At 37.5% G+C, this 57,671-nt stretch carries 49 protein-coding genes and 1 pseudogene (1 of these 50 cut by a window edge); 16 read left to right on the forward strand and 34 right to left on the reverse strand.

What is annotated here, in order from left to right; all coding sequences use genetic code 11:
* Both AC0L3W_RS06190 and AC0L3W_RS06195 read right to left on the reverse strand, forming a co-directional pair.
* Positions 1 to 34 (reverse strand): annotated as a pseudogene (locus AC0L3W_RS06190) (low molecular weight protein-tyrosine-phosphatase) (it extends 425 nt beyond the left edge of the window).
* A 22-nt stretch (positions 35 to 56) separates the two neighbouring features.
* Positions 57 to 623, reverse strand: coding sequence for an elongation factor P hydroxylase (locus AC0L3W_RS06195; protein WP_290037931.1), 567 nt, complete (start codon positions 621 to 623; stop codon positions 57 to 59).
* A 93-nt stretch (positions 624 to 716) separates the two neighbouring features.
* Here AC0L3W_RS06195 and pdxH point away from each other — a divergent pair, with 93 nt between their 5' ends.
* Complete coding sequence (gene pdxH, locus AC0L3W_RS06200; protein ID WP_290037929.1) at positions 717 to 1,370, forward strand: pyridoxamine 5'-phosphate oxidase; 654 nt, start codon at positions 717 to 719, stop codon at positions 1,368 to 1,370.
* Between the two features lie 16 nt (positions 1,371 to 1,386).
* Here the strand turns inward: pdxH and AC0L3W_RS06205 are convergent, their stop codons facing one another.
* The 5 genes from AC0L3W_RS06205 to AC0L3W_RS06225 all read right to left on the reverse strand — a co-directional run bounded on the left by AC0L3W_RS06205 (position 1,387) and on the right by AC0L3W_RS06225 (position 7,339).
* Positions 1,387 to 2,355: a Solitary outer membrane autotransporter beta-barrel domain gene (locus AC0L3W_RS06205; protein WP_290037927.1), complete on the reverse strand. Its 969-nt coding sequence runs from the start codon at positions 2,353 to 2,355 to the stop codon at positions 1,387 to 1,389.
* Positions 2,356 to 2,388: 33 nt separating this feature from the next.
* Positions 2,389 to 3,789 carry a cobyric acid synthase gene (locus AC0L3W_RS06210; protein WP_409439393.1) on the reverse strand — a complete coding sequence of 467 codons (1,401 nt, stop codon included), beginning with the start codon at positions 3,787 to 3,789 and terminating at the stop codon, positions 2,389 to 2,391.
* A gap of 93 nt (positions 3,790 to 3,882) precedes the next feature.
* Positions 3,883 to 4,935 (reverse strand): 3-deoxy-7-phosphoheptulonate synthase AroG, encoded by a 1,053-nt coding sequence (gene aroG, locus AC0L3W_RS06215; RefSeq protein ID WP_290038326.1) that lies wholly within the window; start codon positions 4,933 to 4,935, stop codon positions 3,883 to 3,885.
* Positions 4,936 to 5,026: 91 nt separating this feature from the next.
* Complete coding sequence (gene moeA, locus AC0L3W_RS06220; RefSeq protein ID WP_290037923.1) at positions 5,027 to 6,274, reverse strand: molybdopterin molybdotransferase MoeA; 1,248 nt, start codon at positions 6,272 to 6,274, stop codon at positions 5,027 to 5,029.
* A 114-nt stretch (positions 6,275 to 6,388) separates the two neighbouring features.
* On the reverse strand, positions 6,389 to 7,339 hold the full coding sequence (locus AC0L3W_RS06225) for a LysR family transcriptional regulator (protein ID WP_409439392.1): 951 nt from the start codon (positions 7,337 to 7,339) through the stop codon (positions 6,389 to 6,391).
* Between the two features lie 195 nt (positions 7,340 to 7,534).
* On the opposite strand from AC0L3W_RS06225, the gene AC0L3W_RS06230 reads away from it, so the two are divergent.
* Together AC0L3W_RS06230 and AC0L3W_RS06235 are read left to right on the forward strand one after the other, a co-directional pair.
* The gene (locus tag AC0L3W_RS06230; protein WP_409439391.1) at positions 7,535 to 8,749 is read left to right on the forward strand and encodes a pyridoxal phosphate-dependent aminotransferase; all 1,215 of its coding nucleotides are present in this window, start codon (positions 7,535 to 7,537) and stop codon (positions 8,747 to 8,749) included.
* Between the two features lie 317 nt (positions 8,750 to 9,066).
* Entirely contained in the window at positions 9,067 to 9,981 is a 915-nt protein-coding gene (locus AC0L3W_RS06235; RefSeq protein WP_290037917.1) for a VanZ family protein, read from the forward strand.
* 71 nt (positions 9,982 to 10,052) lie between these two features.
* Here the strand turns inward: AC0L3W_RS06235 and rlmM are convergent, their stop codons facing one another.
* The 8 genes from rlmM to hemA form a co-directional block, all read right to left on the reverse strand.
* Complete coding sequence (rlmM, locus tag AC0L3W_RS06240; RefSeq protein WP_290037916.1) at positions 10,053 to 11,138, reverse strand: 23S rRNA (cytidine(2498)-2'-O)-methyltransferase RlmM; 1,086 nt, start codon at positions 11,136 to 11,138, stop codon at positions 10,053 to 10,055.
* A 30-nt stretch (positions 11,139 to 11,168) separates the two neighbouring features.
* Positions 11,169 to 11,561: a DUF423 domain-containing protein gene (locus AC0L3W_RS06245; protein ID WP_290037915.1), complete on the reverse strand. Its 393-nt coding sequence runs from the start codon at positions 11,559 to 11,561 to the stop codon at positions 11,169 to 11,171.
* Positions 11,562 to 11,570: 9 nt separating this feature from the next.
* Positions 11,571 to 12,416: a 3-deoxy-8-phosphooctulonate synthase gene (gene kdsA, locus AC0L3W_RS06250; protein WP_290037913.1), complete on the reverse strand. Its 846-nt coding sequence runs from the start codon at positions 12,414 to 12,416 to the stop codon at positions 11,571 to 11,573.
* Positions 12,417 to 12,501: 85 nt separating this feature from the next.
* Complete coding sequence (locus AC0L3W_RS06255) at positions 12,502 to 13,362, reverse strand: SirB1 family protein (protein ID WP_290037911.1); 861 nt, start codon at positions 13,360 to 13,362, stop codon at positions 12,502 to 12,504.
* Between the two features lie 3 nt (positions 13,363 to 13,365).
* The gene (locus AC0L3W_RS06260; RefSeq protein WP_290037909.1) at positions 13,366 to 13,752 is read right to left on the reverse strand and encodes a SirB2 family protein; all 387 of its coding nucleotides are present in this window, start codon (positions 13,750 to 13,752) and stop codon (positions 13,366 to 13,368) included.
* Positions 13,753 to 13,834: 82 nt separating this feature from the next.
* Positions 13,835 to 14,662: a peptide chain release factor N(5)-glutamine methyltransferase gene (gene prmC, locus AC0L3W_RS06265; RefSeq protein WP_409439390.1), complete on the reverse strand. Its 828-nt coding sequence runs from the start codon at positions 14,660 to 14,662 to the stop codon at positions 13,835 to 13,837.
* Positions 14,663 to 15,754 (reverse strand): peptide chain release factor 1, encoded by a 1,092-nt coding sequence (gene prfA, locus AC0L3W_RS06270; RefSeq protein ID WP_290037907.1) that lies wholly within the window; start codon positions 15,752 to 15,754, stop codon positions 14,663 to 14,665.
* Between the two features lie 51 nt (positions 15,755 to 15,805).
* The gene (hemA, locus tag AC0L3W_RS06275; RefSeq protein WP_409439389.1) at positions 15,806 to 17,071 is read right to left on the reverse strand and encodes a glutamyl-tRNA reductase; all 1,266 of its coding nucleotides are present in this window, start codon (positions 17,069 to 17,071) and stop codon (positions 15,806 to 15,808) included.
* Positions 17,072 to 17,314: 243 nt separating this feature from the next.
* Between hemA and AC0L3W_RS06280 the strand changes: the two genes are divergently transcribed.
* The 3 genes from AC0L3W_RS06280 to xthA all read left to right on the forward strand — a co-directional run bounded on the left by AC0L3W_RS06280 (position 17,315) and on the right by xthA (position 19,311).
* Positions 17,315 to 17,737, forward strand: a complete 423-nt coding sequence (locus tag AC0L3W_RS06280) for an outer membrane protein assembly factor BamE (protein WP_409439388.1) — start codon at positions 17,315 to 17,317, stop codon at positions 17,735 to 17,737.
* A 370-nt stretch (positions 17,738 to 18,107) separates the two neighbouring features.
* Entirely contained in the window at positions 18,108 to 18,341 is a 234-nt protein-coding gene (locus AC0L3W_RS06285; protein WP_409439387.1) for a TIGR02647 family protein, read from the forward strand.
* A 163-nt stretch (positions 18,342 to 18,504) separates the two neighbouring features.
* A complete protein-coding gene (xthA, locus tag AC0L3W_RS06290; RefSeq protein WP_409439386.1) occupies positions 18,505 to 19,311 on the forward strand; it encodes an exodeoxyribonuclease III in 807 nt (268 codons plus the stop codon).
* A 128-nt stretch (positions 19,312 to 19,439) separates the two neighbouring features.
* Here the strand turns inward: xthA and AC0L3W_RS06295 are convergent, their stop codons facing one another.
* From AC0L3W_RS06295 to AC0L3W_RS06355, 13 genes are all read right to left on the reverse strand, one after another.
* A complete protein-coding gene (locus AC0L3W_RS06295) occupies positions 19,440 to 20,153 on the reverse strand; it encodes a TIGR01621 family pseudouridine synthase (RefSeq protein WP_409439385.1) in 714 nt (237 codons plus the stop codon).
* 10 nt (positions 20,154 to 20,163) lie between these two features.
* A complete protein-coding gene (locus AC0L3W_RS06300; RefSeq protein ID WP_409439384.1) occupies positions 20,164 to 20,763 on the reverse strand; it encodes a UPF0149 family protein in 600 nt (199 codons plus the stop codon).
* Positions 20,764 to 20,876: 113 nt separating this feature from the next.
* Positions 20,877 to 21,839, reverse strand: a complete 963-nt coding sequence (pfkA, locus tag AC0L3W_RS06305) for a 6-phosphofructokinase (RefSeq protein WP_409439383.1) — start codon at positions 21,837 to 21,839, stop codon at positions 20,877 to 20,879.
* A 649-nt stretch (positions 21,840 to 22,488) separates the two neighbouring features.
* Complete coding sequence (locus AC0L3W_RS06310) at positions 22,489 to 24,051, reverse strand: SulP family inorganic anion transporter (protein WP_409439382.1); 1,563 nt, start codon at positions 24,049 to 24,051, stop codon at positions 22,489 to 22,491.
* A 96-nt stretch (positions 24,052 to 24,147) separates the two neighbouring features.
* Positions 24,148 to 25,905: a bifunctional ornithine lipid synthase OlsF gene (olsF, locus tag AC0L3W_RS06315; protein ID WP_409439381.1), complete on the reverse strand. Its 1,758-nt coding sequence runs from the start codon at positions 25,903 to 25,905 to the stop codon at positions 24,148 to 24,150.
* Positions 25,906 to 26,059: 154 nt separating this feature from the next.
* Complete coding sequence (locus AC0L3W_RS06320; protein WP_409439380.1) at positions 26,060 to 27,769, reverse strand: polyamine aminopropyltransferase; 1,710 nt, start codon at positions 27,767 to 27,769, stop codon at positions 26,060 to 26,062.
* 63 nt (positions 27,770 to 27,832) lie between these two features.
* Complete coding sequence (locus AC0L3W_RS06325) at positions 27,833 to 28,732, reverse strand: DUF350 domain-containing protein (protein ID WP_290037893.1); 900 nt, start codon at positions 28,730 to 28,732, stop codon at positions 27,833 to 27,835.
* Between the two features lie 9 nt (positions 28,733 to 28,741).
* Positions 28,742 to 29,677 carry a hypothetical protein gene (locus AC0L3W_RS06330; protein WP_409439379.1) on the reverse strand — a complete coding sequence of 312 codons (936 nt, stop codon included), beginning with the start codon at positions 29,675 to 29,677 and terminating at the stop codon, positions 28,742 to 28,744.
* 26 nt (positions 29,678 to 29,703) lie between these two features.
* Positions 29,704 to 30,474: a 3-deoxy-manno-octulosonate cytidylyltransferase gene (gene kdsB, locus AC0L3W_RS06335; protein ID WP_290037888.1), complete on the reverse strand. Its 771-nt coding sequence runs from the start codon at positions 30,472 to 30,474 to the stop codon at positions 29,704 to 29,706.
* Positions 30,475 to 30,476: 2 nt separating this feature from the next.
* Positions 30,477 to 30,656, reverse strand: coding sequence for a Trm112 family protein (locus AC0L3W_RS06340; RefSeq protein ID WP_290037886.1), 180 nt, complete (start codon positions 30,654 to 30,656; stop codon positions 30,477 to 30,479).
* Positions 30,650 to 31,621, reverse strand: coding sequence for a tetraacyldisaccharide 4'-kinase (lpxK, locus tag AC0L3W_RS06345; RefSeq protein WP_409439378.1), 972 nt, complete (start codon positions 31,619 to 31,621; stop codon positions 30,650 to 30,652). The genes AC0L3W_RS06340 and lpxK overlap by 7 nt, the downstream gene beginning before the upstream one ends.
* Complete coding sequence (gene msbA / locus AC0L3W_RS06350) at positions 31,621 to 33,372, reverse strand: lipid A ABC transporter ATP-binding protein/permease MsbA (protein ID WP_290037883.1); 1,752 nt, start codon at positions 33,370 to 33,372, stop codon at positions 31,621 to 31,623. The genes lpxK and msbA overlap by 1 nt, the downstream gene beginning before the upstream one ends.
* Before the next feature lie 20 nt (positions 33,373 to 33,392).
* Entirely contained in the window at positions 33,393 to 35,846 is a 2,454-nt protein-coding gene (locus AC0L3W_RS06355; RefSeq protein WP_409439377.1) for a DNA internalization-related competence protein ComEC/Rec2, read from the reverse strand.
* 33 nt (positions 35,847 to 35,879) lie between these two features.
* On the opposite strand from AC0L3W_RS06355, the gene AC0L3W_RS06360 reads away from it, so the two are divergent.
* Both AC0L3W_RS06360 and AC0L3W_RS06365 read left to right on the forward strand, forming a co-directional pair.
* Positions 35,880 to 36,398, forward strand: coding sequence for a DUF2062 domain-containing protein (locus tag AC0L3W_RS06360; protein WP_290037879.1), 519 nt, complete (start codon positions 35,880 to 35,882; stop codon positions 36,396 to 36,398).
* Positions 36,399 to 36,502: 104 nt separating this feature from the next.
* Positions 36,503 to 37,117: a porin family protein gene (locus AC0L3W_RS06365; RefSeq protein ID WP_409439376.1), complete on the forward strand. Its 615-nt coding sequence runs from the start codon at positions 36,503 to 36,505 to the stop codon at positions 37,115 to 37,117.
* A gap of 86 nt (positions 37,118 to 37,203) precedes the next feature.
* Here AC0L3W_RS06365 and pepN read toward each other — a convergent pair whose 3' ends face one another.
* Positions 37,204 to 39,849: an aminopeptidase N gene (gene pepN / locus AC0L3W_RS06370; RefSeq protein WP_409439375.1), complete on the reverse strand. Its 2,646-nt coding sequence runs from the start codon at positions 39,847 to 39,849 to the stop codon at positions 37,204 to 37,206.
* Between the two features lie 389 nt (positions 39,850 to 40,238).
* Complete coding sequence (locus tag AC0L3W_RS06375; RefSeq protein WP_409439374.1) at positions 40,239 to 42,941, reverse strand: bifunctional acetate--CoA ligase family protein/GNAT family N-acetyltransferase; 2,703 nt, start codon at positions 42,939 to 42,941, stop codon at positions 40,239 to 40,241.
* A gap of 220 nt (positions 42,942 to 43,161) precedes the next feature.
* On the opposite strand from AC0L3W_RS06375, the gene AC0L3W_RS06380 reads away from it, so the two are divergent.
* Positions 43,162 to 44,598: an MATE family efflux transporter gene (locus AC0L3W_RS06380; RefSeq protein ID WP_409439373.1), complete on the forward strand. Its 1,437-nt coding sequence runs from the start codon at positions 43,162 to 43,164 to the stop codon at positions 44,596 to 44,598.
* Between the two features lie 36 nt (positions 44,599 to 44,634).
* On the opposite strand, the gene AC0L3W_RS06385 is transcribed toward AC0L3W_RS06380, so the two are convergent.
* Together AC0L3W_RS06385 and AC0L3W_RS06390 are read right to left on the reverse strand one after the other, a co-directional pair.
* Positions 44,635 to 45,483 (reverse strand): M50 family metallopeptidase, encoded by an 849-nt coding sequence (locus AC0L3W_RS06385; RefSeq protein WP_290037872.1) that lies wholly within the window; start codon positions 45,481 to 45,483, stop codon positions 44,635 to 44,637.
* Positions 45,484 to 45,594: 111 nt separating this feature from the next.
* Positions 45,595 to 46,503: a LysR family transcriptional regulator gene (locus AC0L3W_RS06390; RefSeq protein WP_409439372.1), complete on the reverse strand. Its 909-nt coding sequence runs from the start codon at positions 46,501 to 46,503 to the stop codon at positions 45,595 to 45,597.
* Between the two features lie 150 nt (positions 46,504 to 46,653).
* Here AC0L3W_RS06390 and AC0L3W_RS06395 point away from each other — a divergent pair, with 150 nt between their 5' ends.
* From AC0L3W_RS06395 to AC0L3W_RS06410, 4 genes are all read left to right on the forward strand, one after another.
* A complete protein-coding gene (locus tag AC0L3W_RS06395; RefSeq protein WP_290037868.1) occupies positions 46,654 to 47,652 on the forward strand; it encodes an NADP-dependent oxidoreductase in 999 nt (332 codons plus the stop codon).
* Positions 47,653 to 47,817: 165 nt separating this feature from the next.
* Positions 47,818 to 48,396 carry a TetR/AcrR family transcriptional regulator gene (locus AC0L3W_RS06400; protein WP_290037867.1) on the forward strand — a complete coding sequence of 193 codons (579 nt, stop codon included), beginning with the start codon at positions 47,818 to 47,820 and terminating at the stop codon, positions 48,394 to 48,396.
* Positions 48,397 to 48,461: 65 nt separating this feature from the next.
* Positions 48,462 to 49,628 (forward strand): MFS transporter, encoded by a 1,167-nt coding sequence (locus AC0L3W_RS06405; RefSeq protein ID WP_409439371.1) that lies wholly within the window; start codon positions 48,462 to 48,464, stop codon positions 49,626 to 49,628.
* A 53-nt stretch (positions 49,629 to 49,681) separates the two neighbouring features.
* Positions 49,682 to 50,359, forward strand: a complete 678-nt coding sequence (locus AC0L3W_RS06410) for a haloacid dehalogenase type II (RefSeq protein ID WP_290037865.1) — start codon at positions 49,682 to 49,684, stop codon at positions 50,357 to 50,359.
* Positions 50,360 to 50,464: 105 nt separating this feature from the next.
* On the opposite strand, the gene AC0L3W_RS06415 is transcribed toward AC0L3W_RS06410, so the two are convergent.
* Positions 50,465 to 53,266 carry a bifunctional aconitate hydratase 2/2-methylisocitrate dehydratase gene (locus tag AC0L3W_RS06415; protein WP_409439370.1) on the reverse strand — a complete coding sequence of 934 codons (2,802 nt, stop codon included), beginning with the start codon at positions 53,264 to 53,266 and terminating at the stop codon, positions 50,465 to 50,467.
* A gap of 460 nt (positions 53,267 to 53,726) precedes the next feature.
* On the opposite strand from AC0L3W_RS06415, the gene AC0L3W_RS06420 reads away from it, so the two are divergent.
* On the forward strand, positions 53,727 to 54,197 hold the full coding sequence (locus AC0L3W_RS06420) for a peptide-methionine (S)-S-oxide reductase (protein ID WP_290037863.1): 471 nt from the start codon (positions 53,727 to 53,729) through the stop codon (positions 54,195 to 54,197).
* A 57-nt stretch (positions 54,198 to 54,254) separates the two neighbouring features.
* Here the strand turns inward: AC0L3W_RS06420 and AC0L3W_RS06425 are convergent, their stop codons facing one another.
* Positions 54,255 to 54,863: a LysE family translocator gene (locus tag AC0L3W_RS06425; protein ID WP_290037861.1), complete on the reverse strand. Its 609-nt coding sequence runs from the start codon at positions 54,861 to 54,863 to the stop codon at positions 54,255 to 54,257.
* A gap of 436 nt (positions 54,864 to 55,299) precedes the next feature.
* On the opposite strand from AC0L3W_RS06425, the gene AC0L3W_RS06430 reads away from it, so the two are divergent.
* Both AC0L3W_RS06430 and AC0L3W_RS06435 read left to right on the forward strand, forming a co-directional pair.
* A complete protein-coding gene (locus AC0L3W_RS06430) occupies positions 55,300 to 56,727 on the forward strand; it encodes an aminotransferase-like domain-containing protein (RefSeq protein ID WP_290037859.1) in 1,428 nt (475 codons plus the stop codon).
* Between the two features lie 75 nt (positions 56,728 to 56,802).
* Positions 56,803 to 57,603, forward strand: coding sequence for a phytanoyl-CoA dioxygenase family protein (locus AC0L3W_RS06435; RefSeq protein ID WP_409439369.1), 801 nt, complete (start codon positions 56,803 to 56,805; stop codon positions 57,601 to 57,603).
* Positions 57,604 to 57,671: the final 68 nt, after the last annotated feature.

A 57,671-nucleotide genomic window follows, 5' to 3' on the forward strand; every position in this document is an offset into this window, starting at 1 on the left:
TATTACCTAAGCATACAATCAAAATTTTTTTCATGTGTTGTTCTCTACTGTTAAAGTTAATCAACTAATTGATACATACCTTGGTATGCAAAGTCGTCAATTTTCAGCGTAGGCGTTTGATAGGCATTCTGCAAAGCTTGCATCAATTTCTGCGTACGCTCAGATACGCCATTATCTAATAATGTTAAGACTTTCTGATACACTTTTTGCTTAAAACCCAAACGATTAATTACAATACCACTCAGGTTATCACTACTGACATCAAAATGTGCACCACAACTTGCTGTCAGTAACCATTCAATAGCTTGTGGTAATACTTCTACTTTTTCAAACTCAACTTGTCGCTGCTCATCTCGTCCATCAGGCTCATACCAATAACCATAATCAAGTTGTTGTCGTCTTTGCTCGCCAGCCACTAGCCAATGTGAAATTTCGTGTAATGCACTTGAAAAGTAACCATGTGCAAAAACAATTTGATGGTGTGAGCAACGACTGTTAGCGGGTAAATAGACAGGCTCATCTCCACCTAATACTAACTTGGTGTTGTATTGTTGGTAGAACTGGTCATTAAAGATTTGGATAAGATCTTCACTAGAAAATTCAGTTTTTGATACGTGTAACATGTAATAAAAATCTCATAAAACAATATGATCGACAAGGCTAAATACAAATTATACACTTCCCTTTATGTTCAATCTAACTAATAAAGATAAACCATGTCATTACTGAGCAAACTTCGTTGTGCATTCACCTTAGGTCAAGGTGTATTAATCGAAAATAAAGCACTAATCACCACCAAAGATCCAATTCAATTCTTTAACACTTGGTTAAAGGAAGCTGAAGATACTGGTGTAGTGTTACCTGAATCTATGTCTGTATCAACTTGTACAGTAGAAGGACGCCCCTCATCACGTATGGTGCTATTAAAAGAAGTCGACCAGGAGGGATTTGTATTTTTTACGAACTACGGTAGCCGTAAAGCTGGCGAATTGGAAGAGAATCCATTTGCTGCACTATTATTTCACTGGAATATTCTACAACGACAAGTACGTATCGAAGGTAAAATCGAACGTGTTAGTCATGCTGAATCTGAAGCGTATTTTCATTCTCGTGGACGAGGGAGTCAAATTGGCGCTTGGGCATCAAAACAAAGCCAAGTCTTAGATGAAAGACAAACTTTAGTTGATAGTGTGAAGTATTACGAAGAGAAATTTGCAGGTCAAACAGTGCCTTTACCAGATTTTTGGGGAGGATATCGAGTCATTCCTGAAAAAATTGAGTTTTGGCAAGGTAAAGCAGATCGTTTACACGACCGCTTCACTTACACTAAATCAGGACAAGATTGGATAATTAATAGATTAAACCCCTAGTACCTAGTGTCGTACTTTATTCATTCCAATAAAGTACGACAGTTGCGCCACTGATTGAACTGCCATAATTTACTGATACACCAATCCCGATATTATCTAAAAATGGAATTTGATTATTAGTATCAATCACCCAGCCGACACTCGTTTCATAATAATACCCATCATCAGCCATCGCCTCTAAGTCGCCAAACAGATCAATTCTTCTAAAGTCGATGGTTAAAAAATCGTTTACGCCCCATAATTCAGGTACTCCAACAGTAAACTCGACACCATTAGTGATACGCCAACCTTCAGGGTTGACACTATATTTATCATTAATGGTACCTGCAAAACTTTGACCGTATATGTAATTGGTTTTATTATGTGCTCTCCAGGTTCCCCACTCTTCATCTCGCTCATACCCGATCCCTACTTCAGGCTCAGTAATTACTGCCCACGCGCTAATATTTAGGGTATTGCCATCTAATTCATCAATAGCATCTTCAGGAAAACCATCGCCATAATCATAGTCGTTGTTGTAATAAGTAAGATGGAACCCTAACGCGGACGTTACGTACCAGTTATCAGTCACATGATAAAACTGCGAATAATTACCATAGATCCCCATAGTCTCTTGTTTAGCAGTATCGTCAACACCTGCATAAATTTCACTATCACTTTCGGTATTAATGTAAAAGGCACGAACAGTAATGGCATGGTCCCAAGCTTCGCTCTTAGGCTCTAAATCCCAGGTGTAAGGAATAACGAATACATTTAGGCTATTTTTATAATTTGACGAGTCTTCATCACCAAAACCAGGATCATCTGATTCGATATCAAAGTTAGTAAAACCAAATGTTAGCGCTTCACTGTCAGACATGAGTGTTGAAATAGCAAAAGACTCTTCAATAGAGTCCAAGGCACTTTCTGCCGCACACATAGGAATACTGACAAATGAACTCAATAAAAATAAATAAATTGAGTAATTTTTATGATTACGAAACAAGCATCCCTCCTTTATTTAAAATCTTTTAACACGTTATAACCAACCATGTTGTTCAAACATATCTGCCAATCTATCTAATTCTTTATCAATATGTGTTTTCCAATTGATGCCATTTTGCGCAACGCCAAGTTGCTCCATAAACCAGTTATAAAAAACAGCATTATCAAATAAACCATGCAGATAAGAAGTATAGATATTTGCTTGTTGCCAACCTATATCCGCATCAATAAAAGGCGTAACACTATCATTTAATAGCACACTTTCACCATGATGAATTTCATAAGCGTCTATTGTTTGACCTAACCAAGCTAATTTACGTTGTTTTGTGGCTTTATTGTGTGCCAAAGTAGTACTTAAATTGATTACACCTAATCCCTTCTTATCACCATCTTCTAGCGATAATGGATCATTGATCTGACAACCAAGTATTTGCAAGCCACCGCATATACCTAAGGTTAATTTACCTGATTGACTAAATTTAATGATTTCACTGTCTAAACCTACTTCCCGTAAAAAACCTAAACTTTTACCACTATTTTTACTACCTGGTAAAATAATTGCATCAAACACTGATAAGTCTTGATGTTTCTGGACCGGAACTAAATTAATATCATCTTGATAGGTAAGTGCATCAAACTCATCCATATTAGAGGCGTAGGGATAATAAATAAGTGCAACATTAATAGCACCATATTGCCATGTTGTGCCTAATCTAAAACTATCTTCTTCTGGCAAGTGATGACGATGATAAGGTAAGTTAGCAACCGTTGGTATACCGGTTTTTTCTTCTAACCAATCCATCGCATTACCTAATAAACTAGGATCACCACGGAATTTATTTAATACAAAACCTTTAATGAGTTTTTGCTCTTCTTCTGCTAAACAAGCCCAAGTTCCTAATAAATGGGCAAAGGAGCCGCCTCTATCGATATCAGACACGAGGTAAACATCAGCTTGGCATGCTAAAGCGACACTCATATTAACAATGTCCCCTTCACGAAGGTTTATTTCCGCAGGGCTGCCAGCACCTTCAATCACCACTTGCTCATATTGTGCTTGGAGCTCGGTTAACGCCGTTAACACTTTAGGCCAAATTAATTTTTTTCTCGCCATCCAAGGCATATTCGATATAGCAGTATCGACTTTGCCATTAATGATTACCTGGCTATAGGTTTCTGCGCTAGGCTTTAATAAAACAGGATTCATCAGTACTGAAGGTGTAGTTTTAGCAGCAATCGCTTGAAGGTATTGCGCACGACCAATTTCAGCCCCATCTTCAGTGATCGCTGCGTTATTACTCATATTTTGCGCTTTAAAAGGAGCAACATTGATACCACGATTTGCTAATAAACGACAAATGGCTGTCACAATCAGCGACTTTCCTGCATCACTGGTGCAACCTAATACCATTATCGGCTTTTTATTTACTGTCATTATTTTAGTTAATCCACATCTTACAGCATGTTAATAAGACAAAAAAAAGCACCGTTTACACAGTGCTTTTTCTAAACTGAAGTTCAGTTAAGCTTAACCGCGACGCGTTGCCACTGCTTCAGATAATTGTGCAAGTAACGTTTCAGTTGCATCCCAACCAATACACGCATCAGTAATGCTTTGACCGTATGTTGGAGCAACACCTTCACATAGATCTTGGCGACCTTCCACTAAGTGACTTTCAACCATCACACCTGAAATAGCTTTATCACCACCAGCAATTTGACCGCATACGTCATCAAGTACTTTCATTTGGTTTTCAAATTTCTTTTCAGAGTTGGCGTGGCTGAAATCGATCATTAATGTTTCAGCAAGACCTGATTTTTTAAGATCAGTTTTAATCGCAGCCACATGCTTAGCACTGTAATTAGGCTCTTTACCGCCACGTAAAATGATATGACAATCAGGGTTACCTGCCGTTTCAACAATCGCACTGTGGCCAAATTTATTAACAGATAAGAAATGATGAGAAGCGTTAGCCGCACCAATCGCATCTACCGCTACTTTAATAGTACCGTCAGTACCGTTTTTGAAGCCAACTGGACAAGATAGACCAGAAGCTAATTCACGGTGAACTTGTGATTCCGTGGTACGCGCGCCAATTGCGCCCCAAGACATTAAGTCAGCAATATACTGTGGCGTGATCATATCTAGGAACTCAGTCGCCGCTGGTAGGCCTTTTGAATTAATATCTAATAAAAGTTTACGAGCTGTACGCAGACCTTTATTAATGTTGAATGTACCGTTTAACTCAGGGTCATTAATTAACCCTTTCCAACCAACGGTTGTACGCGGTTTTTCAAAGTACACACGCATAACTACTTCTAATGTATCTTTATATTTTTCACGTAATGCGACTAATTTGTCAGCATAGACAAGTGCAGCTTCTGTATCGTGAATTGAACAAGGACCGATAATCACTAATACGCGGTCATCTTTGTTGCTTAATATGTTACTGATTGCAGTGCGAGAATCAGCGACTGTTTGGCTGACTGAGTCTGTTGCTGGAAATTTTTCTAGTAAAGCAATAGGGGGTAATAGTTCTTTAATCGCTGTAATTTTCAAATCATCTGTTTTAATCATAATATATCCTGAGCACACCGTTGTGCCTAATAGTTAATTTCTAGTTTTCTTGTTTATTATATAAATATTCTGTTTAAGCGACTTTGCTTACCCATTAATCCATTAAATGGCTATACGGTTCAATCTCTACCGTTTCACCTTTTGCAATATTGCCTCTGTCTTGTTCCAGAACAATAAAGCAATTTGACTGACTCATTGAGCTAAATACACCAGAACCTTGATTTCCAGTTGTTGTAACAACTAGCTGCCCCTGTTCATTAACAGAGTAGTTACCACGTTGAAAATCTGTTCTTCCAGGTGCCTTGCGCAATGCATCGTTACATACTGCATTCAACCGTAATGCTGGTTTTACTAGCTCACCACTCATTTTCGCCATTGCTGGCACTGCTAATTGGTATAGTGTCACGATAGCGGAAACGGGATTTCCTGGCAACCCAAAAAAGACACTGTTTTGAAGCTTACCAAATGCAAAAGGTTTTCCCGGCTTAATAGCAAGTTTCCAAAAACCAATTTCACCTATTTCATTTAGTACTTCTTTAATGAAATCAGCCTCTCCAACGGAAACCCCACCACTAGTGATCACAACATCAGCTTGTTGATCTGCTTTAATAAGCGTTTCTTTTATCTCTCTATAGTCGTCTTTAATAATGCCAAAATCAATCACTTCGACATTTAAACGCGATAGAAGCCCTATAATACTATATCTATTGCTATCGTAAATCTCACCTTGTTCTAACTTAGAACCTAAAGGTCTTAGTTCGTCACCCGATGATAAAACAGCTACTTTAAGTTGACGATAAACAGGTAACGTATCGATACCTAAAGAAGCTAACAAAGGAATATCTCGAGGGGTCAATTTATGTCCTTGTTTAAGTACAGTTTGACCTACGCTTAAATCTTCACCTGCAAAACGTACATTACTATGTAGCTTAGGGGTTTCAACAAATATGATGTTATCCCCCTCAGCTTGAGTTTGCTCTTGCATTACAATACAGTTTAATGATTCAGGCAGGACAGCCCCAGTCATAATCCTAATGCACTGCCCTGGTTGTATATCACCGGTAAAAGGAACACCTGCAAAGGATTTGCCTACTTGTTTTAATGTAATTGGATTCTCCGATGAACAAGCCGCTAAGTCATGGCGATCTAGTGCATATCCATCCATCGCTGAGTTATTAAATGGAGGTACATTCTGTTGTGAAATAATATCCTGACTCAAGGTATAACCTAATGCGTCAGATAACGGTAATGTCATTGACCCACACACATTACTTAGCGTTATTTGCATTCTATCTATGGCCTCGGCTAAAGGCATTAAACCGGGTACATCACAACAACTCATATCGATTACTCTTTCATTATTGGTTAAATTTTTATTGTGCCTGTTTATTTCAATTCTGCAATGGTGTTTATTACTTATCATGGTGGATTAATGACACCTAAATAGCGGACACAATTAACTGTCTTTAAGTGATATTTTTGAAGAAAGAGGGACTGCGGTTTTGATCCCATTTAAATTGCTAAAGCAACTTTCTACAGCAGTGCCGATAAAATCTTCAATGAAGGCGAGTGACTTTTGATCTTCTCGTACTGCTGCATATAAGGTTTTCCAAACGCCCTCTTTACCTAGTCGACGAGCAACTACATAATCCTTTTGCAAATACTCAAATAACGCCCAATTTGGTAAAGCAGCAACACCTCGTCCACTCGCCACCAACTGCAACATCATTAATGTCATCTCAACTTGGCGTATTTTTGCGGGCATCACACCTTCAGGCATTAAAAATCCGTTAAAGACATCTAAACGCTCTTTTTCAACCGGATAAGTGATCAATGTTTCTTCTTGTAGATCTTCAGCATCAATAAAGGTTTTACTCGCTAACGGATGATGTCGGCTCAAGGCTAACATTGATTGATAACTAAATAGTGGAATATAACTAATTCCCTCAATAGATTGGGGATCCGATGTGACCACCAAATCTAGATTGCCACGTTTTAAAGCAGGTAAAGGTAAAAAGCTAAAACCACTTGAGAAATCCAGTTCAACTTCAGGCCAGCTGTCTCGAAATTTATCAATCGCAGGCATTAACCATTGAAAGCATGAATGGCATTCAATGGCCATATGTAAACGGCCAGCATCACCCGATGAGAAACGAGATAGGTCGCGCTCAGCTTGTCGCACTTGAGGTAAAACTTGCTCAGCTAACTCTAATATTCTAAGCCCTGCAATGGTAAAGCGTATTGGTCGAGATTTACGAATAAACAAAGAGCAATCTAAACGTTGTTCCAACTCCTTTAGTTGGTGAGATAAGGCAGACTGAGTTAAATGCAATTGCTTAGCTGCTTCTACTAAACTTCCTGCTTTATTTAGTGTTGATAATGTTTTTAAGTGTTTAAATTCAATCATAATTACCTTACCAGCCGAAATAGATGATTATTCCATACAAGTTAATTTTATTCATATTAATGTTAATTTAATTGAATTTAATTAATTATTAAAGAATAACATCATGATTTTGAGTAAATCATCTTCACTATGTTAAACATATAAGGTACTTTAGCACGCTGTATCAAGCATAAAATTAGGGGTTAAGGGGTTTAAATGTATTCTATTGTTCGTTCAAATAAATTAGATAATGTCTGCTATGACATTCGTGGTCCAGTATTAAAACAAGCAAATAAGCTGGAAGAAGAAGGCCAACGTATTCTTAAATTGAACATAGGTAATCCCGCCTCATTCGGCTTTGAAGCCCCAGAAGAAGTATTAATGGACGTGATCAAGAACTTGCCTAAAAGCCAAGGGTATTGTGATAGCAAAGGGTTATTTTCTGCACGTAAAGCAGTCATGCAACATTATCAAGGTAAAGGTTTATTATCTTTAGATACCGATGATATCTACATAGGTAATGGTGTGAGTGAGTTGATTGTAATGGCGATGCAAAGCCTGTTAAATAATGGTGATGAAATTTTAGTACCTGCACCAGATTACCCATTATGGACAGCAGCAGCAAATCTATCAGGCGGCAAAGCAGTGCATTACATCTGTGATGAAGAGTCTAATTGGTTCCCTGATATCGATGATATTAAATCTAAAATCACTTCACGTACTAAAGGCATTGTTTTAATCAATCCAAACAACCCTACTGGTGCCGTTTACAGTAAAGAATTATTAGAGCAAATCGTCGAGTTAGCACGACAACATAACTTAATTGTTTTCTCCGATGAAATATACTCGAAGATCGTCTACGACGATGCAGTACATATACCATTAGCAACGCTAGCTGATGATATTTTAATTGTTACTTTTGATGGGCTTTCAAAAGCCTACCGAGTATGTGGCTTCCGAGTAGGTTGGATGATGATCAGCGGTGCCAAAAAGCAAGCCCGTGATTATATTTCAGGCATTGAAATCTTAGCTAGTATGCGGCTATGTGCCAATGTGCCTATGCAACATGCTATTCAAACATCACTGGGTGGATATCAAAGCATCAACGAACTAACAGTGCCAGGTGGACGTTTATATGATCAAACACAAACTGCTTGGAAACTATTAAATGATATTCCAGGTATCAGTTGTAACAAGCCACAAGGAGCGTTATACCTGTTCCCTAAATTAGATCAAAAACGCTTTAACATTAAAGATGATCAACGTTTTGCAATGGACTTACTGATTGAAGAAAAGATCCTCATTGTACAAGGTACTGGCTTTAACTGGCATAAGCCTGATCATTTCCGTATTGTGTGTTTACCTCGTGTTGATGAAATGACTACAGCGATCAACAAAATTGCACATTTCTTAGATGGTTACAGCCAATAAGTTTAACAACTTTAATTCGCAGTGTTTGAGCAAGTATCAACCGTTAAGCACTGCGAATATTTCTATATTATACTTTTGAATTAGGTATTTACCTCCTTATTTTTCCCCACAAATAATTCCTCTTAAATTTTTGATCACTTATTAATCTAATTATTATAAACTGATGTTACTAATTAAATAATCTATCTCCGTTTGGTATAGGAGAAATCACCCTTCTAGAATAACTTCGTTAATCATCTGTCGAAAATTAACGAAAACTATTAATTAGTTTTATTGGTATAAAATCTACCGAATTATCATGTTAAATGAGAAACGTAATGCTCAAGAAAACGATACTATTAATTATTTCACTGTGTTTTATATCCTTGCTATTTGTTGATGTAGGCGACTTGATTTCTGAAAGAGTCATTTATGTTATCTGGCCTCTTGGTCATGTCACTGTTTTTGCTTTCTGGACAGCATTATTAATCCTTTACCAACCCAATATTAGAAATGCATCTCTTATCAAACAATGGTGTTTATTAACATTGTGCTGTTTTGGTTTAGGAGCAACAATTGAACTGATACAACCTTTCTTTGGACGCTCTAGAGAGCTCAATGATCTGTTCATGAATTACATTGGTGTCTTACTGAGCTTAATTATATTCACTCGTCACTCAGTGCGTTGGTTTTTTAAGGCAGGCTATTTCATTTTGTTGGGATATTTCTTATTACCTTCAATCACCACTGCTTATGATGAAATTAAGATGCAAGTCGAATATCCCAAACTAGCAGCTTTTGATAACGAGATTGCCTTAACACGCTGGAAAGCAGATCAAACCCTATCATTAGTAACTCCTGAACAGTTGCCTGAAGCAACAAATAACATGATGAAGATTACTTTTGTGGAACGTAAATACAGCGGAGTCGCTCTACGTTATTTTAAAGGTAATTGGCATCACTTCAATCAACTCAGCTTTGATTTCTATAACCCTTATGACCAAGCCTTACCAGTTACCCTGATCATAACGGATAAACAGTACAATAAAGGTAAACCCAATCCCCAAGACAGGTTTGATAAAGTATTACAGATCAAACCAGGATATAACCAAATTGATCTCCCATTAGAGGAGATAAAACAAGGTGTGGCATTAAGGGAAATGGATTTAGAAAGTATCGCTGGAGTAGATTTTTATATGTATAAACTTAAAGCTCCTACATATTTATATTTAGCATCGTTATATTTACAGTAGACAAATGATGGATGGAGTGTTTAGACTAATAAAGGTAAATGCCTTTATTAGTCTTAATAAATCATTACAACTTAAATTGGACCATATACTTTATCAATTAAACGAACATGAACAGTAATCTCTTCTCGGTCATGATATAAATGTTTTGCTTGAAGTTCATAATTGAAGCCAGCTTCTACAATCATATCCGTTAAGATTTTAAGATCCTCTGTTGCCTCTTGATAACGTTGCTTCATCGGTAATTTAAGGTTAAAAATAGCCTCTTTACACCAACCTTCGATTAACCATTTAGCCATTAGCTTGGCAACACGTTTTGGTTTCTCAATCATGTCACAAACTAACCAATGAATATTCTTACGTTCAGGTTCAAATTTAAAGCCATCTTCCATGTAATGGGTTACTTGCCCTGTTTCCATAAGACTATCTGCCATCGCACCATTATCGACACAACTAACAAACATACCCCGTCTTACTAATTGGTAAGTCCAACCACCTGGACAAGCTCCAAGGTCAACCGCTTTTAGGCCTGAATGAGCACGCGCTTCTTGCTCTTCCTTAGTTAAAAAGGTTTGAAAAGCTTCATCGAGTTTTAATGTCGAACGACTTGGTGCTTCATTAGGGAAACGTAGACGTGTGATCCCCATATGCAATTCGCTGCGATTATTTGGTAAAGAATACCCAACATAGGCTGTTTCATAATCCATAAAACAAACATGCGTACGACGACGTTTAGGGTTTTCTTTATTGGTTAAGTTATTATTCTTTTTCAATGCTTGTCTAAAAGGCACGGTGAACTTACGACAAAAAGTCAATAAAGGTTTAGTTTCATCTCCTTCCGGACACTCTACATAGACATCCCCTGCCATTGGTAAATTACGTGTTATTTCTAAAATTGGAGAAATTCTATCTTCTGCAGGTAAATCTTCGAGCATTGCTACAGCAACAATCATTTGACGAGCAAAAATGAGTTGCGCAAAGTTAATCTGTTCAGCTAAAGACTCAACCTGTGCCGGATCATAACAATGGTATAATACGAAACCACTATTTTTTAGGGTTTTAATATACCCAAATACTTCTAACTCACTGGCTTTTGCTTGGATCTCATTAGCACAATCATTTTCAAAACCGGGGCGACAATATAACAGAATACCTAACATACAAACCTCAATTTACTGTTCAGTAAATCTTTATTTTCTTAAAGAGAAGACCATTGCCAAAGCAATAGATAACCAAGCCACTATCAGTAATAAGCCGCCTAACGGAGTGATTAATACTAGCAATTTAGAAGTAAAAAACACCCAATAGTATAAGCTTCCACTAAAACAGAGTGTGCCGATACTAAAGCAATATAGACTTAAGGTTAATAAACGACTGACTAAGAGTGAACTTAGTATGGTAGTCATTAGTAACGCTAAGGCATGAAACAATTGATACTGTGCAGCTAATTTTACTTGTGATATTTGTTCAGGGTTAGCCCATGTAGATAAACCATGGCTAGCATAGGCTCCAAACATAACCGCCGTTGCCCCAAGCAAAGCGGCAACGGCGATAAAACAACGTGACTGTGTTGAGATTTTCAAAACAATAACTTATTCAGTCACAATAGGATCTAAGCTTTTCGCTAGTTCATCCATTTGCTTCATTTGTGTTAGGAAAGGCACCAATTTATCTAATGGTAATGCACAAGGACCATCACATTTAGCATTAGTAGGATCTGGGTGAGACTCTAGGAATAATCCTGCGATACCCTGAGACATACCCGCTAAGCCTAATTGCACAACTTGACTACGACGACCATCAGCACTGTCGCTACGCGCACCAGGCTTCTGTAATGAATGCGTCACATCAAAAATAACTGGGTAAGAGGTTTCTTTCATGGTGCTGAAACCCAACATGTCTACTACTAAGTTATTGTAACCAAAGCAACTACCACGCTCACACAAGATGATTTTATCGTTACCAGCTTCATTAAACTTAGTAATAATATGTTGCATCTCATGCGGAGCTAAAAACTGCGCTTTTTTCACGTTGATAACTGCATTTGTTTCCGCCATTGCTTGCACTAAATCTGTTTGACGACTTAAAAATGCAGGTAACTGGATCACATCAACGACTTCGGCGACTGGTTTAGCCTGATAAGGTTCATGAACATCCGTAATAATTGGCACATTAAAGGTCGATTTAATCTCTTCAAAAATACGTAAACCTTCTTCTAAACCAGGACCTCGAAAGCTATTAATAGATGAACGGTTTGCTTTATCAAATGATGCTTTAAATACATAAGGAATATTTAATTTACTGGTCGCTTCAACATAGGTTTCAACCATTTTCATCGCTAGGTCGCGTGACTCTAAAACATTCATACCACCAAATAGAACAAATGGAAGATCGTTTGCAACATCAATATTGCCGACTTTGATAATTTTCTGGCTCATTTTTACTCTCTTATTTTTATCGAACAGTTCGATCAAAAATTGATAGTAATCACCCCACCAGAGTGATTACTATGACTTAACATAATTAATGAATGACCTGAGCCGCTAGCTCATCACTCATCTGTTTAATTTGTCTTTTTAATAAATTAACAATGGGATCATCGGGGCATTGCTCAATAAAGTAAGTGAAATCATTACAAGCAAGTTGATAACACTCTAATTGTTGAAACAAAAAGCCACGATCCCTCACTTCAAAGGCATCTTCTGGATCAAGTCGTAATAGAATATCACTACATAATAATGCCAATTCAATGCTCTCGGCTTGAATATAAGCTGCTTTTAGGACATTAACGTAACGCTTAATAATCGTTTCATTACTATCAGCTTGACACATCTCAGCTGTTAATCGTGCATGATTACCAAGTTGACCACGCACCTTTAATTCCAGTTGCATCAAATCAACAATTTCACCATTAAACGGATCAATATAAACAGGCCCATCTGATAATTCTACTTTGACGATAAAGCCACTTGGAAAACAAATCCCAGCGGCAGTAAAGCCCGTCTCTTTTAAAGTTTCGATTAATAATATACCCAAACTAATCGGCACCCCTTTACGACGCGATAATACTGAAGACAGCAATGCATTTTTTACTTTGAAAAATGCTTTCCAATCACCACTAAAGTTTTGCACATGATATAAATTATTCAATATTGCACTGAGTTTATCGATATTCGTATCAGGGTATGCCGCTAATTGAGATTTAATCACAATTAGTTGTAAGCGCATATTATGCTGTAACTCTAAGGCTGAATGTCCAGTTATCTCAGCTTCAGCCATACTCGCCAACTGTAAAAGCGAATAAGCTTGATAATCAATTCCTTCATGAATCAGACTAGTATTGATAACTGACTCTTCTAGTGTCCCTTTTTCATCTAGTTCCACTGTTTACCCCACTAATAAAATAGCTTGTTTGGTGAATGCTAATTTAGCTATGTAAGCAAGCCAGCCAAAAGCACCAACAAAAGATAACCATTGAATATGCGTTTTGGTATTTGGGTTTAAAGACACTTGCACCATAGTAAAGTATGCAACAAATGCGATTATTTTTTCTAACAACCAGTATCCGCCTAAAGAGAACGGATTCCAATGTACTAATGCCATTAACGCAATCCCTAATACAACAATCGTTAAATGCGTATGAGTATGGATTTTTTTAAACAACGCTTTTTGCGCATTCTCATGGCCAGACTTTAACCAGTAAAATCGTAAAATATAAAGAATAATCGCTAATAAGATAAAGCTCATGTGAGTATGTTTTAAGATAGAATACATTGTAATCCTTGCCCTAAGCCCAGAGACTTATTAAGTTGTTAAGATAAAATAAATTAAACCATGGCATATTAGTAGCCCTACTTTATAAAGGGAGGTGGCCTAATGTTACACGGTCATTTTGACTGTAATCTTGTTCTGTTTTTACTTGTACAAAATCATTGTCTAACATAATTCTTTGTACTGCCTGACCTTGATCGTAGCCATGCTCAATCAACAAACACCCACCTGCATTTAAATAATTCTTTGCTTGTTCACAAATCAAACGAATATCTGCGAGTCCATGTTCTTCTGCTGTTAATGCAGAAAGCGGTTCAAATCGAACATCACCCTGGCTCAGGTGAATATCCGATGGATCAATGTAAGGCGGATTACTAACAATCACATCAAACCTTTCCTGCACATTTTCAAACCAATCACTTTGTATAATCTTCACTTGTGAAAAACCTAAGCTATTGCGGTTTTCACAGGCCAAAGCGACTGCATCACGGCTAAAGTCTACCGCCATAAGAGTCGCTTTAGGCAGTTCACTGGCAAGCGCTAATACAATTGCACCAGTGCCTGTACCTAAGTCTAAAATATGGGCTTGTGCACTGCTTTTTGCTAAGGCTAACTCAACTAATATTTCAGTATCTGGCCTGGGAATTAAGGTACTTGCATTGACCTTGAACGGTAATGACCAAAACTCTCGCTCACCTGTTAGATGAGCGACAGGTTGACCATTAACTCGCTGCTCAATTAATTGTTCAAAGTCAGATTTTTGCTGCATAGTTAAATCACGCTCAGGCCAAGTCATTAAATAAATGGTTGGTTTATTTAACACAAAAGCTAACAGCACCTGTGCATCTAATAGAGCGGAATCACTATTAACTAATGTATATTCAGCCCAGGCTAACGCATCTTCAATACGCAACTAAAGAGCACCTTGCGCAAGTGCCGCTAATTTGTCAGCTTGATCTTCCTGTAGAATAGGGTCAAGTAACGCATCCAACTCACCTTCTAATACTTCATTTAAGCGATAAATGGTTAAATTAATACGGTGATCACTTACACGACCTTGGGGGTAGTTATAAGTACGAATACGTTCACTACGATCACCACTTGCGACAAGACTACGACGAATGTCTTGCTCTTCAGCATTATTTTTTTCATCTTCGACCTGTTGTAAGCGAGCTTGTAGAACAGACATCGCCTGTGCACGGTTTTTATGTTGCGAGCGTTGATCCTGACATTCTACCACTGTCCCAGTAGGCACGTGCGTAATACGAATAGCAGAATCGGTTTTATTAACGTGCTGACCACCAGCACCAGAGGCACGGAAAGTATCCACTTTTAAATCAGCAGGATTAATTGAAATTGCTTCTGACTCTGGAATCTCTGGCATGACAACCACTGTACAAGCAGAAGTATGAATACGGCCTTGTGACTCAGTTTCAGGTACACGTTGTACTCGATGGCCACCCGATTCAAATTTCATTAAGCCGTAGGCACCATCACCTTCAATTTGCATGATCACTTCTTTGTAACCACCCTGTTCGCTTTCATTACTGTTCATAATGGTCACTCGCCATTTTTTACTGTCACAGTATTTACTGTACATACGGAATAAGTTACCAGCAAAAATAGCCGCTTCATCTCCGCCTGCACCAGCTCTAATTTCAACAAAACAGTTACGGTCGTCATTAGGATCTTTTGGTAGTAATAAAATTTGCAATTCAGCAGCCAATCTTTCAACTGACTCTTTGGCTTCAGTGATCTCGTCTTGCGCCATTTCTCGCATATCTTCGTCATCATCTTCAAGCATTAACTCAGCAGCGGCTAAATCTTCCTGTGCCGATTGAAATGATTTGAAACACAGTACAACTTCTTCAAGCTGTGAATATTCTTTGGTTAGTTCACGGTATTTCTCTTGATTACTAATTGTATCTGGATCACCTAATAACGCTTGTACTTCTTCGTAACGCTCAACTAATATTTCTAACTTTGCAACAATAGATGCTTTCATTTTTATCTCTTCTTTTGAATAGTTCGATAGTTAACCAATCGAGTTATCTCTTTATAATTCGTCTTGTTGGCTTAGTCCAAGTGTTAGTCTCAATAATGCTAAGTCTTGTTCATTACCTGTTTGACTAACCGTTGTTAATGCTTGGCTTGGATAATGGATAAGCTTATTGGTTAACTTAAACGCCAACTCTTTTAATACTTTTTCGCTATCATTACCTTTCGCTAATGAAGCAATAGCACGTTGTAATAATTCATCTCTTAATTGCTCACTGTTTTGACGATACAAGCGAATGCTTTCTACCGCTTTTAATGATTCTTGCCAAGCCATAAAGTCACCAACACTGGCAACAATAATTTTTTCAGCTTCAATGGCGGCTTCTACTCGTGCTTGTTTATTTTCTTCTATGATGCCTTGTAAATCATCAACACTGTAAAGGTAGGCATCATTTAATTCTGCGACTTGTTGTTCGATATCGCGAGGAACTGCAATATCGATAAATAACATAGGTTGGTGACGGCGATCTTTTAACGCACATTCCACCATACCTTTACCAATAATCGGTAAGGGACTGGCTGTCGAAGAGATAATAATATCTGACTTAGACAAGTGATTAGGGATTTCTTCTAAAGTAATGGCATTGGCATTAAACTGTTCGACTAAGCCCATGGCACGCTCTAAAGTACGATTTGCAATGGTGATATTAGGCACTTCATGCTCGAGTAAATACTTGCCCACCAGCTCGATGGTTTCACCTGCGCCTATTAATAGCACACGGCTTTTCTTTAAATCACTGAATATTTGTCGGGCTAGGGAAACGGCTGCGAATGCCACTGAAATGGCATTTGCGCCGATTTGAGTATCAGTACGAACACGTTTTGCCACACTAAATGCGTATTGAAACCATTTATTTAAAGTCTTGCCAACCGTTTTAGCTTGTCCTGCTGAGGCGAAAGCTTGTTTAATTTGACCAAGGATTTGCGGCTCACCTAAGACTAGCGAATCTAACCCGCAGGAAACTCGAAATAGGTGATTAACCGCTTCTTGATCTTTATAACTGTAAAAGTTTTGGTCCAAGGCTCCCAGTTCAATATCGTGAAAGTCTGTTAACCAGCGCAGGATAGGTGAAATGTCCTGACCTTCATAATGGCAGTAAATCTCACAACGATTACAGGTTGAAATAATAACCGCTTCTTTTACAAGAGGTTGAGTTAGTAAATCTGCATAAGCCATCATCAAAGAGTCTGGTGCAAAGGCAACCTTTTCTCTCAGTTCAACTGGTGCAGTTTGATGGTTAATTCCTAACGCAAATAATGGCATTTATATAATTCACAGAAACAAGAAATGGAGCAAAACAAAGAGCTGAATTCTACGTAAATTTACCACAAATTTAAAGCGAACTCTGTTTCTATGGTGCATTTAGTCTTAAAAACAAACAATTTTGCTATAAGTTTTACTTTATAAATCATAATCACAAAATTTCTGCCCTAATATTTTTACTTGTTAGCTTTGCTTGGGTATCATCAAGTCCAGATTATTTATCACTTAATTATTGATGAGCACATGACTATTAAAAAAATATTTGCCAGCCTTGCGATTACTTTCTCACTTTCAGGGTGTTCTTATTTATACAATACCTTTGTATATCAAATCGATGTAGTACAAGGAAATTATGTAGACAATGAAAAGTTAGCACAGGTTGAGTTAGGGATGACGCAACAACAAATTGTATTTGTATTAGGTTCGCCAATGCTGATTGATCAATTCGACACGTCTAAATGGTATTACATTCGTTATATCAAACCTGGTGGTGAGCCCGTTCAACAATCACAAATATTACTTACCTTTGATGGAAATAAGTTAGCAAGCATTACTAGCGACAATATTGATCAAGAAAATCCACTTGTAAAAAACCCAAAAGTGAAAAAAGAGCCTAATGAGGCAGCACAAAGTGGTGATACTAAAATTGCCCCGACTACTGAATAGTCATTTCATTAGTTAAGGGAGTATTTCGGTACTCCCTATACCAGTTATACTAAAATATCAGTACTTAGTTTAAAGCGTAAATCGCGCCTTTTTAATCGTCTTTCGCGACATTAACGACAAGATATTAATGCTTTAATAGTTGTTCCTTTTAAGGAATTTACAACGAGTAAGTAAGTTATATTAACGAGTGAATTACGATAAGTGCTGTTATTCTTATTCCTTATTAAATTAAGTGCGCTACATCACTATTAATTAAGGAATTTTTCCAACAATTGATCTACGCCAAACTCCCCTGTATTAACTTTTGCATTTTATATTTACCTCACTATGATGAAACTTCTTATCAGCAATAGAAGTGAGCTTAATAACCATGAAAAATTACTCTGATACACTGTTAGATGAAATAAAATTACTCGCGAAATTTCCTGAAACATCACAACTTGAAGGTTTAAAGCTCCACAAAGAAGCTGACCCTAGCATGATCAAAGCTGCGCAATCTCTATTTGATAAAGGATTAATATCTCAACAAGATGGAGGCTATTTAACCGACAGTGGGTTAGAAACAGCAGATCATCTTCATCATTTATTAATCGCATTACATTAATAATGTCAGTATTGGTGGGCTATTCGTGCACCAATACCCTCTACTTGGATTTGCAGATGATAAATGCGCCTTTGATGGAGCACTATATTAACGCTCCTAGTTGAGTAAATGTTAACAACAAGGTACATTTATCGTTTTTGATTCTGTAAAGGCTATTCTCACTATGAAAGTTATCTCATTTAATATTAACGGGCTTCGCGCACGCCTACATCAATTACAAGCAGTTATCGATAAACATCAACCCGATGTCATTGGACTCCAAGAGATTAAAGTACACAATGATGCATTTCCTGTCGAAGCAGTTGAAGCTATGGGATACCACGTTTATTACCATGGACAAAAAGCACATTACGGCGTTGCTATGCTATGTAAACAAAAGCCTACTGACGTGCAATATGGTTTTCCTACAGATAATGAAGAACATCAAAAACGCATGATCATGGTGACCGTACCAGATGAAGATGGACAACCAGTTCGCATTCTAAATGGTTATTTCCCACAGGGAGAGAACCAAACACATGAAACAAAATACCCATACAAACGTCAATTTTATCAAGACTTAAATACTTACTTAAATGAACACCACACTGCTGAAGACAACGTGATAGTAATGGGTGATATTAATATCTCTCCATTGGATTTAGATATTGGTATTGGTGAAGCAAATGCCAAACGTTGGCTACAAACTAAAAAATGTAGCTTTTTACCTGAAGAGCGTGAGTGGCTTGCAACATTAATGAACTTCGGCTTTACTGATACCTTCCGTTTGTTGCACCCAGAGGAAGATCAAAAGTTCAGTTGGTTTGATTATCGTTCTCGTGGATTTGATGATAATCGAGGGTTACGTATTGATGTGGTACTTGCAACGCCTTCATTAGCGGAAAAAACCGTTGAAGCAGATATCGATTATGAGCTAAGAGGCATTGATAAGCCTTCAGATCACGCGCCGATCTGGACTGAGTTTGCTTAACATTGATTCAGCTTAGCTTGAAATCGTTAACCTGATATTTAAAAGGGTCGACTATGACTTAATTATTTGAACATTAAGTCATAGTCGACCCTTTATTTATACTTTTAAGTCATAAGATTAAAAAATAACTAACCTATTTTTGGCCATTTTAACTCATTACAATCTTGTAATTCTGTTAATTTTTTTTGACAAGCCTCTACATTAAACAATTCACCTAAGTTTGGCACTGCGCTAAAGTTAAATACATGCTCTTGATAGATAAATTGAATTTGAAAAGCATGTAAATAACCACGGTCATAACGATGTGCTTCTTCCGTTGCATAAATAGAATCGCCACAAATAGCGCTACCAATACTTTTTAACGCCACCCGAATTTGATGTGTTTTACCCGTTTTAGGCTTAACCACAAACAAACGTTTACCCTCTCCAAGCGAAAAACTGAAAAACTGTGTGATCGCTAAATTATCATTACTTCTAGTCAATTTCCACATTGAGCGACGTGACTTTTCCATGCCACCTTTAATCAATCCCTGTGTTTTTTTAGGCTTTTTATCTGAAATTGCCAAATAAAACTTTTGAATATCCTGATTTTTAAATAATTCAGATAAACGATTTGCCGCGGCTGATGACTTGGCGAGTAATAAAATTCCGGAAGTCATTTTATCCAAACGATGAACACTAAAGAGTTTCTGTTTAAAGTAACGCTCCGCCGCAACGACTACCCCAAACTCGCCATCTTCACTATGAAAGTTAATACCAGGACGTTTGTTGATGACTACAAAATCATCTTCCTCTGATACGACTGAAAAATATTCATTCTCTACTGTGATTGCCTCTAGCATCGGTACCCTATTATTCATCAAAGACTAAATTCTGGGCCGCACTATAAGCTAAATTACTCAATAATTGTGGTAAAATAGCCAATATCTCATGGTATTCAGGTAATTGATCAACAATCGCTAAAAATTGAGGGTCATTTGCATCTTCTGGAGCAAGTTTGGTTAACAGTAAGATCGTTGTTTGTAATATATTTTCACTGTTACTATCACCCTCCACCGATTCCCATTGTTCATTGAATATTTCAATAGCCGCTAAAAAACCACTCGAAAATTGTACTGCTTGCTCACTTAACAGTTTGTCGGGTGTCAGCCAATCATGGCACTGTAAACCGTTCAATGGAATAGCTTCTTGATAGGCAGCCTGAATTTCATTAGTTAAAGCAATAACCTTTTGTGCATACTCAGTGGCTTGCAGTTCATTGTCAAAGCTCATCTCTGCGTTAGGTTGCCATAGATAGCTTAGCCACTGATCTAAATCCAATAACTCGGGCAACGCTTGTACACTACATATAAAACCAATTTGATAATAACTAGTATGTAAGCCTTTAATTGAATTTAATCGGCCATTCATTTCAATAAAATCAAACAACGCCTTCTTTTGAGTATCGGGCATATTAACTCCTAGTAATGTGGGATATACATAGTATAAATTTGAGATATAAAAAAGCCTACTTAAAAGTAGGCTTAATCGATATATCTATAAATAAGTATATTAGCTATTAAAACCTAATATAATACGTTTGATAGATCGTAAAGGTCTTGACGGAATGGACGTTTCATTTCAGTTAAACATTCGATAATGTCATGATCAACCATTTCACCACACTTAATACCAATACAACGCGCACTCTTACCTGCCATTAATAGATCAACTGCATATGCACCCATACGACTAGCTAAAATACGGTCAAATGCCATTGGTGCACCACCTCGTTGGATATGACCTAATGTTGTTGCACGCGTTTCACGTTTTGTTCTTTGTTCGATGCGTTTTGCCAAAGCAGTCACATCAGTAATGTGCTCAGTAATAGCAACAATCGCGTGCTTTTTACCTTTTTCTTCACCTAATTGAATTTGTTCAATTAACTGATCTTCATCAAAATCAACTTCAGGAACAATAACGTATTCACTCCCGCCAGCAATCGCTGCCCATAGCGTTAAATCACCACAGTAACGGCCCATCATTTCTACGATAGAGATACGATTATGAGATGAAGATGTATCACGAAGACGATCCACTGCATCAACAATAGTATTTAAACAAGTCATGAAACCGATAGTAAAGTCAGTACCCGCGATATCGTTATCGATAGTGCCAGGAATACCGATACATGGGTAACCCATTTCGCTTAATTTTAATGCACCCATGTACGAACCATCACCGCCAATAACGATTAATGCTTCAATACCATGCTTTTCTAATTGTTGAATCGCTTCTTTACGAACACTTTCTTCTTTGAATTCTGGGAAACGAGCTGTTCCTAGAAATGTGCCGCCGCGATTAATAACATCAGATACTGAATGGCGATCCATTTGTTCGATTTTATCTGCATGTAATCCTGCATAACCATCATAAATACCAAACACTTCGATATCGTGAGATAGACAAGTACGTACTACTGCTCGCACTGCAGAATTCATACCCGGCGCATCGCCACCACTTGTAAGCACACCAATTTTTTTAATCACAATTTACCTCAACCAATTACACTAATTGATAACAACCATAAGACTATTGCCATATAGACTATGATAATCATCTATAAAATTAAAACTTTTTATTTTAACTCAAGTTAAATGCAGTTTTCTACATGAGTTGTAGAAAGTAAACGTCCAGAACCACATCAACTTTATTAAAATAGCTAATATTTAATCATTGGTTTTTCATGTAAACAACCTCTGATACTTCGTGCCTCAAGCATACAATATCTAAACGCTGTAGAATAACAATATTATGCATTTTCTGCGGAAAAAGCTCTTTCTTTGCTTTTTTATTAATCTGGATCAGTAATCTTTTTTAAATTGTCACAAATATGCAATAACTAGGCTATATTGTATTTAACAAATAAAAGGAGAAGAAGATGAAAAGTAAAAAGAAAACGTTAAGAAACAAACATATTTGGTTTTCAGTGTGGAATCCAAAGTCAACTCAACTAAGCCCTAAGTGCGACGCGGAATACCGTCCAGTTAGACAATCAACTCGCTAAAATCCATTAAAAAATAGCAAAAGGTTTACTAAAACCTTATTTCCCTTTCCCGTAATACCTTTCAAATAAATACAAAAAAGCAGGTTATGAAACCTGCTTTAGAATATTATTTATTGTTTAGTTTAGTTACATTAACCTAACTTATCTGATGCTACCGCATAAGATGGATCTTCAATTAGGTTCATTTCTACTAATACACCCGCTTTATGTAATAATTTGCGACAATCTTTACTCAGATGGCGAATATGTAATTTTTTGCCTTCCTTTACGTAACGTTCGTTAAGTACACTAATCGCTTCAATAGCGGAGTGGTCAGCAACACGACATCTAGCAAAATCTACAACGACGTGACGAGGATCGTTTTTCACATCAAACAACTCTAAGAAATTACTGACTGAGCCAAAGAACAATGGACCATTAATGCTGTAAGATTTTTCAGTATTATCTACATTCACTTCAACTTTAGCGTGTATATGGCGAGCATGCTCCCATGCAAACACTAATGCCGATACGATAACACCTACAAATACTGCAATTGCAAGATCAGTGAACACAGTTACCGTGCTTACTAAGACAATCACAAATGCATCTTTTACTGGCACATTACGCATCATTTTAAATGAAGCCCATTCAAAGGTACCTAATACAACAATAAACATCACCCCTACTAACGCAGCTAGCGGTACAATTTCAATTAAACCTGAAGCAAATAAAATAAACGCTAGTAACGCAAGTGCAGCAGTGATACCAGATAAACGACCACGTCCACCAGAATTAATATTGATCATTGACTGCCCAATCATCGCACACCCGCCCATACCACCAAATACGCCATTCACCATATTTGATGCGCCTTGCGCAACACACTCTTTATTAGGGCGACCACGAGTACCAGTCATTTCATCAACAACCGTTAAGGTTAACAATGATTCAATTAAACCAACCGCAGCTAGGATTAGAGAGTACGGTAAAATAACCTGTAATGTTTCTAAATTAAACGGAACAATTGGTAGTGCGAACGTTGGTAAATTACCAGCAATCGTCGCATTTTCATCACCAGTCATACTTTGTAGAAAGTCTAATACAGTACGTGTTTCTAATGCAGGTACAAAATAAACTAGAAGTGTTACTACTACAATAGCCACTAATGTAGAAGGGACTGCGTTAGTTAACTTTGGTAAAAAGTGAATAATAGCCATGGTTAAAGCAATTAACCCCAGCATAATATAAAGGGCATTCCCCTGTAACCAAGTTAGGTTTCCAGCGGCGTCTTTTACTTTGAATTGGCCTAATTGTGCTAAAAAGATAACGATAGCTAAACCATTCACAAAACCAATCATTACTGAATGTGGCACCATTCGAATAAACTTACCAAAATGTAACACACCACATAAAATTTGGAATAAACCAGCCAACAGCACTGCTGCAAAAAGGTATTCAACACCATGAGAGCTAACTAATGCCACCATGACAACCGCCATTGCGCCAGTCGCTCCAGAAATCATACCTGGACGGCCACCAAAAATAGAGGTAATTAAACCAACCATAAATGCGGCATATAAACCAATCATTGGTTCTACACCTGCCACAAAGGCAAAGGCGACTGCTTCAGGTACCAGTGCAAGAGCAACTGTTAAACCTGAAAGCACATCATTTTTAACACTGCTTTTATTAATTTGGGGGAATTCAAACACCGCTGTTGTTCCTTTTTAGGGGTAAAATATAGGGCGCGTATTATAGCGCCCATTTGAGGTAACAGCAAAACAAACAAATTTTAATTATACCAAGATTTAAGCACTTATTTTAATTTCAGATTCAGTTGTTGTTAACGCTTCTAAATGGATATCCATGTAGCGAGATTTTTTCTTTGCTTTTAGATAGGTTAAATCTACAACGACCAAGCCATCAATACAGTGATTGAAGTCCGGATCAATATTAAAATCGACAAACTGCACACCACCTTCATGGCACAACTCTGTATATTGCTTATATAATGTAGGTACACTTACCCCCATGTTATTCATCATGGTTTTTAACTTCATAAAATCTTTTGCATAGTTTTCACCACTAAAGTACGCTAACAGTTCATTATCCAACTCTTCCGAAATCGAATAAGGGTTTCTAGGTACAGCTAATTCCCCCTTTGATGGAAAATATAACTGGTAGAAATACACTAAATAAGCATGTGCTTTTTTCGGTAAAGCTGCACTTAAAGAAACAGGGCCAAATAGATAACGAATATCAGGATTCATTGCTAAATATGCGCCAATCCCTTGCCATAAATAATCTAAGCTGCGTTTTCCCCAATATCTTGGCTGTACAAAGCTGCGACCAAGCTCTATGCCTTTTTCAAAATACGGCTGCATGTCAGCTTGGTAATCAAACAGTTGATCACTATATAAGCCACTAACCCCTTTTTCTGAGATTAATCGATCGCTATTGGTAAAACGGTAAGCTCCTACTAGCTCTAACTGCTCTTTATCCCATAAAATAATATGCAGATATTCAAAATCAAACTCATCTAGATCGCGTTTTTCACCCGTCCCTTCCCCAACAGCGCGAAAAGTAACTTCTCGACACCGTCCTAACTCTTTTAAAATGACGCCATGTTCAGGTTTTTCTAAAAGGTATATATTCTTTCCGTCTGAAGTACTGCCTAATAACTGACATTGTTCAATAGCGTGTTTTAATTCCACTCGAGGGACTGGATGTGCGATCTCAGATTCTGTTTTAAAGTAACTTTGCTGACCTTTGGCTACACGATAAACCTCTTTTTGCAGCAAATTTACTTTAACCTTAGTAGACAGTTTATTTTTGCCATAACTTTCAAAAGGGATTAATTTACCAATACTGACATTAATACTTTGCTCATTATGTTTAAACATCTCTTTAACTAACAATAAGCTCGCTAATGGTTTGTAAAAGAAGGAAGAGGCATAAAAGGTCCAAGAGTTTCTCGCTTTGATATGTATAGGCAAAATAGGCGCTTTGGCACGTGACGCAATTTTCAAGAAACCTTTTTGCCAAGGAGAATCTTTAATACCTTTAGGGGTAAAGCGTGAAACTTCACCAGCAGGGAATATAATTAATGCTCCATCGCAGGATAAGAAATCATGTATGTTGAGAAGGTCTTGTTTCGCGGTATTACCGGACATATTGTTAACGGGTAACAACACATCATGTAAGGGTTTAATCTCCATTAATAACTCATTAGCGACAACTTTAACGTCATCTCTGATTTTTTTAACCAAATGTAACAATGCTAATCCATCTAGAGAACCAATTGGATGATTGGCTACGATAACAACACGCCCTGTTACAGGTATACGTTCGATTTGCTTATCAACTGTGGCAAAACTAAAATCAAAGTAATCGAGCGTCTTCTCTATTAAATCAAAGCCTTTTAGGTTTGGGTAGCGGTCTGCGAATTGAACAAACTCACTCTCATGCAATAAATTTTTGCACAAAGAACTTAATAATTTATGTTGCAACGAATTTTCCACTAATGTTGGAAAATACTTCTTAAACATCTCTTGACTTGAAATCATCCTATCATCACCCTTCTATCCTGTTTTAGTTAGCATAGAAAGGTAAAATGACAGCTGAGTTACAAATTTAAGACTTATTCATGACAAGTCTTCAAGGCAAAATAATATCCACTCACACTTAACTATTATTTCCATATAGACAACATGCGAGAGGTTAATTAGCAAATTCCGTTTCAGCTTCCCAAGCTTTTTGATGGTATTGATACAGAACGTTACTACCCAAATAATTAATTTTTACGTTTTCTTTATTCAAATAAAAATCTTTATTGAAGGAAAATGCACCTTTTAGCAAAGGTAAGGTTAACCATTTAGTTGGAACATTTAAGTTATCGATGGTTGATAATCGTTGTGACGCCATTTGACCTCGTTTAGTACCAATACTCCAGCCCCACTCACCAAAAGAAGGTACGTTTTGATGATACTGCTCTGTATTAAAGCCAGCCTCTCGTAAAGTTTTCCCAATAGAAATAAACGCTGACTGGGCATGAAAGGGGGAGGTAGATTGCACCACAATTGCACCATCGCCACTTAACAAGTTTTTCAAACGATAGTAAAAGTTGACACTATACATCTTATTTAGATCCGGGTGACTAGGGTCAGGTAGGTCGACGATAATCGTATCAAAGGTTTGTTTATTAGCGAGTAAACGATCAATGGCAATAAAAGCATCATCATTAATCACCTTCACACCTGGTTGATTAAAGCTATCTTGTGTTAATCGTTTAATTTTATTGCTCAAATGAGGCGGTAATACCTGTTCTGGATATTTAAATAAAGCGACTAATTTAGGGTCAAGGTCAATCAAAGTCACTTGCTCTGGGTTCCATTTTTGCACTTCACGTAAGGCTAAACCATCACCGCCTCCGACAATCAAAACATGCTGATGGCGAGCAGAAGCTTGCATAACAGGGTGAACTAAAAACTCATGGTAAATATGTTCATCTAAGCTAGAAAATTGTAAACGACCATTAATATAAAAATTATAAATGGGCTCGTAGCCACCGCCCAATAGGCGCTCAGTAAACACCAAGTTTTGGTAGGTAGTTTGAGTTTGATATACGACTTTGTCTAAATACAGCATATTTTGCATCTGTTTTTGCCAGTGATTACCAAACATAAACACCAATACAATCAAGCCACCTAAACAAAGGTGCCCTATGATCAATTTCATTCGATGTTTGAGATGATCTTTAAAGCGTATTAAAAATACAAAACCGGCAATCAAATTCAAAGAGGCAGTCAGTGCGGCAGCTTGACTGATTTCAATTTTTAGCATGAATAATACCCAAATGGCAGCGCCTACACCTGCCCCGATATAATCTGCACCATAAATTGTGCCGGCATTATGTGCTAAACGTTGGCCGTAAACTGTTTCTCTTATACGTGCAATTAAAGGAATTTCCATCCCAATCAAAAAGCCTAAGATAAAAGCAAACAGATAAGGTAATTTGCTGCTTAACCAAGATAAAGTTGCAAGGAAGTCTCCTTTTAACAACACATCGTTAGGAATCTGATACGTATCTGCAATTAATTGCGGTAAGGTTTGACTAAAACCAATCACAGAAGCAATGAATAAGGTTGCACTACATCCGATCAAAGCAACAATCAGCTCTAATAATACAAAACCTTGAAAGGCATCTTTTATCTTTTTAGCCGCAAAAGCTCCCAATCCCATCGATACGATCATGATCCCAATGATTGCATAAATCACCGTTTCTACGCTACCCAGGATACGCGCAGAATAATGGGATAGTAGATATTCATAAATCAAACCACAGCAAGCTAAAGTGGCCATTATTAAAATTAAAAAAGCATCATCAATGAGTAAATTGATCTGCTTGCTATTGAGAGATTTAAGACGCATACAATTAAATTCGCTTATAAAAAAGGCCATCAAATGATGGCCTAGTAAGATAAAACAGTAAAATTAAGACATTAATGCCATTAATAGGAAGGCAATAGAGAAAGACGTTGCTAATTCAATAGTAGCAATACCAATGTTTTGCTGATCTTCAACCTCTTCACGACGGTTAATTCCCCATAATACAAGGAACTTAGCAATGCCTGTTAAAATGGTTAATAACACCATTAAAATGACACTAATCACAACCCATTGCATTAGTCCCATCCACAGTGAATCCACATCAAAAATAATAAAGTAGCTCGCAGCCGTCACTGACATTGCAGTAGAAATCAAGTAACCGCTATAACGAATAGCTAAAGCAATATGGTTATTAACTAAGGCAGTTTGGAATGGCATTCCATTATTTTTAGCATATTTCCATTCAAAGAAGCGAGTGATCACAACCAGCATAACTTGTGAAACGACCCAAGCAGCAACAAGCGCGATAAAGGTATCAACATTCAAGCCTTCTACCCACATGATAGCGGCACGTACAACGATCGCAGTGGCAATCACTGAAGCCGCATCCACTAATGCAACTGCAATATTGCGATCAATGATTAAAGCTTGTTTATCAAATGATGCTAAAGCAAATTTATCATGAATATAACGTCCTGCTTTAATCAGAATTAAACCGGCTAAACCATAAGCTAACATACCAATTAACTCTATTTCATAAGAGCCTGCTAATTCACCAGTGATGGCACCACTTAATGCAATCCCCATGGCAGCAACGCCACCCGCCATACTAATTCCGTAGGCAAAATTATCTTTATGCGCTAACTCGTCAGCCGTATTCACTTTACCCAATACGCCCATCGCATAACGAATACCACCTAATAATAAGATAGCAACAGCCATATCAATGGCTAAATAACCAATCAACGATCCATTTATTTCTAATGTTGTTATTAATTCGTTCATATTAATATCCTATTTACCGCGACTAACACCACGAGATGTGGTTGATTTGCTATTTCTAAAACTACTTGAAGAGGCTTTTTGCTTCGAGTAACTCGACTTCCCTGAAAAACTGGTTGCTTTCTGTGCTTGTTTACTGGCTGTAGACATGCGACTTGCACCTGTTTTAGATTTGGCATAAGGGCTAGTGAAACCGCCTTTGTTACCAAATTTTTTCTTCGTGCGTTGTGCTAAGTCATCTTGAGACTTACGTTGCTGAGGAGAAGTGTAACGATTACGACCAACATCATTGTAATAACTGTAATCACGTCTAGAAGACCAACGGTCGTAACCTATTTGACGAGGAGAAATAGCTGAGAATAAAGTATAAGCTGCATACCACTGCCAAAATGAGAAACCACTGCTGTTAGTTTGCCATTGACCGTAACCAGGATTACCTACCAACTGACTACCAGCACCGTTATCATCAGCCCCATTAGCTTGTAAACTTTGTGATTGGCTGATTGCATTAACACGAGCAAACTCACCATCAGACATATCAGCAATGACATTAATAGGATCAGAAAGCGCATCATTAAATAAAGTGGGATCAGAGGCTTCAATCAATGTTTCACTTTCAAATAATTGTGCTTCAATATCACCCAATACATCAGGTCGTGTTTTTAATGTAGCTAAACGGTCTGTTAAAGAACGGAACATAGGTCCCTCTCTCGTTGCATCTTTAGACAGTTCAGTTAACAAAGGTTTTAAGTCTGGCTTTTGTTGCTCTAATAATGTTGCATATTGCTTTAAAATAATCGCATTTCGAACACGTTGAGTATCTAAATTTGTCCCTAAATTTTCAATAAGGTAATCTGCTGTTTTAATGTTTGCTTGTAAGCGTTCAGGACGATCATCGCCACAGGCTACTAGCAACACACTGAAACAGAAAATAAGAAAAACTCTCATAGGCTTTATTATTCCTTAATATTAATTCAACTTTGTGACAAAACGTCAATCACTCGTTGTAAGTCTTCTGCAGTATCAACACCTGCAGGCGGCACTTGGCTTGCAACATCAACATGGATTTTATAACCATGCCAAAGTACTCTCAATTGCTCAAGTTTTTCAATACTTTCTAAAGGTGAAACCGACAATTGTGCATAGTGTTTTAAAAAGTTGACACGATACGCATAAATACCAATATGGCGTTGTAAATGACTCAAATCGACATTTTTTTCTTGTCTATTTTGCTCTGTAAAATTGTCGCGATCCCATGGTGTCGTCGCTCGACTAAAATATAAAGCAAGATTATGCTTATCTGTGACTACTTTTACCGCATTGACATTAAAAGCGTCATCTTGATCTGTGATAGGCGCACTTAATGTAGCGACACTCGCTTGCTGATTAACATATAAGTTATCTGCCACTTGTTTAATGACACTAGGTGGAATTAATGGTTCATCACCTTGTACATTCACAATAATTTCTTCATCTGAGAATTGATATTGTTCACACACTTCCGCTAACCTATCAGTGCCTGACTCGTGGTCCTTAGAGGTTAAACAAACTTCAATATTATTCACCGATACTAACGCATCAACGATGCGTTGATCATCCGTTGCAACGATCACTTGTTTAGCGCCACTCTGTAATGCTTGAATAGCAACTCGCTCAATCATGGTTTTACCCAGAATATCAGCTAAGGGTTTAGCAGGTAATCTAGTAGATTGATAACGAGCAGGAATAACCACAATAAACGACATAATTACTCCTCGTCAGCACTCATTTTACGTGCTTCTGCATACAATAAAGCAGGTATGCCATCTCTTACAGGATAAGCAAGATGATCAAACTTACAGATTAGTTCGTTGTTATCTTTATCGTAAGCTAGTTTTCCTTTGCATACTGGGCAAGCAATGATATCTAATAACTTAATATCTAACATTTTGATTCCTTAATCTGTGTTAATTTTTCTAAAAAAGGTTGAATAAAAGTGTCTGGAAGTTGACCATCAATGGGTAAATACCACCAATGAGCTTGGGAAAATGAGGTACATTTTACCGCATCTTTTTCCGTCATAAGCAAGGGCATATCAGTAGGGAATTGCTCAAAGTCACTAATAGTATACGCATGATGATCAGCGAAAGAGACTTGCTTATTCAGAGTAAAACCTTGCTCAACTAACGTATTAAAAAAGCGAGGTGGGTAACCAATAGCAGCACAAGCATTAACCGATTGTGTAGATAATACTCCTTCACCACCATCTACCTTTTTACAAGGAGAAGCAACCAATAACATAGTCGACTCACCTTCATGACTTGCTCCATTATTGATAATGAAATCAACATCACGTAAACGACTCAGCGATTCTCTTAATGGCCCCATCGGCATAATATGCTGATTACCGTAGCGACGCTTACCGTCTACCACTACAATTTCAATATCACGTTGTAACGCATAATGTTGCAAACCGTCATCAGTTATAATCACATCAACATCGCAGTGTTTTGCTAAATAGTCAGCTGCATTGGCTCTAATTGGGTCAACTACAACCGGGATACCTAAGCGCTTATGAATAAGTACCGGCTCATCACCAGCTTCTTTTCCTAAGGTCTGTGTATTTACCGCTAAGGGATAATTAGTCGATTTACCGCCATATCCACGACTGATCACACCCGGTTTATATCCCTGTTTAATTAACAATTCACATAAACTAATAACAAAAGGTGTTTTACCATTCCCGCCTACCGAAATATTACCAACGACGACAACAGGTAACGGGCTTTTATAACTTTTAAGCCAACCGCGTTGAAAACAAAAACGACGAAAGGCACTAATAACCTGCACTAACAATGCAAAGGGCCATAATAACCATGCCCACCATTGTGTAGGCTGATACCAAAAAGGCATTATAATTCACCTGATGATTGCATTTTATTTAGGCTGTGATAAATCTGACCTTGTGCAAGTAGCTCTTGATGGGTCCCTTGTTCAACAACTTGGCCATGGTCTATCACCAGGATTTGATCTGCATGTTCTATTGTGGATAGACGATGTGCAATCACGATTGAAGTTCTATTTTTTTGTAGTTCATCTAAAGCTGCTTGAATATGACGTTCTGACTCTGTATCCAAAGCTGAAGTTGCTTCATCCAAAATAAGCACAGGCGCATCACGTAATAGTGCACGAGCAATAGCTAATCGTTGACGTTGACCACCAGATAGCATAGCCCCATTTTCACCAATAACAGTGTTTAAACCTTCAGGGAAATTATTGATAAACTCCATAGCATGGGCGGTGGTAGCTGCTTTGATAATGTCTTCTTCTGTAAAACGATCTTCACTAGCGTAAGCGATATTATTGGCAATGGTATCGTTAAACAGGTGAACATTTTGCGATACAATCGCTACTTGATCTCGTAAAGAAGTCAATCGATACTCTTCAATATTCTTACCGTCTAATAATATTTCTCCTGAGTCGATATCATAGAAACGTGTTAATAAATTTGCGATCGTTGATTTACCACTACCTGAACGCCCTACTAATGCCACTGACTGCCCAGCTTTAACATTAAAACTAACTTTATTTAATGCAGGCTTATCCCCTGTAGGGTAAGTAAATACAATATTGTTAAGGCTAATATTACCTGCTACACGCTCTACTTCGTAAGTACCTTCGTCTTTAGCTATATTCATATCAAGCATATTGAACAAACTTGTACTTGCCGAAATACCTTTTTGAATTTCATTATTAATTTGGGTTACACTTTTAATCGGTTTCATTAATGCCATCATTGAACTGATGATCACAACAAAAGTACCAGATGAAAGTGTGTCCATAATTTGTGGAAAAGTAGCAAGATATAATACAAAAGCTAATGCAAAAGAAGACAATGTTTGAATAACAGGGACACTAATCGCATTCGCACTGGCCATTTTCATATTTTGAGCACGCACAGTATTACTGACTTTTTCGAATTTTTTATTTTCTATTTTTTGACCACCAAACATTAATACTTCTTTATGGCCTTTCAGCATTTGTTCAGAGGACGTTGTGACAGAGCCCATCGCATTTTGTAAGTTTTTACTGATTTTTCTGAAACGTTTACTCACAACATTAATGGCTAGACCAACGATCGGACCAACGACAAAGAACACCAATGATAATTGCCAGCTTTGATAAAACATCAATGCAATCAAGCCAATTGCTGTTGCACCTTCCCGGAAAATTTTAACTAAAGCGTTACTAGCTGCGTTCGATACTTGGTTTGCATCATAGGTTATTTTTGATAGCAACTCACCGGTGTTGGTTTTATCAAAAAATGAGACTGGCAACAGCATTAATTGTGCAAATAATTGGCGTTGTAGTTTCATCACCACATTATTACCAACCCAAGCCATACAATATGAGCTCATGAACGCAGCTAAACCACGAAGCCCCATTACAATCACTACAAAATAAGGCATCATTTCCAACACAGAAGGATCTTTACCTGTAAAGCCATCATCGATTAATGGTTGTAAAGACCAAATTAATGCCATATCAACACCGGCATAACCAATCATACCAATAATTGCCCCCACTAAAGCGAGCCTAAAATCTTTAATATAACTAATTAGTCGCTTTAAAATTGACCAAGCGCTTTCTTTATTGTTTTTCATTAATACACCAAATAAGAGATTTAGAATGCAAGATGCTGATGATACCAATAAGCAGCAAGATCTTCTCTATAAGTTTTTACTTCAATATGCTGATTTTGCACATTAAAGCGAATAAATCCAGTTTTAGCGGTTGTTAAATGTGCAATCTCTCGCTGCTGATAGCGTTGCACCACCGATTGTATAGGAAAACGCCAGCGATTTTTATAACCAGCAGAAAAAACCACCCACTTGGGATCCACTTGTTCAATGAAGTCTGTACTTGATGATGTTTTACTTCCATGATGTGGTGCAATCAATATATCAGCCCTAAGTAATGGTATCGTTTTATCTTGTTGCTTTACTAACTGCTGTTCGATCTTATGACTAATATCACCAGTCAATAAGACATTAATATGACCATCGCTAACTTTCACTACACATGAGTTATCATTATTGTTTTTCCCTATTTTGTTCGGTGACATAACGGTCATAGTCAATTTCCCTAACTTAATGACTTGGCCTGTTAAACACTGCTGGTACTTAACCTCTGTAGGCAATTGATAACCTTTATTAAGGGTCATTGCCTCCCCTGAGTAAGCCCTATAGATATCAAACTCTCGTTGAATCAATGCAGCTCCACCCGCATGGTCGTTATCACTATGGCTGACCATTAAAGTCTGCAGTTGCTTAACACCCTTTGCTCTCAAGTAAGGCAGAATAGTACTATTAGCTACAGCAAAATGCTGCCCGAAACTAGGTCCCGTATCGTATAAAAAAGATTGCCCTTCACTACTCACTAAAATGGCTAGTCCTTGCCCGACATCGAAGACTTCCACTTGCCAAGTAGAACGCTTTTTATATTCAATCTCAAACCAGCGAATAGCTAAAAATAACAAACTGAAGCCAATTATTCCTCGTTGTAATAGCCTATTTACTGTCAATAAATGACTATATAAATAAACCAATAGTATTAATAACAACATGACAAGACAGCTTAATATAACCGCGACGGCAGACTTTGATAAGACTTGGTAGCCACCTGCTAATGGACTTGCATAGTCAAAGAACAAAACTAGCAATTCATTTGCAATCCCTAATACCCAATAACTTACAGTGTTAAAGAACAACGCTAGTAAAGCACCAAACAAAACAACAGGTATAATTAGCCAAGAAAATAACGGAATAGCAATAAGATTAATCAATAATGAAAAAACGCTAAAAGCAGAAAAGTTTATCAATTGAATAGGTAACATAAATATCGTTAACATCAATTGTAATAGCAGTAAATTTTTGATCACTAATAAACTCGAGGCGACTAACGATTTCCACCAAGACACCTGCTCTTTTCGTTGTAGTGCTTTACCTTTCATTACCCATAGAAAAGTGACAATTCCACTCATTGCAGTATAAGAGAGCCATAAACTACTACTTAAAATCGCTAATGGGTCAAACAAGAGCATTAACCAAAAACAGAAGAACAGAAGATCAAACAAACTAATTTTTCGTTTACTGGACAACATAATAATGCCTAGCAATAACATCAATAATGCACGCTGAGTAGGTAACGAAAAGCCAGATATATAACCATATAGAATGCAGACAAATAACCCAAATAAGTTCGCGATCCGCCAGGAAACCCAACCTAAATAAGCAACAGGTAAGCTTAATTTACAAAGCTGATGCAGTACGATGAAGGTAAACACAAATAACAAACCAATATGTAATCCTGAAATAGCAAACAGATGTGCAACACCTAAACCTGCAATAACGGCTTTATCTTCGGCATTGATTAAACTTTTATCAGCAAAAATTAAGGCTATAATAGCCCCTTGGTGTCTCATTGACTCTGTAAGTATTAACACTTTATTGTATAAACGGGATCGTAATGACTGTGTTGACTGAACAACCTCTAAATGTTGTTTAATAGAAGCAATATAAGCAATGTGCTGGGAATACCGCCATTTTTGCCTATCAAAACCATATGGATTTGCATTTCCCTGTAATGCTTTTAAGCGCACCTTAAATTGATGAACTTGGCCTGCTTGTACCATTAATGTCGGTTTAAACCAGCGCATTTCAACTAAAGGGCAAAGAATACAGGTTTGATTATTGAGAGCGGTGATACGAGCAACAAAATAACCACTATTTTTTGTATTGATTAATGATTTCACCTGCACTGTTATGGTATTGTCTTCTGCCTTACTATTCTCAGAGATAAAACTCATTAAGGATTGATGATTATTACTTAATAAATTATCTACTTGAGTGCTATTATGGGATGTTGTTGGAAGACTGACGCCCAACATAGTGATATAAACAAACAGACTAAAATATACTGCAGTCGCAGGTACAATGGTTAGATAGCGACACCTTGGCCAGCACATTAAAGTGATTATAATTAAGGCACAACTAAGTAGCCCACTCCCATTTAGTAACTGTGGCCAAAATAGAGTAGTAATAAAAGTAACAATAGACAGACTTATTGTTATGCGCATTTCTTTCCATTTAAGTAGATAAAGTTTAATTATATGCCAAAAAAATTTATTAAACGTTTTTCCCCAAATCCAGAGACGTTAAAGGCCCACCCTCACTTACAACGTTTTGGTTCTAAACTACAAAATCCAAATTTATGGCACCTAAACCGACGTAGTGCTGCCGGAGCGGTTGCCGTAGGCTTATTTTGTGCTTGGATGCCGATGCCATTTCAAATGCTACTTGCTGCCTTTTTGGCCATGTTTTTTTCGGTTAACTTGCCAATTTCAGTGGCACTAGTTTGGGTATCTAACCCACTAACTATGCCACCACTATTTTATTGCGCTTATCGCTTAGGTGCTTTTATCTTACAAGCGCCACTGCTCGACTTTCATTTCAAACTTTCCTACCACTGGATAGTGAATGCAATTGAAACAATTGCACCGCCTTTGTTTGTAGGATGTGTCATTTTAGGCAGTATTTCCGCTTTACTTGGTTACTGGGGCTTTACATTTTTTTGGCGCTATAGCTCAGTTCAGAAATGGAAAAAACGAAAGTATTACAAGAAACATTAAGATAAGAATAAATAATTCGAATTTATATAGAATTTACTTTATTCTATTGTTTGTGATAACAACTCTCTTATTGTCAGTACATTAATTTAGAATATGGATATTGCATGAAAATACATCAAAAAGTAATTTCAACATTACTATTAACAGCTTTGTCATCTCCAGTGTTTGCAGAACGTTTAGTTGAGCCAGAATCTGCTTATGATAATGATTACATTAGTGTCACTGGATTTTTAGGTGCGCGTATTGATTTGAAGTACAATGATGGAAGTGAATTACAGGACTCACAGAGAGAGACTCATTTTGCTCAAGCATTAGCATTAAATTGGTCTTATGCCGAAAATTCAGAAGGTGAATTATTACTATCTAATAGTAAAAGTTCAGTTAATGATATTGAACTTAATCTTCAACATTTACACTTTGGCGGACGTATTTTATTTCAAGATATTTCTCCATTTTCTACCAGTATTGCTCTAGGAATAGGCGGTACGAGAATTTCAGCGTCAGAAAGTGAAGTTGATACTAGTTATGCTTTCTCTGCCAGTGCTGCTGTAGGTATGCGTTACCAATTAAGCCAACATTTTGCCCTTCGTAGTGATTTTAGAGTTTACGGGACATTGCTACGTGAAGGACATACAGAGTCTTTCTGTAGTGGTGATGATTGTTCAGATGGGTACTTAATTGAAGCAGAGTTATTAGCTGGTATTGAGTATAAGTTTTAAGACTCCCGATTAATCATTGCATAACGATCAATAATTAATTGCTTTAGTTAAGGCCAATTAGATTACCTAATTGGCCTTAATTTTATCTACTGTGCTAATGCCTTTGTCACTTTCTCATATAAATCAACAGCCAAATCTGGCAATGCTAGCAATCTATTTAATTGCACTTTAATTAGCTCTATACGCTTTTCATCTAAACGTTTAAATTGAATTAATGGTGTAATTAAACGAGATGCTACTTGTGGGTTCTGACTATTCAACTTAATCAATTGGTCCGTTAAGAACTCGTAGCCGCTACCATCAAGATTATGAAAACGATACGTATTATTTTGTGCAAATGCTCCAACTAATGAACGTAAGCGATTTGGATTGCTAAAATCAAAGCTACGATGATTAAATAATGCTTCAATATTTTTTAGTACGTTATCAGAAGGCATACTTGCTTGTAGTGCAAACCACTTATCCATCACTAAACCTGTTTCAAACCATTTATCATCAAATGCTTGCATCACAGTTGAACGACAATCTAATAACCCGCTATTTGCCGCATTTAACGCACCAAGGTAGTCAGTCATGTTATTACATGCAGCAATTTGTGCTAACACGTACTCATTGGCTAACTTTTTATCTACACGAGCAATAAATGCCAGCGCACTATTTTTTAGTTTACGTTTAGCAATATCTTCAATATCTGGCTGATACGCTTTTAACTCGTTATGACGCAGGTAAGTATCTACAAATAGTTCATGTAATTGCGTTGCGATCTCTTGCAGCATAAAGTCACGTGCTGTGTGAATTGCATCAATATCCACAACATCGAATAATTCACGCGCCCCATTTTCACTGGTGAAAGCAAACATATCGGCGACTAAAGAAGGATCTAAGTCTTCGCTAACTAATACAGATTTGAAACCATCAATAAAGATTTCAGGTAACGATAGCATTTCTGCATTCTGTAACGCTTTAACGTTTTTCACTAAATATTTGTTAAATAAAGTTTGTCCTGCATCCCAACGAGAAAACTCATCACTAGCAAAACTCATAATATCCAATAACTGCTCATCACTGTAAGCGTATTGATATTTAACAGGAGCAGAGAAACCACGGAATAAACATGGCACAGGCTTAGTTAACACATTTTTAAATACGAAAGTTTGCTCTGTATGAGTGAGACTTAATACACGGTTAGTTTTCCCCGGTAATAATTCAATGGCATTACCGTTACTGTCCAACAACTCAATATCAACAGGAATATGTAACGGCAATTTTTTCTTTTGATCTGCTGTTGGTAACGTTTTCTGTTTAAAAGTTATTTGATAAGTTTGGTTGCTGCTATTGTAATGATCAGTAACATATACTTGTGGTGTACCCGATTGAGAATACCAACGCTTAAACAATGATAAATCAATACCACTGGCATCTTGCATTGCAGCAACGAAGTCATCACAAGTGACCGCTTGACCATCAAAACGTTGCACATACAGCTGCATACCTTGTTGGAACTTCTCTTCACCTAATAAAGTATGCATCATACGGATCACTTCAGAACCTTTTTCGTATACCGTTAAGGTGTAGAAGTTGTTCATTTCCATCACACTTTCTGGACGAATTGGGTGCGACATCGGCCCTGCATCTTCAGCAAATTGATGGTCACGCATGGTCATAACATTAGCAATACGGTTAACACTACGACTACCTAGGTCAGAGCTAAATTCTTGGTCTCGGAATACCGTTAAACCTTCCTTCAAACTCAACTGGAACCAATCGCGACAGGTAATACGGTTACCCGTCCAGTTATGAAAATATTCATGGCCAATCACAGCTTCAATGCCTAGGTAATCTTGGTCAGTTGCACTTTGTGAATTCGCTAATACAAACTTAGAGTTAAAAACGTTTAAGCCTTTATTTTCCATGGCACCCATGTTGAAGAAATCAACGGCTACAATCATGTAGATATCTAGGTCATATTCTAGATTAAAGCGTTGTTCATCCCACTGCATTGATTTTTTCAGCGATACCATCGCATGCTGAGTTTTATCTAAGTTACCTTTATCAACAAACAGAGCAAGTTTTACATCACGGCCACTTTTGGTAATAAAGTTATCTTCTAAGCAATCAAAGTCACCAGCCACGAGTGCAAATAGGTAAGCGGGTTTAGGGAATGGGTCAACCCATGAAACAAAATGACGACCATTTTCTAAATCACCTTGATCCACTTGATTACCATTTGATAATAAATACGGGTACAAGGCTTTATCGGCAATCACTTTAGTACTGAATTTTGCTAATACATCAGGACGATCTAAATAATAGGTAATACGTCGGAAACCTTCTGCTTCACATTGTGTACAGAACGCATCACCTGACTTATATAAGCCTTCAAATGCTTGATTGGCCACGGGGTCAATCTCAGTGTTAATTTCTAAGGTAAACGAAGCAGGCAATTGATTAATGATAATGCCATCTTCGACTAATTGGTAATCAGAGTATTCAGTACCATCCACCAAAAGAGAAACGAGGGTTAATGCTTCACCATATAAAAATAGTGGTGTTACATCTGTGCTAACACGTTTAACTTGGCTTACTGCTTTTACTTTAGTTTGGTTATCAAACAGATCAAACTCAAGGTCAATAGTGGAGATAGTGTAATCTGATGGACGGTAATCACTAAGGTGTTTTTCTTGCGGATTTCTTTCGATAACTTCTTCTACGAGAGAGTCAGACTGGCTCATTTTTATACACTCTTAAATCAGGGAAATTAATACGGTTAATATACAAGAAGGCGACTTATTTACTAAGCCTTATTTGTATATCAATAACAATCACACTCTTTACATTGTCTATTTTACTGGTTAACAACTTATCTACTTTATAAATAGCAAAAGGGGAATAATCCTTTTTTGCAGCAACTTACCAATAGAATTAAGTATTATTTACGACGTAAAAATAAAACAACTTATTTAATGCTAATGCTATAACCACGACATTGTATTTACGTATATTCTTTTTTATCGTTAACAATCAATTACAAATAGGGAAAATTGATCACCGTTTATCCACTCTACACAATGGTGATACGGCTAACATCAATCAAGGCTGTGTATTTGTATCAGACTTATCCTCACTTTGTAAGTTCCATATGCATTTTAATAATGCCCTCCTCGATATCACGCTCTATTTTAAAACCGAGTTTTTTAGCTAATTTGGCCATACCAATATTATTTAACATGGTCATCGCTACTAAATAACGAGTGCCTTTAGACTGTTGATAAGCAATCATCTTATTCAACAATAATGACCCCATACCTAACCCTTGTAAATCTCGGCTTACTATCATACCAAATTCAGCTTCAATATTGTCGGGATCAGTAGACGCGCGAATCACTGCAACAATATCTTGTTCTCCTTCATGACTATAATTAACGGCAATAAAAGCCATCTCTCTTTCGTAATCTATTTGAGTCAGCATTGCCATCTCTTCATGGGTCATGGAGCCACGCTGTGAGAAATAACGTTTATAGCGATCTTCTTTAGTTTGGCTATTATCAAAAAGTTGGTGGCGAACTTCGTCTTCAGCGGTAATAGGCCTCAACAGAATAGTTTGTCCATTTTTTAGAACGATGATTTCTTCAAGGTGTTTAGGGTATGGGCTAATCGCAAACCGACAGGGTAAACTTGCCTCACTCTGTATTAACGTTATTTGGCTATCCACGATTGTGACATTATTCCCCGACACTAATACCGGATTTAGATCTAAATCTTCTATTTGTGGATTATCTAATAACATTTGTGACAGTTGTGTGAGCATTAAGCAAACGGCCTGCATATCAAAGTCTTGAACTTGTTGCTTCACTTTTATCTTTTTATCTTTAATACCTTGAATAACCAAATACCTTGCCAATGCCATGTTTAATGGCGGTAAGGCTACAACAGCATTTTCTAATGTTGTTTGCAGATCCCTGGTATCACTATCTTGAGAAATGGCAATAACAGGACCAAAAATAGCATCCTGTTTAATCATAACGCGCAGCTCCAAGGCCAAACCAGAAGCCACCATCTTTTGCAGTGTAAATCCAGTCAATTTAGCATCAGGTAAGGCTTTCTTCACACGCTCTTTAATCGACCTTAAGGCAGAATCAAGTTCACGCGCATTATTGATATTTAACATCACACCATGGACTTGGGATTTAAACTGAATATCAGGTGAATTTATCTTCACCGCTAAGGGATACCCTATGATTTTCGCTTTCTCAATAGCATCGGTAATATCTAAAGCAATATGGGTATCTATAGTATTAAGATGGTATGCATCGAATAGCGGTTTTGTACAATAAGTGCTGAGTTTAACGGGTTGATCATTTTCTCCTTTGCTGCGCTCAATTAGCATCTCTTTGATGAAGTCTGTGGCTGCTTTTGCATCGTAGATAATATGATCTGGAACACTGATTGGTGTTTCCATTAATAGTTTTTTGTTGCGTCGATATTGCACTAAATGCATAAACGCAGTACTTGCCCCTGTAGGAGTTCTAAAGGTAGGAATTTTAGCGTTTGCAAAGATTTGTCGCGCAGGTCTTGCCGCGGCTTCCCCAGTCCAATTAGTTAATATATTAATTTGTTTACGTCTAGGGTGCTGTTTAATCGCTTCGACAATTGCTAATGCAGTCTCTTCACTATTCGATAATGCTGAAGGTGAATGTATGATTAAAATAGCATCCACTTGGTCACTATCCATTAGATGTTTCAACGCCGTAGCATAACGTGTTGGATCTGCATCACCAATCATATCAATGGGATTGTTATGTGACCAATTAGCAGGTAAACAGGCATTAAGCTTATCCATTAACGGTGCATCAAGTTCTGCTAAACGCCCTCCTTCCTCCACCAAATTATCAACGGCGAGAACGCCCAAACCACCACCATTACTGACAATTGCTAAACGCTCTCCATGCAATGCTCTGGAATAAGCTAAAGTTTCAACGGCAGCAAATAATTCATGTAAGTCATGCACACGTAACAGCCCCGCACGTTTAATGGCTGCATCATAAACACTGTCATGACCAAATAAACCTCGACTATGTAAAGCAGCCGCTTTAGCCCCTAATAAAGAGCTACCAGATTTAATTACTAACACTGTTTTATGTTGTGCAATGGCACGTGCAGCAGATACAAAAGCGCGGGCATTATCAATGTTATCAATGTACAACAAAATAGACTGTGTTTTTGCATCGCGTGCCAGGTAATCTAACACCTCAGGGAAGCCGATATCCTTCGCATCCCCCAATGAAACAAAAGCAGAGAAACCAATGCCTTTGCTGCTCGCCCAATCTAATACGGTTGTACACACTGCTGCTGACTGAGAGACAAAAGCAATATTACCGGGTAATGCATTACAATGCGCCAAACTTGCATTTAATAAACTATGCGGGCTAATAATCCCCAAACTACTCATACCTAATAAACGGATATGGTAATTCGCTGCTAAACGATAGATTTCACTTGAAGTGCTTGCTTGACCTTCGGTCGCGACAATGATCGCAGCCCGACAACCTTTATCTGCCAACGCAATAAGAATATCCGGTATACGGGCTTCATTAGTGCAGATTACCGCTAAGTCTGGGACGATCGGTAAATCGGAAATTTTTTGATAGGCTAAGACACCATGTACTGAACGATGTTTTGGGGTTACCGGCATAATTGGGCCATTAAAGCCCGCCGCCAACAAGTTATTCATGACTAAGTAACCTGCCCGCTTAATATTGACGGATGCACCAATAACAGCAACAGACTTAGGATTAAAGAAGTGTTTAAGTGACTGTAAACTCATAACTAACCTATCTAATACTGTGAGTATAAATACGAGGAAATAATAGTTTACCTATTCAAAAAGAAGTTGCTGTGCTTTTTAAATAAAGTAAGAGGCTTATCATCTATTTTTAACGTATTTAACTAATTTTATAGCATCTTCCAACTGTTCTTTTTTAAAGCAAAACCACCATTAAAAATAAGTCTATTAATTATAATTTCCAACTAAGACAAATAACCATGTGGTTTTTACATTTAAAGTAAGAATTCAATTGCACCCTATTGCTCGTCATCATACACTCGCTGTTTTTGTTTTATCGGAGTTCGCTGTGCCATTTGTTGTTGAATCTAAAAAAATTATCAAACTAAGCCTTCCATTATTTATCGCGCAGTTTGCACAAACAGCAATGGGCTTTGTGGATACTGTTATGGCCGGTGGAGTGAGTGCTACAGATATGGCAGCAGTAGCAATTGCAGCTAGTATTTGGTTGCCTTGTATTCTCTTTGGAGTGGGTGTGTTAATGGCCTTAATCCCACTGACGGCGCAAGCACATGGTGCTAATGATTTAATTAACATTCCTAAAACTGGACAACAAGGTTTATATCTATCGTTGTTGTTATGTATTCCAGTGGCCATCGTCCTGTTTAATGCCAGCTCTCTGATGGTCATCATGGAAATAGAAGATCGCCTAGCAGAAATCACAACGCACTATTTATATGCGATGATTTTTGCTATTCCAGCTTTTTTAATATTCCAATCGCTGCGTAACTATATTGAAGGGTTATCTTTAACTAAACCAGCAATGGTAATTGGTTTCTTGGGTTTATTACTTAATATCCCATTAAATTGGATGTTTGTTTATGGTGAATGGGGTGCACCTGCCATGGGCGGTGTAGGTTGTGGTGTTGCGACAGCTATTGTTTATTGGTTCATGTGTATCGCATTAGCTGCTTACGTTTATTACACTCGAAAACTAAAGCATTATCCTTTGTTTACACAATTCACTAAGCCCGACTTCAAACATATTTACCATATCGCTAAATTAGGCCTGCCAGTTGCAGTTGCCCTATTTTTTGAAGTGACTATTTTTGCTGCCATCGCAATATTAGTTGCTCCATTAGGCGCAAATGTAGTGGCTTCACATCAAATTGCGATTAACTTCTCAAGTATGATCTTTATGCTGCCTATGAGTATCGCCAATGCGGTGAGTATTCGTGTTGGATATAACTTAGGGCAGCAAAGCAATAACGGAGCAAAACAAGCAAGCTATGCAGGCCTTGCTATTGGCTTAGGTTTATCGATAATTACAGCGCTACTCAGCATCATCTTTAAACAGCAGATAGCAGAGCTTTACTCCCATAATTCAGAGGTAATTGAATTAGCCATTACATTAATTTTGTTATCAGCTATTTATCAATGTGTAGACGCTATTCAAGTGGTCGCAGCAGGTGCATTACGAGGTTATAAAGAGATGTCAGCAATCTTTATTCGTACTTTTATCTCTTACTGGGTGGTAGGCTTACCGCTAGGTTATATTTTAGGAATGACAAATTTGCTCACCCAACCAATGGGTGCCGTAGGTTTCTGGATAGGTATCACGGTTGGCTTAACCACTGCTGCTATATTATTGGGTCAACGCCTACATAGCATTCAAAATAAACAGTTTGCTGTCCTCTAAGTTTACTTGCAAACAGCTAAAACATAGTTGTTTGCATTATCTAAAACGATAGGCGAGAACGAATAGATACCCTATCGTCAGTGGCAATAAGAGCAAACTAGCCAACACAATACCTATTAAATAAATAATAGACACCATGTTAATCATGCTTCCTATTTGGGTAAACCAGGTCAATTGTAGAAATTGGTTAGCTAACATCAATAACAAACATATAAAAACAAACACGATCACCCCTCCACTAATTCCCTTTAAATCTTCAGCAGAGGGTGATAAATGCAAACTGATAGCGGCACAACAATACGCCCAGAAAATGACTTTAACAGGTGCATTAATATATGCCTGTTCGATAACCTCAGTCACTGCATTAGCTAATTTTACTAGACTTTCGTAATGCAACTCACTGACACCATCAAATACCGCATTGTATAACAGTAAAAAAAGTGCATCGGCATTGTCTAATAAACACCAACTAGCAAGGTACAAACCTAATAACCCACCGAATAAAGGAGCTATGGCGATAAAGAAATTGCCCATTATGTGCCATAGATTGCGGTTATTATATGAATGAGTCACGTAGCCTAGCGTGCCTTTCTGATCAGGACTGAACAATAAAATCCGTTTAATTTTATGACCAAAAACAAGACATAATAAAGCATGAGATATTTCATGTATTGGTGTGCCAATCCAAGCGCTAATATAAATAGCCTTACCGCCAAACAAACGCATGCTAGATGCAAAGACCAATCGTTGCAAAATGAATAGGATAATCACTAAAGTCAAGAACAGGCTTACTGTGTTAATAGCCATAAGACTCTGTGTAATAAGCTTTTCAAAGCTAATATCTCCGGCATTAGGCAATGAAATAATAATTTGTTGTAAATCCACATGCGTCCTTTAATGTAGTCATACCGACGACTCTAGTTTGCTTATTAAGATAACTTATTTAATATAATTCGTATAAAGTAAAGTCGATAAAGTTACTTATTTAAAAAGGGCTTATATTTTAAGTTCATTAACTCTTGCTACAATAAAGTCGATTGCTGCTTTTAACTTAGGAACCTGATAACGTTGTTTTTGATATAACAGATAAAGGCCTAAGTTAGGGTTCTGTGTTACGGTTAATGGAGGCGTAATATTCAACTCGACCAATTCACCCGATAAAAGATGCTCCTTTAATGCCCACCTTGGCATCATTAATATCCCTTTTCCTGCAATAGTTTGTCTTAATAACCACTCCCCACTATTAGTAATAAGATAAGGTGCGGCTGAAACATCATGCCATTGCCCGTTTATTTCACATAACCAAGGTGTTGCACCAGCAGGTGTTTTGAAAAATAATCCCTGATGTTCTTTCAACTGCAGTGCATCTTCTATTTTATCCGTTTTTTTGAGGTAACTAGGCGCAGCAACGGGAATAAAGTCGTTATCCATGAGTTTAATGGCAACCACGTGCTCATCTGGTGCATAGCCACCACGAATAGCCAAGTCCACTTCATCTCTTGCAAGAGTCGATAATTCATCGCTTAGCGTCACATTTAACGTGACCTGCGGATAAAAACTATAAAATTCATCCAACAGGGGTAACAACACTTTTTCACCAAACCCCACTGTCGAACTGATATTTAACACTCCCATTGGGGTTGTTTGATAAGCACGGACCGATTCATCACTGAGTTCAAGCGTTCTTAATACATCACTTACCTGCTGATAATATTGCTGCCCTATCTCAGTGAGTGTCATTACCCGTGTTGAACGTTTTAATAAGGTAGCGCCTAAACTTTTTTCAAGGTCTGCAATACGACGTGATAACGATGAAGGAGGCACTGAAAAAATCTCTGCAGCTTTAGTAAAACTACCAGTTTCCACGACTTGAACAAAATACTTTAATGCACGTAGTTGATCCAATTGAGGCTCCTCTATATAAAAACCAACATTATTGTCTTTTAGACAATAAAGATGCTCATATTAAGGTATATATCTTGATATTAATAGTTGTCATACTGACTTTCGTTGATTCAACAACATAAACTTTGCTTTTATTAAGAGGAAGATAACATGACAACATATACAGCAATTAATCTCGTTAAATACCATGAGGGTGGTCATGTGGACTCATCAATTTTCGAAGTCGTTGAGAAAACATTACCTGAAGTCGCACCAGGTCAAATTTTGGTTAAACAAAACTACATGTCACTTGACCCAGCTATGTTTGGTTGGATGACACCTGATACTAATAGTTATATTCCGCCAGTCGCGCTAGGCGACGTAATGCGTAGTTCAGGTATTGGTGAAGTAACCGTTAGTAATCACCCAGATTTTACTGTAGGTGATCGTGTCATGGGTATGATGGGATGGCAACAATACTACCTAGGTGATGGCCAAGGTCTAAATAAAGTAACTGCGGACTTACCAGATGAAAGTATTTTATCTGTATTTGCATTACCAGGTTTAACTGCCACACAAGGCTTATTTAACGTGGGTAAACCAGAAAAAGGTGAAACCTTGATCGTAACAGGTGCCGCTGGCTCAGTTGGTTCTATCGTAGGGCAACTAGCTAAAGCAGATGGTTTACGTGTGATTGGTGTTGTCGGTAGCCAAGAAAAAGCAGATTGGATCGTCAACGAGCTAGGGTTTGATGCCGCGATTAATTACAAAAGCGATAACTTAGCAGAGCAATTAGCAGATGCAGCACCAGACGGTATAGACGTATTCTTTGAAAATACTGGTGGCCCTATTCAGCATATGATAATAGATAAAATGAATGCACATGGCCGCGTTGTAGTGTGTGGTCTGATATCTGATTATCACAGTGATGTTCCGGCACCCGGCCCAAGCTGGTTAAATGTGATTAAGCGTCGTATCACTATACAAGGCTTCACCATGCCAGATCATTTCCATAAAGTGCCAGCGTTATTAGAAAAACTAACACCTTATGTGATGGCAGGCCAAATTAAACACAGAACCCATGTATTAGAAGGTTTAGAATCTGCTATCGATGGTTTAAACCTTTTTGCGACCGGTGCTAACAAAGGTAAATTAGTCGTTAAAATCTAGACGATTAATTTAATATATAAATAATTAATTTGATATAAAGCACTGACGATCAACGTTGGTGCTTTTTTATGCCTACTAAAGTTCATCTCCTCTTTGAAAAGTCACTTGTAAAATTATTTAAGATCCCTAGAATAGATTTAAACTAACCGATCGTTTAGGTAAAATATGCCACGCAAAAAGAGTTATGAAGATAATCATGTTATCGAAAAAGCGACGCAGCTTTTTTGGCGTAATGGTTATCACAACACTTCAATGAGCTTGCTTGAATCTACAATGGGTATTAATAAATTCTCTATTTATGCCAGTTTTGGTAGTAAGCAAGGTGTATTTATTGCCAGTTTACAAGCCTACCGAGCCCTTCATTCACCAGCGATCATTAAATTAAAACAAAGTGATCAAGGCTTAATGGCTATAAAAGCTTTTTTTTATGACTGTTTAGATATTTATCATGACACGGATTGCAGTAAAGGATGCTTAATGTCTAACACTCGTGCTCAATTAAATAGCCATAAAGAAACTAAAGTACTCGCTGAAATTCAATCCTTTGTTGATTATCAACGACAACTATTTATTGATAAGTTACTAGAGCATGGCCTTGACCAATCAACAGCAAATAAGCAAGCAAATTATCTTATCATTACAAAACAATCTATATCAGCAGCATCAAAAGTGCACCCCATTGAACAAGTACATGACTATATTGAATTCACTTTCAATGCGATAAGTGCAACTCACAAACATTAACCAATAAACAAGGTGATCAAATTCCACACCTCGTTTCTAACCAATTGTTTAGTTACTGGAAGATTATGAATAATCAAATTATCTTTTTATTAGGCTTGCTGCTTTTCTTTGCTAATGGTGATAATTACGCTGCTGCTCCTTTAATCGTTAACATTGCTGAAGATTTAGATTTTAGTGTCAACGCTGCGGCAACATCAGTTACAGCTTATATGCTAGCTTTTGGTGTATTTACTATCTTGTTTGGCCCTTTATCTGACCGTTACGGAAAAGTATTTATTATCCATGTTTCCACATTAGGGACAGCCATTTTTAGTATTTTAGGCGCATTGGCTTATGATTTACCTTCATTAATATTTTTTAGATCTGTAAACGGGGCATTTGCAGCAGGCTTATTACCTGTTGTGTTAGCTTACCTAGGACAAGCAGCGTCAGATAATGAGCGACCTCAAGTACTGACTAAAATAATGTCTTATGGATTTTTAGGCACCGCGACTGCCACATTGATCGGTGGTTCGATTGCGCTTTTAGGCTCATGGAAACTGGTATATTTAACGTATGGTGTATTAGAGCTCATACTTGGATTAGTAATGTTAAAAGTAATTAAAAGGGATAAACCAATCAGTAATAAAGTCACCATTATTGCCACCTATAAAAAAGTACTATCAAACAAAGGTGTAATCGCACTTTGGCCATTATTTATAATAATGGGTTTCACCGTTTTTGGAATCTTTACTTACACAGGTCAATTAATCAGTGAACGTTTTAACTATGACATATTTACAGTGGGTGCAATGTTATCGCCTTTTGGCTTAGGCATTATTCTAGCCGGAAAGATAATGCCGAGACTAAGGTTAAAATTGAAAAAAGGATACATGCCATTTAATGGACTGTTAATTGCTGTCGCATTGGTGGGGTTGGCTAATACGCAAAGTCCTGCTTTATTTTGTTTATATTTATTCTGTTTTGGTGCAGGTTTTATTCTATTCCAACCCGTTTTTATTGCCAAAATTCAAGAACAAATTCCAGAAATGAAAGGGTCTATTATGTCTATAGCATCCTTTGGATTATTTACAGGCGGTGCAATTGGCACAACCTTTAATGGATTTGTAATCACACATTGGGGAATGGCAACTATGCTGTATATTTCTGCGTTTTTGATAACTATTACGGGCTTTGTTGCCGCGGAAATAATGGAAAAATTAACCCCGAACTTAACAACAGTTAAAACCTAAAACATTGATAAAAACACCTTCTATATCCATTAATTAACAACCAAGGAATTTATATGAAACGCGATACCATCCTATTTGATATTAATGAAACAGTGCTTAACTTAAATTTATTAAAACCTAAGTTTGCTGACGCATTTGGGGATGAATCAGTAATGGGCCTATGGTTTTCTACCTTATTACACACATCCACAGTATGCGCAGTAACTGGTTTAAAAACCGGATTTGCGACTTTAGCCGCCAATGTATTAGATAATATTGCAGTAAAGACTCAGGCTACTCTAACAAAAGAAGTACGAGAAGATATTTTATCAACCTTTTCAAGTTTGAAAGCACATAATGATATTAAGCCAGCATTAGCAAAATTACGCGAAAGTGGCTATCAAACTATTGCCTTCTCAAACTCGTCAACTAATTTGATTGAAAAGCAGATCGCTAACGCAGGATTAAGCGACTCTTTTGATCAGATCCTTTCCGTTGAAATAACCGGGAGTTTTAAACCAGATCCAACAGTATATCAATTTGCTGCAACACATTTAAATAAGCCTATCAGTGAATTACGTTTAGTAGCCACACATGATTGGGATACACACGGAGCAATGTCTGCAGGCATGTTAGCAGCATATATAGATCGTGCTGGTACCCCCTATAATCCACAGTATTTAACACCGACAATTAATGAAAATAATATGTTATCTGTTGTAGAAAGAATCATCCTAGCAGACCAAGAATAGCAGGTTATAAAATATGAAAACGGTATTATTTATTAAACATTAAATAATAAAAAAGAGCTGTACCCTTTCGGATACAGCTCTTTTTAATGTTAGCTAGAAACTAGTTTATAGATTACTAACAGGGATAAACTCAACTGGCTCAGTTGTCATTGCATCTAGTGGTGGAGCAAAATCAGTAAGCTTGATACCTTTCACTGCATTTTTGTACTCTTCCATCGTTGGTGTACGACCTAGGATTGTTGAAAGCACTACCACAGGTGTTGATGATAATAATGACTCACCTTTTTTACCTTCAGTATCTTCTACAACACGACCTTGGAATAAACGAGTAGATGTCGCCATTACTGTATCACCTTTTTCAGCTTTCTCTTGGTTACCCATACATAGGTTACAACCAGGACGTTCTAAATACATGATGTTTTCATATTTAGTACGTGCGGCTTCCTTAGGTGCGTCATCATTAAATTCAAAGCCAGCGTATTTCTTCAATAGCTCCCAATCGCCTTCTGCTTTTAACTCATCAACAATGTTGTAGGTTGGTGGCGCAATAACTAAAGGAGCTTTAAATTGAATTTGGCCATTTTGATCTTCAAGATTTCTTAACATCTGCGAAATGATCTTCATATCGCCTTTATGTACCATACAAGAACCAACAAATCCTAAATCAACCTTCTTCTCACCTTTGTAGTAAGACACAGGACGAATAGTATCGTGCGTGTAACGCTTAGAAACATCTTCGTTATTTACATCTGGATCGGCAATCATTGGTTCAACGATTTGGTCCAAATCAACCACTAATTCAGCGAAGTATTTCGCGTTATTGTCTGGAGATAAGGCGGCTTTTTCACCAGATTTGATTTCATTGATACGCTTGTCAGCAATCGAAATTAAACCTTTCAGTGTTTGCGCTTCGTTATCCATCCCTTTATCAATCATGATTTGGATACGGCTTTTCGAAATTTCTAGCGACTCTATTAATGTTTCATCTTGTGAAATACAGATAGACGCTTTTGCTTTCATTTCCGCAGTCCAATCGGTAAAGGTGAAAGCTTGATCAGATAATAATGTGCCAATATGCACTTCAATTACACGACCTTGGAAAACATTATCACCGAACTGTTTTAGCATTTGCGCTTGTGTTGCATGTACTACATCACGGAAATCCATGTGGTCTTTTAAATCACCTTTGAAGGTTACTTTAACAGACTCAGGAATCGGCATTGTAGCCTCACCCGTTGCCAATGCTAAACCAACCGTACCTGAATCGGCACCAAATGCGACACCTTTAGACATACGAGTATGTGAGTCACCACCAATGATGATAGCCCAATCATCCACTGTAATATCATTCAATACTTTATGAATAACGTCAGTCATTGGGCGGTAAACACCTTTTGGATCACGTGCAGTGATCAAGCCAAACTTATTCATGAACTGCATTAGCTTAGGAATGTTTGCTTGTGCTTTAGCATCCCAAACAGATGCAGTGTGACAACCAGATTGGTATGCACCATCCACAATTGGAGAGATGACTGTTGCAGCCATAGATTCAAGTTCTTGAGAAGTCATTAGACCCGTTGTATCTTGCGAACCAACAATATTAACTTGAACACGAACATCAGAGCCAGCATGCAGTGCAGCTTCTGACATCACACCAACTGCATTTTTATTAAAGATTTTTTCAACAGCTGTTAAACCTTGACCTTCATGTGAGATTTCTTTCGATGGTGCGTATACCAACTCTAGTGGAACGCCCAATGTTTCAGCTGCAAATGTTTGCAGTTTTTTACCGAATACAATCGCGTAAGAACCACCCGCTTTCATAAACTCAACCGCTTGTGGAGAAAATGCAGATGACACGTCAACTAACTCTTTATCGCCGTTGTATAGTTTTTTCTCTTTAGTATTAATCGTTAATACTGTACCCGTTTCAACAGAATACTTTTGCTCAAGTACAGGGTCACCGTTGTCATTTAAAACAGTTTTTCCATCTGCATCTACTTTCTTAACCCAGTTTTTAAGGTCTAAACCGATACCACCAGTCACCCCTACCGTTGTTAAGAAGATAGGAGAAATACCATTAGTGCCAGCTACAACTGGTGCAAAATTAACAAATGGAATGTATGGGCTAGCTTGCTCGCCGGCCCAAAGTGCAACATTATTTACACCAGACATACGAGAAGAACCAACACCCATCGTGCCTTTTTCAGCAATTAACATCACTTTTTTACCAGGGTACTTCTTCTGTAGCGCTTGAATTTCGTCTTGCGCTTCTGGTGAAATCATACATTTACCATGTAACTCACGGTCAGAACGAGAGTGAGCTTGGTTACCTGGAGATAATAAATCCGTAGAAATATCACCTTCTGCAGCAATATAAGTAACGACATCGATTGTTTCTGGAATTTCAGGCAATTTAGTAAAGAAGTCAGCTCGAGCATAACTTTCAAGAATATCTTTAGCTACTTCATTACCAGCTTTAAACGCAACTTCAAGACGTTCAGTATCTGCTTCGTATAAGAAGACCTGTGTTTTTAATACTTGTGCTGCAGGTTGAGCAACAGATGCGTCGTCAGACAGTGCTAAATCTAATAACACTTCAACTGATGGACCACCTTTCATGTGTGAAAGCAGTTCAAAAGCAAATTCAGGAGTGATTTCTTTAACTACTGATTTACCGAGGATAATGTCTTTTAAGAATTGAGATTTAACACCCGCAGCGCTTGTTGTACCAGGCAAAGTGTTATAGATGAAGAAATGAAGAGAGTCTTTATGATGCTCATTACCAGTATCTTTGATTTGCTCGATGATTTCAGCTAATAGCTCACCTTTATCAATTGGCAGTGGATGTAATCCTTGAACTTTACGGTCTTCTATTTCATTTAAGTAATCTAAATACAGGCTCATTTATACCTCTAATAATAACAATAATTTAACATACGTAACATTATATACTATAAACATAAAAAATAGATAGCAACTCAACTCGCAGATAAAACGATATAATTCAATAAAATGAGACTAAAATGGCTCCATATGATTATCATTATCAGTAGCAAGCCGACATTTAACAAAATTGTACACAATTCATCCAGTTGTTTACATTTACTAGATTGCCGCTCTACATTAGGCAATTCGCTTTGTTTATCAATTAAGTGTTAATAACCATTAATTAAGCATGGATGATCTCCCTTTTTACTATGCTTTTCAATAGAAATAGTTAACTCTTGAGCAATACAGTCAAAAAATAAATTTATATTAGTGCCAATTCAGCAATGAGTATTTTAAAAACGATTAGCAAATGACTAATGATTTATTTAGACTGCTTGTCATTATTTAACTACCCAAAAAATGAATAGGAAATACAGTGCAAGAAATTTATTTAGCCGGCGGATGCTTATGGGGAGTTCAAGAGTACTTAAGACATTTACCCGGTGTGACCTTTACTGAAGTGGGCAGAGCAAATGGCGCAACCCAAACATTAGACGGCGATTATGATGGTTATACTGAATGTGTAAAAACGCATTTTAATCCAAATATTATCTCTTTAAACACGCTCATTGCACGTTACTTTGAAATCATCAACCCATACAGTATTAATAAACAAGGGATCGATGAAGGTGAAAAATATCGAACAGGGATCTACTCAACACAAGCTGAACACCTAATAATAGCAGAGCAGTTCATTGAGAGTCGTGACGATAGCGCTAAAATAGCCGTTGAAGTATTACCTTTAAGTAACTACATTAAAAGTGCAGCGGAACACCAAGATAGATTACAACACTATCCTGATGATTATTGTCATATCCCGCAAGCAATCCTACATAAATATAAGTAATACCATACCAGCTTATTTATGCGATTTTAGGGAAGAGGTTGTTACCAACCTCATCACTTAATTCAAAATAAAAAATAACGTGCCCACTGTCATTGCTCCCATAGTGTAATTAAAACGCTTTTTACGTTTGGCAGTGGTCAACCATTGTGCAATGCCCACACCCAGATAAGCCCAAATGCTAATAGCCACAAATCCGTTCACAGCAAAACACAACATGATCCATAAACCAGAAATCAGATATTGATCACCCGTTAAGGTGAAGGTGCTAATACTACCTACTCCCATTGCCCACGCTTTAGGGTTCACAAACTGAAAACACGCTGCACCTAGAAATGACATGGGTTTATTTTTTTCTGATTTACTCCCCATAGCAGATCCATCAGTAGACGCAGTAGTTATTTTCCACGCCAACCAAAAAAGGTAGACACTACCTAATACTTTTAATATGTCATAAAAAGAAGGAAAACGTTCAAGCACAGCGCCTAATCCAAGCAAAACCGAGGTTAACAAGCAAGCAATCCCAGCAATAATTCCGAAAACATGTGGTAATGTTTTTTGATAACCAAATTGAGCCCCTGACGCTAACAACATAACATTGTTTGGCCCTGGCGTTACCGACATAACAAAAGCAAATAAAGAAATAGCCAACAGTGATGAGATATCCATATCACCCCCTCCCTACAATAAACTGATAGAGATGACTTACCCCTTTATAAATAATGTTTTTAGCACTACTTTTAGTGAGTTCTTTGTCGACTTGATATTGTGTCTTACCAATATCCTTAAGGATTAAGCGAGGTATATTACGTAATTGCTGTCGTGTTTGATGCTGCCTACATAACAATAATATTCTATTTAAATACTGCATTGAGCCTCCTGATACTTATCATTTAATTTATTAATTCAATTTTTGAATGCCAAATGATTGTAAATAACGAAAAAAATCAATACAGATTCAAATAATATTCTTTTTTAGATACAGATAGGCGTAAACACCCTCTGTATGCATAAAAATCGTCCGTTCTGTATGGTTAAGTAATGCACTTTTATTCTAGTATATGGCTCTATGGTAGAATCAAACTTGCTTTCAGGGAGGAAAACAATGGTAACAGCACTCAAACTTTACGAAAAAATTGCAAATGCATTACGTGAAAACATACAGACAGGATTATTTGTGGAAGGAGACAAGTTACCCTCCATTCGTCAGTTAGTAACAGAATTTGAAGTGAGTATCTCAACCGTACAACAAGCCTACCATCAACTTGAAATGGAGGGGTTAATAGAAGCTCGTCCTAAATCAGGCTATTTTGTTGCCCATAAGATGGATTCACCCAGCCTACCTTTTACATCTAGGCCGGCACAGCGCCCCATTGAAGTATCGCAATGGCAAGATGTTTTAGAAGTGTTGTTAGCTAAAGAAGATACACAGAAAATACAACTTCAACATGCAATGCCTAATATGAAAACCTCTAGTCTGTCACCATTGCTAAAAAAAATGTCTTGGTTAATGCGTCAACAAGCAGAGCTTAGCCTCCCCTACTGCGACATAAAAGGAACATTGGCATTACGAGAGCAAATAGTAGAGCTAGCCACTTATTCTGGTTGTGTACTTCACCCCGATGATTTGGTAATCACATCAGGTTGCCAAGAAGCATTATCTGTTTGTTTACGCGCAGTAACAGAACCATCGGATATTGTGGCTGTTGAATCACCAAGTTTTTATGGGTCAATGCAGGCAATTAAAGCAGCAAACTTAAAAGCCATTGAAATACCAACCAATTCCGAAAATGGGTTAAGTTTAGAGGCCTTAGAATTAGCGCTAGAGCAATGGCCTATTAAAGCCATATTAGTGACTCCAACCGTCAATAACCCTATGGGTTACAGTATGTCTGAAGCTGATAAAAAACGCCTTTATCAACTCGCACAAAGTTATGATATTAGTATCATTGAAGATGATATATATGGTGATATCAGTTACCAATCACCACGACCTAAAACCATTAAATCCTTTGACGAAGATGGCCGCGTCTTATTATGTAGCTCCTTTTCAAAAAGTGTTGCACCGGGCATTCGTGTTGGTTGGATTGCCCCAGGCCGTTATCGTGACAAAGTGACCCACATTAAATACGTAAGTAGCTCCATGTGCCCTACTTTACCGCAACTAGCGATAGCAGATTTTATTCAATCAGGTGCCTACGCTCGTCATACACGTAAAGTCCGATTGTTATATAAACAAGGACGAGATCATTTAATTCAATGTATTAAACAACACTTCCCAACAGGTACTCGTATTAGCTTTCCACAAGGTGGTTACATACTTTGGGTAGAGCTTAGTAAACGCTACGATACCGTTAAGGTATATGCACAAAGTAAAACCAGCAAAGTCAGTATTGCCCCAGGCACTTTATTTTCTGCCACTGGTAAGTTCCGACATTGCATGCGTCTTAATTTTAGTGAAAAAACGGCGTTAGAAAGAGAACAAGGTATTATTGAATTAGCCAATTTGATTAAACGGCAAGATAATGATTAATGTTTATCAGTGATTCCGCTATTATTCGCGCTCAACTATTCTCGCTTGAAATAGACTTAAGGTAATCGCAGCAATATGAACGAAACGTTAAATGATTTAAAAGTAACCTATGACCAACAGGGGTACTTTGTGTTAAAAGATTATTTCAACGCAGATGAACTAATACCATTACGACAAGCCGTTCTGTTATTTCACCAAAACTGGCAACAGGGTAATCAGCATTTCTATCAAACAGAGGCATTTAATTCATCTTTAATTACAGGTACACAGTACTTAGCAGCCGCTGAAAGATTACAACTATTTAATTTCATCAGTTCAGCTAAAATGACACAGGTAATTGAAACCATTATTCCTCATAAACCTGCCTTTATGAATACTCAACTATTCTTTAACCCATGCACAACAACACAAGAAAATTTTTGGCATCGAGATTGTCAATATGACCACGATCTTGCAGGTCAACAACAAGCAATTAAAGACACACAAGTAGTGCATTTTCGAGTGCCATTGTTCGACGAACCAGGAATGGAGTTAGTGCCAGGGTCACATAAACGCTGGGATACTCAGGAAGAATTAGACGTACGATTAGCGAGAAAACGTAAGTTCAGTAGCGATGAACTGTCCTCTGGTAAAAAGATCCCACTTAATACCGGTGATTTGTTAGTGTTTTCAGCAGATATGATCCACCGTGGTTTATATGGTCAAGATAGATTGGCGTTTGATACGCTTGTTTTTGACTCCTCTGGTGACTTCGTCGATTATGTTGATGATGACTGTTTACCAAACCAACAGATGCTTAAACAGATTGAAAACCCAACTATTTTTAATAACACACTCCACTTAAAGTCATTAAATTGTCATGAGCAAGCTTGCTAATTGATACCTCTGCAGTAAACAAACAATCCAAACTCTTTGTGAACTCTTATAACTAATCTAGGTCTGTT

The sequence above is a fragment of the Psychromonas sp. KJ10-5 genome, from assembly GCF_055808325.1.

Excerpts from the sequence above, each read along its gene's own strand:
- AC0L3W_RS06195 (WP_290037931.1), bottom strand. The coding sequence starts at position 623 with ATGTTACACGTATCAAAAACTGAATTTTCTAGTGAAGATCTTATCCAA.
- pdxH (WP_290037929.1), top strand. The coding sequence starts at position 717 with ATGTCATTACTGAGCAAACTTCGTTGTGCATTCACCTTAGGTCAAGGT.
- AC0L3W_RS06210 (WP_409439393.1), bottom strand. The coding sequence starts at position 3,789 with ATGACAGTAAATAAAAAGCCGATAATGGTATTAGGTTGCACCAGTGAT.
- moeA (WP_290037923.1), bottom strand. The coding sequence starts at position 6,274 with ATGAGTTGTTGTGATGTACCCGGTTTAATGCCTTTAGCCGAGGCCATA.
- AC0L3W_RS06225 (WP_409439392.1), bottom strand. The coding sequence starts at position 7,339 with ATGATTGAATTTAAACACTTAAAAACATTATCAACACTAAATAAAGCA.
- AC0L3W_RS06230 (WP_409439391.1), top strand. The coding sequence starts at position 7,535 with ATGTATTCTATTGTTCGTTCAAATAAATTAGATAATGTCTGCTATGAC.
- AC0L3W_RS06235 (WP_290037917.1), top strand. The coding sequence starts at position 9,067 with ATGCTCAAGAAAACGATACTATTAATTATTTCACTGTGTTTTATATCC.
- rlmM (WP_290037916.1), bottom strand. The coding sequence starts at position 11,138 with ATGTTAGGTATTCTGTTATATTGTCGCCCCGGTTTTGAAAATGATTGT.
- kdsA (WP_290037913.1), bottom strand. The coding sequence starts at position 12,416 with ATGAGCCAGAAAATTATCAAAGTCGGCAATATTGATGTTGCAAACGAT.
- AC0L3W_RS06260 (WP_290037909.1), bottom strand. The coding sequence starts at position 13,752 with ATGTATTCTATCTTAAAACATACTCACATGAGCTTTATCTTATTAGCG.
- prfA (WP_290037907.1), bottom strand. The coding sequence starts at position 15,754 with ATGAAAGCATCTATTGTTGCAAAGTTAGAAATATTAGTTGAGCGTTAC.
- hemA (WP_409439389.1), bottom strand. The coding sequence starts at position 17,071 with ATGCCATTATTTGCGTTAGGAATTAACCATCAAACTGCACCAGTTGAA.
- AC0L3W_RS06280 (WP_409439388.1), top strand. The coding sequence starts at position 17,315 with ATGACTATTAAAAAAATATTTGCCAGCCTTGCGATTACTTTCTCACTT.
- AC0L3W_RS06285 (WP_409439387.1), top strand. The coding sequence starts at position 18,108 with ATGAAAAATTACTCTGATACACTGTTAGATGAAATAAAATTACTCGCG.
- xthA (WP_409439386.1), top strand. The coding sequence starts at position 18,505 with ATGAAAGTTATCTCATTTAATATTAACGGGCTTCGCGCACGCCTACAT.
- AC0L3W_RS06295 (WP_409439385.1), bottom strand. The coding sequence starts at position 20,153 with ATGCTAGAGGCAATCACAGTAGAGAATGAATATTTTTCAGTCGTATCA.
- AC0L3W_RS06300 (WP_409439384.1), bottom strand. The coding sequence starts at position 20,763 with ATGCCCGATACTCAAAAGAAGGCGTTGTTTGATTTTATTGAAATGAAT.
- olsF (WP_409439381.1), bottom strand. The coding sequence starts at position 25,905 with ATGATTTCAAGTCAAGAGATGTTTAAGAAGTATTTTCCAACATTAGTG.
- AC0L3W_RS06320 (WP_409439380.1), bottom strand. The coding sequence starts at position 27,769 with ATGCGTCTTAAATCTCTCAATAGCAAGCAGATCAATTTACTCATTGAT.
- AC0L3W_RS06325 (WP_290037893.1), bottom strand. The coding sequence starts at position 28,732 with ATGAACGAATTAATAACAACATTAGAAATAAATGGATCGTTGATTGGT.
- AC0L3W_RS06330 (WP_409439379.1), bottom strand. The coding sequence starts at position 29,677 with ATGAGAGTTTTTCTTATTTTCTGTTTCAGTGTGTTGCTAGTAGCCTGT.
- kdsB (WP_290037888.1), bottom strand. The coding sequence starts at position 30,474 with ATGTCGTTTATTGTGGTTATTCCTGCTCGTTATCAATCTACTAGATTA.
- AC0L3W_RS06340 (WP_290037886.1), bottom strand. The coding sequence starts at position 30,656 with ATGTTAGATATTAAGTTATTAGATATCATTGCTTGCCCAGTATGCAAA.
- lpxK (WP_409439378.1), bottom strand. The coding sequence starts at position 31,621 with ATGCCTTTTTGGTATCAGCCTACACAATGGTGGGCATGGTTATTATGG.
- msbA (WP_290037883.1), bottom strand. The coding sequence starts at position 33,372 with ATGAAAAACAATAAAGAAAGCGCTTGGTCAATTTTAAAGCGACTAATT.
- AC0L3W_RS06355 (WP_409439377.1), bottom strand. The coding sequence starts at position 35,846 with ATGCGCATAACAATAAGTCTGTCTATTGTTACTTTTATTACTACTCTA.
- AC0L3W_RS06360 (WP_290037879.1), top strand. The coding sequence starts at position 35,880 with ATGCCAAAAAAATTTATTAAACGTTTTTCCCCAAATCCAGAGACGTTA.
- AC0L3W_RS06365 (WP_409439376.1), top strand. The coding sequence starts at position 36,503 with ATGAAAATACATCAAAAAGTAATTTCAACATTACTATTAACAGCTTTG.
- pepN (WP_409439375.1), bottom strand. The coding sequence starts at position 39,849 with ATGAGCCAGTCTGACTCTCTCGTAGAAGAAGTTATCGAAAGAAATCCG.
- AC0L3W_RS06375 (WP_409439374.1), bottom strand. The coding sequence starts at position 42,941 with ATGAGTTTACAGTCACTTAAACACTTCTTTAATCCTAAGTCTGTTGCT.
- AC0L3W_RS06395 (WP_290037868.1), top strand. The coding sequence starts at position 46,654 with ATGACAACATATACAGCAATTAATCTCGTTAAATACCATGAGGGTGGT.
- AC0L3W_RS06400 (WP_290037867.1), top strand. The coding sequence starts at position 47,818 with ATGCCACGCAAAAAGAGTTATGAAGATAATCATGTTATCGAAAAAGCG.
- AC0L3W_RS06405 (WP_409439371.1), top strand. The coding sequence starts at position 48,462 with ATGAATAATCAAATTATCTTTTTATTAGGCTTGCTGCTTTTCTTTGCT.
- AC0L3W_RS06410 (WP_290037865.1), top strand. The coding sequence starts at position 49,682 with ATGAAACGCGATACCATCCTATTTGATATTAATGAAACAGTGCTTAAC.
- AC0L3W_RS06415 (WP_409439370.1), bottom strand. The coding sequence starts at position 53,266 with ATGAGCCTGTATTTAGATTACTTAAATGAAATAGAAGACCGTAAAGTT.
- AC0L3W_RS06425 (WP_290037861.1), bottom strand. The coding sequence starts at position 54,863 with ATGGATATCTCATCACTGTTGGCTATTTCTTTATTTGCTTTTGTTATG.
- AC0L3W_RS06430 (WP_290037859.1), top strand. The coding sequence starts at position 55,300 with ATGGTAACAGCACTCAAACTTTACGAAAAAATTGCAAATGCATTACGT.
- AC0L3W_RS06435 (WP_409439369.1), top strand. The coding sequence starts at position 56,803 with ATGAACGAAACGTTAAATGATTTAAAAGTAACCTATGACCAACAGGGG.